Here is a 57671-nt window from a genome sequence, read left to right as displayed (position 1 = left end):
ACGAGTGCGCGCCAGGCGGTGAGGCCCGCTGTCGTCAGCGTCGCGGCTTCTTCGTGCGTGTAGCCATTCGGCGCGTGCGTGAACCAGTGCGCGGGGCGCACGACCGCTTCGCGCGCGTAGCCGTCGACGCCATCGCCCGGCACCGTCGTGAAGTCCGCGGTGGTCGGCCCGCCGTCGAGCCATTGCGGGAAGAAGGTCGACACGACCGCATCGCCGGGCGCGAACTCCGTGACGCCTTCGCCGATCGCTTCGACGACGCCCGCGCCGTCCGACATCGGGATGCGTTTGTCGGCAGTGCTCAGCCTGCCCGTGACGACGCCGAGGTCGTGATAGTTGAGCGAGCTCGCGTGAATGCGAACGCGGATTTCTCCCGAGGCGGGCGCGCCCGGATCGGCGAGCGTCACGCGTTCGAGATGCTCGAGGCCGGCGGGCTGGCGCAACATGATGGCTTTCATCGATTCGACTCCTGTGAGTGGCGAGCGCATCGCGCGGTGTGCGAACGATGCGCCCGGAACGGCCGGGTGGGGGCGGCCGGCGGCGGATGAGCAAATTGTCCGCATGTACTTCTTTCGATGCAAGAACGTACAATTAAAGCCGGTACTATCAATTTTGTAGGTATATGCGCGATGCGACCGAAGCGTTTCGACAGCAAGAGCGGGTGTTCCGTCGAGGTGACCCTTTCCGTCATCGGTGGATTGTGGAAGCCCGTGATCCTGTTTCATCTCTTGAAGGAGAAGAAGCGCTTCATGGAGCTCACGCGGCTGATGCCGAACACGACGCAGCGAATGCTGACGCTGCAATTGCGTGAGCTCGAGGCGGACGGGATCGTCGTGCGCCACGTCTACCCGCAGGTGCCGCCGAAGGTCGAATACGAACTGACGCCGTTCGGCAAGACGCTCGCGCCCGTGCTGATCAGCTTGCGCGAATGGGGCGATGCGTATCGGACGCATCAGTTGGCCGCGGGTTCGACCGAGTCGGCGCGCGCCGCGGCGACCTGCGACGCACCGGCTCGGCCACGCAAACGCACGGCCGGCGCGATGAAGGCCGCGTAGCGCGCCGATGACCGCGGATCGGCCAGGCGCGCCTTCGCCTGATTTTTCAGGCCCGGATGCGGGATCGACGTCCACGACAAGTACGTCGCGGGCGCTCCTCTGGACGCCGGTCGAGATCTTCGGCGCGGGCTTTTCCCTTCTCGTCTTTGGAAGCGTGGATCGCCGTGCCAGATACCGACGAAGATGTCCGCTTCATGAACAGCCACGAGTTCATTCGATCTTTTTTGCGCGAACGCGCATGATCCAAAAAAATTTTCGGATCGACATTTCCTATTCATTTAAAACGGAATTTTGTGAAATTTTGGAAGGAATGTGTGCACGGGATATGAGGATTTGTATTTCTATATGAAAGGTAATGGCCGATGCTGTCCCGCTGCGGAGCGCGTACGGGATGGGCGTTCAAGTCTGATGAACGCTGACCGGTCCCCTTGGAGGAGGGTTATGGAAGTGCGTTGACTCGCGCGACGTATCGGCCGCTCTTCAGCGATCGTCGTGCTGAGGGGGCAGACAGGTTTGATGTGAGATATCGAAAAAATTTTTATTGAATTTTCATTGGATTTTTATGGAATTTATGCTCGCGTATTTCAACGGGATATTTGAACATCGAGTGTAACGGAATGGAATGCGATGTTACGTTACGGCCTGCGTAACGGCGGCATCGGATCAGGTCAACTATTCTGTTTGTGCGATGTATCGAGCAATTAAATTCGTCCTGGTATTGTTTTCCTGATGGAAATAGTGCGCGATCGATCCGGCGCACATGCTGGCATGCTCCGTGCGACGACCTCGGCGCCGTAACGACGGCGGTACCCATCCACACGAGGTCACATATGAAACAAAACTTCAGGTTGACGAGCATTGCACTGTCCGCTGCGGTCGCATTTGGGGGCGCGGCTGCGACGCCGGCTGTCGCAGGCGGGTTGGACACGCTTCCGATTTCCGCTTCGGTGGCCGACCTTGGCGGTGCCGGTTGGGGCGGCGCGACGTTGGCGCTTGCCGGCGGAGCGCAACATGGATCGATCCATGCGAGCGCGCTTGGTTCGGCCGATGCCTCGATCAGCAACGGCGCACTCGACAACCTTACTGGCGCGCTCGCGAACGCGGCGAGCCACAATCCGATTCAGGGGGTGGCGAGCGGCGCGGTCGGCACGCTGACGAATCTGGCGAGCAACAACCCGCTGCCGGGTGCGCTGAACAACGCGGTGAGCACGCTGCAAAACGCGGCGGCGAACAATCCGCTGTCTGGTGTCGCGAACACCGTGGTCGGCACGCTGACGAATCTCGCGAACAGCAACCCGGTGCCGGGTGCATTGAACAACGCGGTGAGCACGCTGCAAAACGCGGCGGCGAACAATCCGCTGTCCGGCGTCGCGAACACCGCGGTCGGCACGCTGACGAATCTCGCGAACAGCAACCCGCTGCCGGGTGCGCTGAACAACGCGGTGAGCACGCTGCAAAACGCGGCGGCGAACAATCCGCTGTCGGGCGTCGCGAACACCGCGGTCGGCACGCTGACGAATTTGGCGAGCAACAACTCGCTGCCGGGTGCGCTGAACAACGCGGTGAGCACGCTGCAAGGCGCGGTAGCGAACAACCCGCTGTCCGGCGTCGCGAACACCGTGGTCGGCACGCTGACGAATCTCGCGAACAGCAACCCGCTGCCGGGCGCGCTGAGCAACGCGACTGGCGCATTGGCCGGCGCGGCCAGCAATGGCTCGGGCGCACTGGCGGGGGCCGCGAGCAACGTGGCTGGCGCGATCTCGGGGGCGGTGAGCAGCAATCCGCTGCCGGGCGTCGTGAACAACGTGGTCGGCACGCTCGCGAACGCGATCGGCGGCAATCCGATCACGCCGATCACGAGCGTCGTGAGCGGCCTGACGAGCGCACTTCCCGTCGCGAACCCGACGGCCACGTTGACGGGAGCGGTGAGCAACGTCGCGGGCACGCTCACGAGGGCTGCGAACGGTAATCCGGTCACGGGCGCGGTCGGCGGCCTCGTGAGCGCGCTGCCCGTCGCCAATCCGGCCGGCGCCCTGACGAGCACGGCGAACAACGCGGCAGGCGCGATTGCAACGGTCGCGGGCAGCAACCCGGCTGCCGCGATTGGCGGCGCTGTCGGCGGCGTCGCGGGCGCGTTGACGGGCGCGGCCGGCACCGGCGTCGCGACGGGCTCGCAACTTGGAAGCGTCGGCTCCGCGCTGATGGGCTCGGGCGCGGCCTCGGCAGGCAAGGTCCTGACGTCGGGCAGCAATGCGTTCGGCAGCACGGCCGCGTTGACCGGCTCGCTGTTGTCGACGGGCGCCGCCGCCGCGAGCACGGTCGTCAACTCGGTGGGCTCGTCGGTCGGCACGGTGGTGGCGTCGCTGCCGAACCTGAGCGTGTCGTCGTCGAAGTCGACGGCTGCGGCGTCGAATCCGCTTGCGCCGGTTTCCTCGGCGATCGCGACGCTCGCCGGCGCGCTGCCGAAGTAATGGCGCGCGGCGCGCCCCGGCCCGGTAGTGGGGCGCGCTCATCGTGGCCGGCCGGAAGACGAAGCAGGGCGGCATGGCGGCGACGCCATGCCGCCTTGTCGTTGTGCGCCCAGCATGGGCGCACTCCTGCGGGTGCAAGTCCCGCCATAAGCTGGTCACGGCGAATGAAGTGAAGCGCAACTGCATGAGGGCGACCAAGTGTGGGGAGGAAGCGTGGATCGCAAATCGCGAGCCGATGAACAAGAACTGCATGGAAGGCGCCGCCGAGCAGGGATGGCGGGGTGGTCAGTGAGCGATACGAGGGCACACCGCAAGGTGGCCCACTCTCGCCGCTGCTGACCAATGTGTTGCCGGGTGTTGCTGGACGAGGTGGATCGAGCGTTGGACAGACGCGATGCCCCGGCTCTCATAACCTCAACTGCTCGAACCGCCCGGTGCGGACCCGCATGCCGGGTGGTGGGAGGGGATCGGTCAGATCAACTGACCGCCCCTATCCCGATTCCACATCGCGTCCGTCGTCTGGCCGACGATGCGGGCAAGGCCGCGACGCCAGCTTGCCGGTGCCGTTCCAGGCGTGTCAAGAAGGGGCGAACGACTGGAGTCCGGACTTGGACGTAAGGATTATGTATGCGATGATCATCCGCTCGGCGCCGGGTCGATCCGGGCGTGGAGTCGGCTTCGGTCTTGCTCCGGGAAAGACGCGCGTTCCTTCGTCCGGTATTCGCCAGGATTGCGTCGTGCCTTGACAAGTCATTGTTTCGATTGGATTTTTTTCTGATCGTTAGCGACCCCTTCCAAGCGTTTCCCGCACATTTCGCGGCGCCGAAATTGTGGGGGGGCGCTCAATCTGAGCATTGATAAGCAAGGGGTGAAAGTGGCCGAAGCCCGCGTCGCACGGGCCGCTCGGCCATTTCGTGGGCTTTCGAGAAAATCCGAAAAACTATGCAAAAACCGAGCGGATTTTGCAAAAAAACCGAGCAGGCCTGCACGGAAGTGAGCGGATCGTGATCAGAGCGGCGGTATCACGTCGATTTGATATGACAGGGACAAATAACCTGTGAAAAACGACGGTACTAGCCTGCGGCGAGGGTTAAAGCATCACTAATCGCCTTGGTGTCGATCTTACCCGTGGCGACGAATGATCGATAGAGGAGGGCAATTGCGGCAGCTTTCTTCGCGGAAGAAATATCCTGTCCTGACTCCCGGAGAGTGTTTTCAACGCCTTCGAGAACGGCTTGGAGCGTCGTTTGTGACAACTCGTCACGCTTTGCAAGGGCGTCACTGACGATTCGTGAGACCAACTCATACGTTGCGACTGGGTCGGACTCGGACCGCTGCCATCCAGTCTCGTTACGCTCGTGTTCCTCAGCAGTTTTTACCGCTAGCTCGACCTGTTGATGGTCTAAGCCGAGGCGTTCCGTAATGTGGTTTAGGACCGTACGAAGTGCCATGGTGGCGATCATATCGCTGGTCGTGCGTTCTCCCAGCACTACGTACCACACGTCCACCCCAAGCCGTCCCGCCGCCTCGAGATAGGCGGCGTCAGGTGTCCGCTCGCCCGCTTCATAGGTGTATTGCGCAGTCTTGCCGATACCACAGGCCGCAGCAAATTTCGCTTGGCTAAGCCCCAACCGCTCCCGTTCTTCACGCAGACGCTCGTGTTGAGTGTTTCTCTTTTCTGACATAGGACCTGTTGACATGTATCGCGAACGCGAGTAAGTTCGCAAATGCGATACATGTTCGCGTTTGCGATATTCAATCTTAACAGGTGACATATGACGGTGAAACTCAAGACACGGGAGGAAGTGCTGGCCGACTTCAGCCGAAAGGGGGTCAGTGTATCGAGCTGGGCGAAAAGACACGGCCTCAACCCTGCCGTTGTGCATGCGGTTCTAAAGGGGACGCGGCAGGCAAGGATCGGGCAAAGCCATAAGGCTGCGGTCTTACTCGGCTTGAAAGAGGGGGAAATTGCCGACGACGTATGCGACACCTTCGACAGCAAAGGTGTCGCGCCTTCGCGGTCGCTGGCTGAGCGCCGCGACACCCATAAAACCCATGACGAATAAAGGCGAGAACGTGATCGGCAAAGGCGAGCGTGAATGGATCACGACGCGTGAAGCTGTCGCGCTTTTGGGCGTCGGTAAGGATGCAGTGATTCGTCGTATCAAGTCCGGCGAGCTTGACGCGGAGACGATTCGCGCGAACGGTGGCGAACAGTTCCGCATTCGCTTCGACAGCCTTCCTGCCACCGCGAAGGCACGCTATTACGTCGAACGATACAGGCTGGATCGCGACGAGCCAATCTCGACGGAGTCGCGGGCCAAGTCCAACGATTGCGCTACCGAGACATGGCGGAGGTTTGAGGACGCGTCCGACAGACTGAAAGCGCGCGCCGAACGAAACCTTGTCGCGGTTCTCTCGTGGTTCGAAGCGCTTGCAGCAGGGAAAAGCCGCATGGCAGCGTATGCCGACATTCAACGGGAGCACGGCATAGGTCGGATGGCGCTCAACCGCTGGTTGAAGGAAATCGACGGGCAACCGCGTGAACACTGGCTTGCGCTCGTTTGCCCGGACTACCGAATCGACAACGCAAAGAAAGCCGAGTGGTCGCCGGCAGCGTGGGAGTTCTTTTTGCGCGCTGCAATGGCACCGGGTGCGAAGGTTCGTACCGCATGGCGTCGCACGCAAGAGGCGGGTGCGTCCCTTGATTGGTCGATTCCGTCATATGACACGGCGAAGCGCGACTTTCTCCGAGTGCCGGAAGACGTCCGGACTCTGCTCAAGAGCGGTGGGACGGCCCTCAAGGCGCTGTCACCGACGCAGCGTCGCGATTACACCTCGCTCAGTTTGCACGAACTATGGTGCCTTGATGGTCGCCGGATTGACCTGATGGTGCGCGACGACGATGGAAGTCTCGGCGTCAAGGGGCGCGTGTTGCGTCCGTACGTGCTCGGCATTCAAGAGGTTCGTACGCGCGTCATTCTCGGCTACGCCATTTCCGCATCGCTCGACGCCGACGTTGTTAGACAGGCATTTCTCAGCGCAATGACTCGCACCAATCGAATCATCCCGCGCGGAATGTTGATGGACAACGGTATGGAGAACGCCGCGAAGGAAATTTCCGGCGGCGCGCCGTGGCGACGGCGCGGGAAGGTGAAAGACGACGAGATCATCGGCCTCTTTCCCATGCTCGGCGTTCAAATCACGTGGGCGATGACCGCACACGGCCAGTCCAAACCAATCGAGCGTGCATTCGGCACGATCAAAGATCGGACGGAGCCGCGCCCGGAATTTCAGGGTGCGTATTGCGGCCACAAGCCCGATGCGCGGCCGGAAGAGTGGGATGCACGTAAGGCGGTGCCGCTTTCCCTTTTTCGCAAGGTATTTGCCGACGAGGTAGACGCGTATCACCGGACTCCGCATCGGGGCCAAGGCATGGAAAAGCGCAGCCCTATGCAGGTATATGGCGAGTTGAGCCGCGAGGGCAGCACGGTTGCGCGGCGGATAACCGAAGCACAGGCACGTTTGTGCGCTTACTCCGCAGTGCCGGTCACGCTGAACCGTCGCGACCATTCGTTCACGATCCTCGGGAATCGCTACTGGTCGGAAAAACTGGCCGCGTTGCCGGGCGGCAGCGGGTACTACGTGCATTACAACCCCGACGATCTTACGCAGGCGGTCTATCTGTACAGGGGCGAGAAGCTTATAGCCGAAGCGACGATGACGACGCTCACGCCGTTCCTCGACAAGCGCGCGGCGAAGGAGCATGCGAAGCGACGCGCCGACTACATCAAGAGTGTCAAACAGCAAGCAAAAGCGCTGCATGCGCTTCAGGCCGATCCCGCCGATTGGTTGGGAACCGAGGCCGATCCTGTGACGGGCGAGATTCTACCGATTCCGCAAGTCATCGAAATTGTGAACGCGCGTGCCGATGCGATGCCGCATCCGGACGGCGCAAAGGCTCAAGAGGATGCAGAGATTCAGAGGCTTGTCGATGAAATGGAAGAAACCCTTGCCGCCGAACGCGCACCCAAGCGCGCATTCGGCGGGGCTTAGCAGGGCCATGCGTCGGGCGTTAGCGCGCCCTTGCATGAATCGAGGTAGTTAAACCCCAAGCGAGAGAGGTAAGTGTAAATGACTTTAACGCAGACTAACAGCAGTACGCCCACGGGGACCACTGCGGAGAACGTTCGACCAATCCGGCAGAGCATTTCGGAAAGCTCGGCCCGTGGCCGCGTGTCGGAATTGATCGACGGCGGTATTGGGATGGGCCGGATCGCGGTCGAGGCCGGTGTGTCGAGCGCCGATCTGAAACGGTGGGTGGACGGCGCGAAGGCTGATGCGGTGAACGATGCGGTCGCTGTTTGGCTATCGGATATTGACGACGAAATGCGGGCGCACGCCGATGACTTCACGGAGACGCCAACCGCTCGTCGGATCATGCGAGCGTTCGATCAAGCGCGGCAAGCCAAGGACGATCGCGGCCAGCGCGGAATTGCGTTGATCTATGGTGCGTCCGGCATTGGGAAGTCCAAGACTGCGCGGTATTACGCGAAGCGTGAGAACGCCATGGGGCATGTCGGTTCAACGAACGTGGTGTACGTGCAGCTCGATGGCGAAAACACCACATGGACGGCCGCGCTCAACGCCGTTGTCGGCAGCGCGCGGGGAGCATATGGCCTTGACGCGTATAAAGAGCGGAATCTGCGGCAATGGATTACTCAGCATGTGCCGGAAGGCGGGATGCTGATCTTTGATGAGGCCCAGCTTCTGCCGACGCGACGCCTTGATGAACTTCGCATCTTTCCGGATGAGTGCGGGATCGCCGTTGCGTTCATGGGAAACACGGCTGGTTACAAGGCGTTGGAGTCGGCGAAGATCGCGCAGATCACGTCGCGTGTTGGTGGTGCGCGAGTTGTCGCAGATAAACCGAGCGAAGGCGATGTTGACGCCCTGTTGGAGGCTTGGAATCTGAGAGGGCGAAAGTTGCGCGAGCTGGCAGTCATGATCGGCACGCAGGACGGTGGCTTGCGGTTCCTCGGGGCAACGGTGCAGGCGGCGCGTGTCTACGCGAAGGCCAGTGGTCGTGATATTGACGAGCGCACGTTTAAAGCGGCGGCTGTCAGCGTCGGCGCATGGGGGATTCAGTAATGGCGGGCATTGCGGTGAAAGGAACTCGTCTGTACTTCGCGAAGCCTAGCCAGCTTCTCACCATTCGATTTTTGGTCGGGGCTGCTGGATTTAACGGGATGGACGATCCGGAGTTTCTGAAGATACTCAAGCGCATCGCGAAGGTTGACACGCTTGAGCAACTGTCGGTTGCGCGTGCAGACAGGGTCATCGAAGTGTTGAAAGGACGAATCTAACGGGGCGTGTATGAATAACGGTCAGCAAATCAATCTGAAGGTGGCGCATGTCAATGTCGCCGCGCCGCGCGAGAACTTGGTCAACGCAATTGGGGTGATTATGGGCGAAGCACATGACAGGTCACGGGGCCAGCGTCAGCACGATTTCGATTTCGAGGATGATGTGAATATCGCGACGCGGGCGCTCAAGGCCGTAAGCGGGTTGTGTGTATCCGGTGACAGGCCGGGGAGCTATCACCTTGACCATGTCAAGGGGGATCAGCTTGTCGCCCTGCTGGATCTGATTACGGATCGGCTCGAACGTTCTGCGCGATAGCCGCTATAAGCGGCCTGCTGTTCGGCTGGCACCCTTGGTATCAGATTTCTCCGCGAGGGGCGTTAAACCCCCGTTAAAAACGGTCCTAGCCATATCGGCCGCAAGGTGGTACGCATCACGGTGGCGACGCTCAAGCGTCGCCATTTTTTTGGGGCCGCATGTGACCGATGTAGCAATTTTCCCAGTGACATAGGCCAGCCTGTTTTTGCTTGGTGATTCGCGGTCAAATCTTGGCAACGGAAATGTTTCCGGTTCAGGAGCCCAAGTGAAAACTGTTGAAGAGGTACTTTTCCCCAAGGAGCGGGTGCGTCCCGAGGTGACGCGTTTCGAGCGCCTTAGCCGATTCATCGGCGAATACAACGCCAACAACCTGTGCGATGAGGTCGGCGGACAGGACATGATTATTCCGCGCTTGAGCGACAAATATACGCCGTTTGATCGACTGTTTGGCAAGAAGCTTGCGCGAGAGGTGCGGGCGCAGTTCGGCGGTATCGTCGTCTACGTACCGCAGCAAGTTGGCAGTGGGCATAGCGAACGCAATGCCGACATCTGTTCGCGCCGAAACGACGGGGCGACGATCGCCGCCTTGGCGCAGCGTTTTCAACTGACGGAGCGCCGCATTCGCCAGATCATCAACGAAGGAAGTGGGGAATAAGCGCGACCATGATTATCAACGGAACAAACCTCAACGCCATTTATACCGGCGTCAAGACGGCCTATCAAAACGGATTCGACGGTGCGTCGTCCGTATAAAGACTTGGCTACGAAAGTGCCGTCCAATACTCGCGAAGAGCACTATACGTGGCTGGGGCAGTTTCCACGCCTGCGCGAATGGATCGGTGATCGTGTCATCCAGAATCTGAAAGCGTACGAATACACGATCAAGAATCGGAAATTCGAGTCCACGATCAGCATCGAGCGAGACAACATCGAGGACGATACGTATGGCCTGTTCGCTCCGCTCTTCAAAGACATGGGCGGTGCGGCGGCGGTCCATCCCGACGAATTGTTGTTCGAATTGATCGCAAGTGGCTTCACTGCCAATTGTTACGACGGACTTCCCTTTTTCAGCGACCAGCATCCGGTCGGTAAAGATAGCGAGTCGAAAGCCTCGAACTGTCAGGTTGCAAAGAAGGGTGAGGAAAAGGCACCGTGGTATCTGTTGGATACATCGCGGTCCCTGAAGCCGTTTATTTTTCAGGAGCGTCGCCCGTATGCGCTTAATGCGCTGACGAACTTGAATGATGCTTCCGTGTTCCTGAAAGACGAATTTCTGTATGGCGTCGATGCGCGCGTCAACATGGGGTTTGGGTTCTGGCAACAAGCGTTCGGCAGCAATCTCGCATTGAACTCTGACAATTTCGACGCGGCATATGCAGCAATGACCAGCCTTCAATCCGATGAGGGACGTCCGCTCGGAATCAAGCCGACCATCCTGCTTTGCGGTATGTCGAATCGCAAGGCTGCATTTAATGTCGCGCAAGCGGATCGTCTTGCCGACAACGTGCCGAATCCGAACTACAACCTCGTACAAGTGGTTGTCACGCAGTATTTGCCGTAAGCGGCGAGAAGCATAGCAGTGCGGTTGTTCCGCAAAGGCGCGAGATAGGTTGACCATAGCGCCCGCGCGAGGGTTTACGGACCCATCCATGACCCATGGTCAACCTTGGAGCCGGTCGCAGTCCACCGCCAGAAATGGCGGCCCCCTGTGACCATCATCATTTTCAATATTATTCGCATAACGAATCAAATTTTTGGGTGAACGAGAATGCAAAAGATCAATACGCCGGATGGCAACTGGCATGCGGGCGATCCTTCGCAAGGCATCAAAGGATCGGTTGTCACACGAGAGTTCATGCAAGCTGTGCAGGATGAGCTTGTCGCCGTGCCGGAAAGTGTCGGCATCAAGCTCGATCCGGCCGACAACAGGCAAGTCCTCAAAGCGATTCAGAAGATCGTCGTCGATGCGGGCGCGAACTATCAGCCCAAGCTCGATTACATGCCGGTTCAACAAGGTACTGGTGCTGGTCAAGGTTCCAATACGGTGAGGATCGGTTGGGCGACGGATGGTTCGGGTCTGCGTGTGACGGTCGATACAACCGACGTCGGCGTGGTCGCGTTCGCGAGTCAACTTGCTGCATATGCGACGCAGCAGTGGGTGCTGAACAACGCCGTTCCCAAGGGCGGAGGCGCAATGACTGGTACGTTGGCGGTGCCACAGGTTCAGTTGAGCCTGGGGCATACGGACAACGACGGCACGAAGCCGATGATCTACAACGACCCGTCCGTCAGAAACGTTGTTTTCCGAACTGGTCCATCGAACGCGTACAAGTACACGGTGATCAATGAAAACGGCGTCATGAACCTTTCGACTCGACCGAGTTTCGCAGGATCGACTCCTTGGGACACTGGTAACTTCGACCCAAACTCGAAGCTGAACACGTCCGGCGGAATCGTTGGCGGCCGCTTAGCGCTCAGCAAACAAGGCTGGCAGGCGGACTTACAGCTTAGAAACTGGCGAGATGGCCAAGACGTTAGCACGTACCTCCGAGCGCGCGATGACGGCGGTTTCGAAATCATCAACAACGCCTACAGCGCAGTAACGTGGGCCGTGGATGATTGGGGCAACATGTTCTCGCGAGGCTCGCATCGCATGACGCCGGACGGAAACTGGTGGTTCGCAAACCGAGGCTGGTCGAACGATGTGCTGAACGACTTGTACAACCGGGACAATGGCAAAGCGAATGCAGGTGCAACGTGTCAGCCGTACGATTTTGCGGAATTCGGGCCGATCAAGAGTAACGGCGGTAATGGACCACATCAGGTGGATGCTCCAGACAGTTGGATAATGAAAGGCGTGCGATGTGGTGATTGGGTGGGGCCATCCGGAGACGCGGTTGGCTCGTTATACATCCGCTGTGTTCGACTGAGGAACCAATAAGGAGCATGTATGGTCGAGCATGAGTTGCTCATTTTGGCGATAGAGGAAAAGTGGCCCGATCTCGTCCACGGTCGTGACTATTGGGTCGGACATCCGCTTGACCCGGTCACGGGGCTTCAATCGGGAAACGCGTTCATTGCCGAGTGGAAGTGCGATGTCGATGAACCTGACATAGGCAGCCTGCTTTCACGCGCAGAGGAATTGCGGCCAGTCTTGGTTGCGGAAAAGGTACGTGCGCGCCGTGACTCGTTGTTGGCTGCGTCTGACTGGACGCAAGCACCCGACGTGCCGGCAGGCACCCGCGAGAAGTGGACAGCATATCGGAGCGCGCTTCGCGACATACCGAATCAGCCTGGCTTCCCATTCGATGTTGAGTGGCCGGAAGCGCCGACAGATTGATTGCGGACGTGCCTCGCAACAATGGGGGCGCGATAGCCCGCGCTGCCGACTCATCGCGGGCCATCCAGCGTCCTTTGGTCGCGTCAGTCGGGAGCTTGTAACGGCTGGAAGAACGAGTATATACGCCGATTGGGTCAAGCGCCTCGCTGACTGGGTCACTTACAGCGTTTACGGTCGGCCGCTCGGCGAGTGCAGTTCGAGCCGTGCCATCTTTCCATGTGCTAGGTTTTTCTGCATACGAATGCCAAGTTTGTCTGCGCGCTTACAGAAATTTTCCCGAATCGTGCGCATCGGCACTTCTTGAATTTGTCAAAACCCGTCCATATAATTAGCACTCGCTGCACGAGAGTGCTAACAAATCCTGCCGGACGGCTTGCCGACCGGTAGTTTCCCTCAGCGTTCTTCAGTCTCAATCAAGAGAGGAGTGAATATGAACCTTCGTCCGTTGCACGATCGCGTGATCGTCAAGCGCCTGGATCAGGAAACCAAGACCGCCTCGGGTATCGTCATTCCCGACGCAGCCGCTGAGAAGCCGGATCAAGGCGAAGTCCTGGCCATCGGCCCGGGCAAGCGCGATGACAAGGGCGCTCCGATCGCACTCGACGTGAAGGTCGGCGATCGTGTTCTGTTCGGCAAGTACGCTGGCCAAACCGTCAAGGTCGACGGCCAGGAACTGCTCGTGATGCGCGAAGAAGACATCATGGCTGTGGTCAACGCTCAGTAAGCGTTCACCAACGGATCACAATCTCAGAGATTTCAAGGAGTTAGAAGATGGCAGCTAAAGACGTCGTATTCGGCGATTCCGCACGCGCGAAGATGGTCGAAGGCGTGAACATTCTCGCCAACGCCGTGAAGGTCACGCTGGGCCCGAAGGGCCGCAACGTGGTGCTCGAGCGCAGCTTCGGCGGCCCGACGGTCACGAAGGACGGTGTGTCGGTCGCGAAGGAAATCGAGCTGAAGGACAAGCTCCAGAACATGGGCGCGCAAATGGTCAAGGAAGTCGCTTCCAAGACCAGCGACAACGCAGGCGACGGCACGACGACGGCAACCGTCCTCGCGCAATCGATCGTCCGCGAAGGCATGAAGTACGTCGCATCGGGCATGAACCCGATGGACCTGAAGCGCGGCATCGACAAGGCCGTCGCGGCCGCCGTCGAAGAGCTGAAGAAGATCAGCAAGCCGTGCACGACGAACAAGGAAATCGCGCAGGTCGGCTCGATCTCGGCGAACAGCGATTCGTCGATCGGCGATCGCATCGCTGAAGCGATGGACAAGGTCGGCAAGGAAGGCGTGATCACCGTCGAAGACGGCAAGTCGCTCGCCGACGAACTCGACGTCGTCGAAGGCATGCAGTTCGACCGCGGCTACCTGTCGCCGTACTTCATCAACAACCCGGACAAGCAAGTCGCCGTCCTCGACAACCCGTTCGTGCTGCTGCACGACAAGAAGGTGTCGAACATCCGCGATCTGCTGCCGGTGCTCGAGCAAGTCGCGAAGGCTGGCCGTCCGCTGCTGATCATCGCTGAAGACGTCGAAGGCGAAGCGCTCGCAACGCTCGTCGTCAACAACATCCGCGGCATCCTGAAGACCGTTGCGGTCAAGGCGCCGGGCTTCGGCGACCGTCGCAAGGCGATGCTGGAAGACATCGCGATCCTGACGGGTGGCCAGGTCATCGCGGAAGAAACCGGTCTCACGCTCGAGAAGGCAACGCTGGCGGAGCTGGGCCAGGCGAAGCGCATCGAAGTGGGCAAGGAAAACACGACGATCATCGATGGCGCTGGCGAAGCCACGAACATCGAAGCGCGCGTGAAGCAAATCCGCACGCAGATCGAAGAAGCGACGTCGGACTACGACCGTGAAAAGCTGCAAGAGCGCGTGGCGAAGCTGGCCGGCGGCGTGGCGGTGATCAAGGTGGGCGCTGCGACCGAAGTCGAAATGAAGGAAAAGAAGGCACGCGTCGAAGACGCGCTGCACGCTACCCGCGCTGCCGTTGAAGAAGGCATCGTCCCGGGCGGCGGCGTCGCGCTGATCCGCGCACGCACCGCGATCGCCAGCCTGACCGGCGTGAACGCCGACCAGAACGCCGGCATCAAGATCGTGCTGCGCGCAATGGAAGAGCCGCTGCGCCAGATCGTCACGAACGGCGGCGAAGAAGCGAGCGTCGTGGTGGCGGCGGTTGCCGCAGGCCAGGGCAACTACGGCTACAACGCAGCGACGGGCGAGTATGGCGACCTGGTCGAAGCCGGCGTCGTCGATCCGACGAAGGTTACGCGCACCGCGCTGCAGAACGCGGCTTCGGTTGCGGGCCTGCTGCTGACGACGGACGCGGCCGTTGCCGAACTGCCGAAGGAAGACGCTCCGATGCCGGGCGGCATGCCGGGCGGCATGGGCGGCATGGGCATGGACATGTAATTGGCTTGACGCCGATTGCATCGAAGGACGCGCGGCGACGCGCGTTCTCCCAAACGAAAACACCCGCAGCGATGCGGGTGTTTTCGTTTGGGGCGGCGTTATCGAATGCCGGCGGCGCGGGACGCGTGGCCCAGGGCCGATAGCCCGACGTCGGGAATCGGATACCGGAAGTCGGCGCGCGCTAGCCGTGGGGCGAGACGCCGAATGCCGCATGTCCCGGCGACGGCCGAGCCCGTGCCCGGGCCGGCGCACCGCGGCGTCAGTTCGTCCGCTTGGCGAGCCCGGACGGCGCGGGCGATTCGTCTTCGTTGCTGCGGGCCCAGAAGAAGCGATCCGGCAGGTAAGCGCCCATCCCGGGGCGAAACGCGTCGCGCGCCGCCTGGTACAGATACTCCTGCGCTTCGCGCACCGCCTCCGGCGGCTCCTGGCCGTTCGCGAGCAGCGCGGCGATCGCCGCGCCGAGCGTGTCGGTGATGCCCATCAGCCGGTGCGGCGTGCGTTCCCACAAGTCCTGCCGGATCTGGCCTTCCTCGCCGTACAGCGAATTGACGAGCCGGTGCGAGCCGGTCTCGGTCGCCAGAATGTACTCGCAGCCCTGGCCGAGCAGATGCGAAAGCGCGGCGTCGAGGTTCGGCGCCTCGGCGTCGCCGTCCGGCTGCGCGAGCGCGATGAGCGTCGCATGGTCGGCGACGAGAAGCGTCGTCTGCGGCGCGAGCAGATCGGCGATCGATTCGCGCAGGTCGTCGGCGGCGAGCACGTGCTCGTCGTCGAGCGTAAAGTCTGGTGCGAGGACGAGCGGCACGCCGTCGTAGTCGGCGACCACCTCGGCGATCGCGCTCACGACTTCCGCCCGCGTCGCCGCGCCGATCTTGAACGCCGCGACGGGCATGTCTTCTAGCAGCATGCGCGCCTGAGCGGCAACGGTATCGGGGTCGAGGCCGGTGACTTCGTCGCACGCGGCGGAGTCGCGCACCGTGTAGCCCGTCAGCACGGATACGCCGTGGCAGCCCATGCTCGCCAGAGTCATCAGGTCGGCCTGCAGGCCGGAGCCGCCCGTCGGATCGGACAGGCCGAAAGTGAGGACGATCGGAGGGGTGTTGCTGGACATGAAAATGGGGAATGAGGAAACGATGAAGCCGATTGACGGGATGCACCAGCCCAGTGCGCCCGCGCAGTCAATTATGCGGCGGATTCGGTCCGCTCGAAGCGTTTTTTTATCGCGTTGCAGCGAGCAAACGCGACTAGAGGTCGATTGCTAGGCAGTCCGCCGCCGACACGGTACCATCATGGCTCTCAAATCAACGGACTTTCCTTTACGCGGCTTAAGATGGAATATAAAAGCTGGATGTGCCTGATCTGCGGCTGGATTTACGACGAAGAAGCTGGGTTGCCGGAGGAGGGCATCGCCCCAGGCACACGCTGGGAAGACGTTCCCATCAACTGGACATGCCCCGAGTGCGGCGCGCGCAAGGAAGATTTCGAGATGGTTCAGATCTGACCGTCTCGCGTCGGCGGTTCGGCATCGAGCGAACCGCCCGCGCCGGCGCGGCAGCATCGACGGGTTGAGGCGCCGCTTGCGGCGCGGCTTCGTTTCTGGTGCTGACGCTCGTGCCCATTACCTCTGAAATCGCGACGGTTCCGGTTTTCGACGCCTTGCCCAATCCGCGAGGCGGCGCAGTGCCCGCGGCCGAGGCGGCGCTGCGCGCCGCGCAACAGGCGTTCGAGCGGCGAGCCGATCCGGCCGGGCCGCTTGCCGCCGCTGCGGCGGCGCTGCAGGAGGCCGGGTGGCTCGCCGCGCAACGCTTTGTCGCCGCGCTGGCCCATGCTGCGCCAATCGCCGCGACCGAACTGCAGCCGATCGCATTCGAGGCCGCGCTGCGGGATTTCCGCGCGGCGCTCGAGCGGCACAATTTGCGCGAGCTCGCCTGCTCGCCGCTTCTCTTCGAGCATTACCGCGCGCTGCGCGCGCAGGCCGCGAGCGACTTGCGCATGGATACGCCGCACGGCGCGCTCGCGCTTGCCGGCCGGCCGGTGCCGCCCGCGACGCTGTACGCGCTGTCGCCGCATGCGCTCGCGCATCTGCGCGCGCGCTACGAGCAGGCGCTCCTCGGCGCGCTGCGCGCGTCCGAGACGGCGACCGACAAGGCGCTCGACGGGCTCGCCGATTGCGCGGCCGAACTCGCCGGCCCGTTTCCCTATGACTTTTGGCGTCTCGCCGGCGCGTGCATGCGGGTGCTGCGCGTGCGCGGCGGCGTCGAGCTCAAGCGTTTTCTCGCGCGCTGCAATCTGTTGCTCGGCGAGCAGGCGCGCGGATTGCGGATCGCGCCCGCGGCGCTCGTCGACGAGGCGCTTGCGCTTTTCTGGCGCGACTACGCGCTGTACGGCGCGGCGGCCGAGGACGTCGCCGACGTCGAACTGCTGCACGACTACGGGCTGACCGTCGCGTGGCACGTTGCGGGCACGCAGGCGTCCGAGGCCCTGTGGGAGGCCGACGCCGCGCGCGCCGAGGCGGACGCGGTGCGGGCCGCTGCGGCGCGCGAGCTCGGCGTCGTCACGGTCAACGCTCAGGCGTATGACGATTTCCTGCAGACGGCCGATGCGTCGATGACCGAGCTGGCGCTCGATCCGCGCGCGGCCGACGCGGGCGCCGCCTTGCGGGCGGCGCAGGCCGCGTATCGCGTCGGCTCGGCCGCGTGCGCGCTCGGCCTCGGGCATACGGCGCTCCTGGCCGACGCGCTCGGGCTCGCATGGCGCCGCCACGCGCATCTCGGCGCGACGGACGACGCATGCGCCGCCGCGTGCCGGCAGGCGGTCGACGCATTGCGCGCCGCGTTGCACAGGATCGCGGCGGGGATGGCGCCGCCCGATCTGTCCGACGCGTGCGCGGCGCTCGCGGGCGCGTTGTCGGGGGCGGCCCGCGGCGCATGACGGGGCACGCGGCGGGGCGTGCCGCACGGCCGGATTCTTGCTTTCGGCCGATGCGGCGCAATCGCGCGCGGCGCGCGTGCCGATTGGTCGCGAACGCGTGATAGAGTGAGCGATATGTCGTGTCGACCCGCGCGGCGTACGAGGCCGCGACATGCGGCGCCCGTCGCGCCGCGAGGTCTTTGCTAAAATTCAAACCATGCCAAAGAGTTCCGATCGCATCAACCTCACCAACCAGTTTCTGATCGCCATGCCGAACATGGCGGATCCGACGTTTTCGGGAACGGTGGTCTATCTTTGCGATCACAGTGAGCGCGGCGCGCTCGGTCTCGTCATCAATCGTCCGACCGACATCGATCTCGAGTCGCTGTTCAATCGCATCGACCTGAAGCTCGAGATCGAGCCGCTCCTGCACATCCCCGTGTACTTCGGCGGCCCGGTGCAGACCGAGCGCGGCTTCGTGCTGCACGAGCCGGTCGAGGGCAGCTCGTACAACTCGTCGATGGCGGTCGAAGGCGGGCTCGAGATGACGACGTCGAAGGACGTGCTCGAGGCGGTCGCGACGGGCACGGGCCCGAAGCGCTTCCTGTTGACGCTCGGCCATGCGGGCTGGGGCGCGGGCCAGCTCGAGGAAGAGATTTCGAAGAACGGCTGGCTCACAGTCGCGGCCGATCCGCGGATCGTGTTCGACACGCCCGCCGAGGAGCGCTTCGAAGCGGCGCTCGGGCTGCTCGGCGTGAGCTCGTCGATGCTTTCCGGCGAGGCAGGGCACGCATGAGCGCGGCGCTTTCGCGCGACGCGATGCTCCTGGCGTTCGATTACGGCGAAAAACGCATCGGCGTGGCGATCGGCAATCTGCTGACGCGCACGGCCCGCGCGCTCGTCATCGTTCCCAATCTGAATCGCGAGCACCGCTTCAAGGCGGTCGGCGAGCTGATCGCCGAATGGAAGCCGGACGCGCTCGTCGTCGGCCTGCCGCTGCATCCGGACGGCGCGCCGCACGAAATGACGCAGCGGGCGAAGCGCTTCGGCAATCAGTTGAACGGCCGCTTCAACCTGCCGGTGAGCTGGGTCGACGAACGCTATTCGTCGGTGGAAGCGCGTGCCGGCCTGCGCGCGCGCGGCGACGCCGCGGATCGCGTCGACGCCGAAGCCGCCCGCGTCATTCTTCAACAATACCTCGACGGATTGCCCGATCATCATGAGTTCAATTGACGCCGAGGCGCTCTATCGCGTCCTGCTCGACCAGATTCGCGGCGCCTATGGCGACGCCGCGTTCGCCGAAGCCGGCGGGCCCGTGCTCGCCGGCATCCACAGCGGCGGCGCGTGGCTCGCCGAGCGTCTTGCGCGCGACCTCGGCGCGCCGGGCTTCGGCGTCGTCAACGTCGCGCTGCATCGCGACGATTACGCGAAGAAGGGGCTGCACAGCCAGGCAAGCCCGACGTCGCTGCCGTTCGAAGTCGAGGGGCGGCGCATCGTGCTCGTCGACGACGTGCTCTATACCGGGCGCACGGTGCGCGCGGCGCTCAACGAGCTTTACGACTACGGGCGGCCCGCGGCCGTCGAGCTCGCGGTGCTCGCCGATCGCGGCGGGCGCGAGCTGCCGGTCGCGGCGCGCTTCGTCGGCGGCACGCTCGCCGTCGACGCCGACGCGACGCTCGTGCTCGAGCGCGCGGACGCGGGCCGATTCACGCTTCGCACCGAGGCGCGCGGCGGCTGACGCGCGCGACGCATTCCGGCCGCCCGCGCGCGTCGCGCATCCGGGCGCCGTTTGGCAACACGTTGGAATCACGCACATCATGACGACCGACACCTCCGGCCGCACCGGCAATCCCGCTGCGGCCGCACCCGCCGAGCGCTTTCGCTACGGCTTCCTGAAGGGCAACCCGCAGCTCACGAAGAACGGCGAGCTCAAGCATCTGTTGACGATCGAAGGGCTGCCGCGCGCGATCCTCAACCAGATTCTCGACACCGCCGAGCAGTTCGTCAGCGTGACCGACCGCGAAGTGAAGAAGGTGCCGCTCTTGCGCGGCAAATCGGTGTTCAACCTGTTCTTCGAGAATTCGACGCGCACGCGCACGACGTTCGAGATCGCCGCCAAGCGCCTGTCCGCCGACGTGATCAACCTGAACATCAACGCGTCGTCGACGAGCAAGGGCGAATCGCTGCTCGACACGATCAACAACCTGTCGGCGATGCACGCCGATCTCTTCGTCGTGCGCCACGCGTCGAGCGGCGCGCCGTACCTGATCGCCGAGCACTGCGCGCCGCACGTGCACGTGATCAACGCGGGCGACGGCCGTCATGCGCACCCGACGCAGGGCCTCCTCGACATGTACACGATCCGCCACTACAAGCGCGACTTCACGAAGCTGCGCGTCGCGATCGTCGGCGACATCCTGCATTCGCGCGTCGCGCGCTCGGACATTCACGCGCTGACGACGCTCGGCGTGCCCGAAGTGCGCGCGATCGGCCCGCGCACGCTGCTGCCGGGCGGGCTCGAGCAGATGGGCGTGCGCGTGTTCCACAATCTCGACGAAGGCCTGAAGGACGTCGACGTGATCATCATGCTGCGCCTGCAGAACGAGCGGATGAGCGGCGCGCTCCTGCCGTCCGCGCAGGAATACTTCAAGAGCTGGGGCTTGACGCCCGAGCGCCTCGCGCTCGCCGCGTCCGATGCGATCGTGATGCACCCGGGGCCGATGAACCGCGGCGTCGAGATCGACTCGCAAGTGGCCGACGGCCCGCAATCGGTGATCCTGAACCAGGTGACGTTCGGCATCGCGGTGCGCATGGCCGTGATGGGGATCGTCGCGGGCACGAGCGACTGACGCGGCGCGGCGTCGCGGACGTTTCTCGCCCGCGCGCCGGCTTCGACGAAATCAACGCAATCAACGCATCAACAGGCAGCGCATGAAGATTCATATCAAAGGCGGCACGCTCATCGATCCGGCGGCCGGCACGCAGCGGCAGGCCGACGTGTTCGTCTCGGCCGGCAAGGTGGCCGCGATCGGCGCGGCGCCGGCCGATTTCAACGCGGCGAAGACGATCGACGCGACCGGGATGATCGTCGCGCCGGGCTTCGTCGACTTGTCGGCGCGGCTGCGCGAGCCCGGCTACGAGCACAAGGCGACGCTCGAATCCGAGATGGCGGCGGCGGTCGCGGGCGGCGTGACGAGCCTCGTGTGCCCGCCCGACACCGATCCGGTGCTCGACGAGCCGGGCCTCGTCGAGATGCTGAAGTTTCGCGCGCGCAACCTGCATCAGGCGCACGTGTATCCGCTCGGCGCACTGACAGTCGGCCTGAAAGGGCAGGTCATCACCGAGATGGCCGAGCTGACCGAGGCGGGCTGCATCGGCTTCACGCAGGCGAACGTGCCCGTCACCGATACGCAGGTGCTGCTGCGCGCGCTGCAGTACGCGAGCACCTACGGCTATGCGGTGTGGCTGCGGCCCCTCGACGCGTTCCTCGCGAAGGGCGGCGTCGCGGCGAGCGGGCCCGTCGCGTCGCGGCTCGGCCTGTCGGGCGTGCCGGTCGCGGCCGAGACGATCGCGCTGCATACGCTCTTCGAGCTGATGCGCGTGACGGGCGCGCGCGTGCACGTCGCGCGGCTGTCGTCGGCGGCGGGCGTCGCGCTCGTGCGCGCGGCGAAGGCCGAGGGCCTGCCCGTGACTTGCGACGTCGGCGCGAATCACCTGCACCTGATCGACGTCGACATTGGCTACTTCGACGCGCAGTTCCGGCTCGATCCGCCGCTGCGCGCCGAGCGCGACCGCGAAGCGATCCGCGCCGCGCTCGCCGACGGCACGATCGACGCGATCTGCTCGGACCACACGCCCGTCGACGACGACGAGAAGCTGCTGCCGTTCGCCGAGGCGACGCCCGGCGCGACGGGCCTCGAACTGCTGCTGTCGCTGACCGTGAAGTGGGCGCGGGAAGCGGGCGTGCCGCTGGCGCGCGCGCTCGCGACGATCACCTCGGCGCCCGCCGACGTGCTGAAGTTGCCCGCCGGCCGCCTCGGCGAGGGCGCGCCGGCCGACCTGTGCGTGTTCGATCCGAATGCGCACTGGCGCGTCGAGCCCCGCGTACTGAAGAGCCAGGGCCACAACACGCCGTTCCTCGGCTACGAGCTGCCCGCGCAGGTGTGCGCGACGCTCGTCGCGGGGCAGGTCGCGTTCGAACGCCGCTGACGAGAGCCACATCATGAGACCCCTACGCAAGGCGCGCCTCGTCCTGCATCTGCTGCGCGGGATGGCGCTCGTCGCGCTGCTCTTCGAGTGCGTGACGCCCGAGCGCCGCCAGGACATCACGCGGCGCTGGACGTTGAAGATGCTGCAGCTCTGCGGGATGCGGCTCGTCGTGCACAACGACGCGGCGCGGCTCGATGCGCGCGCGCTCGTCGTCGGCAATCACGTTTCATGGCTCGACATCTACGTGATCAACGCGTGGCGGCCGACGCCGTTCGTGTCGAAGGCCGAGGTGCGCGCATGGCCCGTCGTCGGCTGGCTCGCCGAGCGCCTCGGGACAGTGTTCATCCAGCGCGAGAAGCGCAGCGAGGCGAAGCGGATCATGCACGAGCTGTCCGAGCGTCTCGGCAACGGCGAGCTGATGTGCGTGTTTCCGGAGGGCACGACGTCCGATGGCCTCGGGCTGCTGCCGTTCCATTCGAACCTGTTCCAGGCGGTGGTGTCGGCGGGCTGCTCAGTGCAGCCGATCTGCCTGATGTATGAGGACGCGCACGGCCGGCAGTCGGTCGCGCCCGCGTATGTCGGCGACCTGCCGCTCGGCAAGTCGCTCGATATGGTATTGGCGAACGGGCCGCTCACAGCGCACCTCTACGTAGGCGAGCCGATCGCCGCGACGGGCGACCGGCGCGAGATGGCCGCGCTCGCGCGCGCCGCGGTCGCCGACGCGCTCGCACGGATGCAGCGGGACGTCGAGCGTCCGCTCGACGCCGATCTCGCGCGGCTCGCGGCCGCCGCGTACCCGGCGCCCGCGGAGTCTGCCGGTGAACCCGAGGCCGCGGCCGAGCCCGAAGTCGGCGTCGACGCGATCCCGCGCCGCGAAGGATAGGCGCGCCGGCGCATCGGCCGGCCGACGCGCGTGCGCCCGCTGCCGTGCGCGGGCGGGCGCGCTGCCCGCGTGACCCGGCCCTGGACTATTCGTCCGCCGCTTCGCAGCGCTCGCACGCAACCTGCGTGACCTTGCGCGCGGCCGGGGCGTCGGCGAGTTGCACGGCCGACAGCCGGTTGCCCCACACGCATCCCGAATCCAGCGCGACCAGGTTCTCGCGCAGCATCAGCCCCAACGCGGCCCAATGGCCGAACACGACCGTCACGTCGGCGGTTTTTCGCCCGGGCGCGTCGAACCACGGCAGATAGCCGGGGGGCGCGGACGCCGGGCCGCCGTTTGCCCGAAATTCCATTGCGCCTTCCGGCGTGCAGAAGCGAATGCGCGTGAACGCGTTGAACGCGACCCGCAGCCGGTCCGTCTTCTTCAGATCCGGGCTCCAGCAATTGGGGTCGTTGCCGTACAGGCTGCGCAGCGTGTCGCGCCAGTTCGGCGCGCGCAGCGCGCGCTGCAACTCGTCGGCGAGCTCAAGCGCGAGCGTCGCATCCCATTGCGGCAGCAGGCCCGCGTGCACCATCAGCATGCCGCGCTCGAAGTGTGCGAACGGCCGGTGGCGCACCCATTCGATCAGATCGTCGGCGTCGGGCGCATCGAGGATCTCGCCGATCGTGTCGCCCGGCTTCAGCGTGCGAATCCCGGCCGCGACCGCAAGCAGGTGCAGATCGTGATTGCCGAGCACCGCGACCGCGCGCTCGCCGAGCGCGACGATCTCGCGCAGCGTCGCGAGCGACGCGGGGCCGCGGTTGACGAGGTCGCCCGCAAACCAGAGCGGGGTGTCGGCTGCCGGAGAGAGCTTGCCGAAGAGCTGCAGATACGCGGCGTGGCAGCCTTGGAGGTCGCCGAAAGCGATCGGCGGGCTGCTGGAGAAATTTGTCATTCCTTTGCATTCGTGACGAAACCGGGTTCACGGTATCACAAGAAACCACATCGATCCGAGTGGATCGGCGACGGAGAAAATTTAACCTTGCATCGATCTCTGCGGTAGAAACATTCTCGAAAATGGCAGATTGACAGCAAACTTATCGAGCTGTTTCAAGATGTTAGAGGGATGTTTTTTCACTTCCTTGCCCGTATAATTGCGGCCTTGTGGGGCAGTAGCCGTGCACTGCCGACTTGGGCGCATGGCTCGATCGAGCCACGCGGCCGCAACCGGCGGTGACATTCGAGCGACCAACGGCATTCTCCCGAACATGCCGGCCATGCTGCATCACGCCGGTTGTTTGACCGACTCCCAATTTCAGCAAAGGAATTCCATGATCTTGGTAACGGGCGGCGCCGGTTTCATCGGCGCCAACTTCGTGCTTGACTGGCTGGCTCAATACGACGAGGCGGTGCTGAACGTCGACAAGCTGACGTACGCGGGCAACCTCGGCACGTTGAAGTCGTTGCAGGGGAATCCGAAGCACGTGTTCGCGCGCGTCGACATCTGCGATCGCGCCGCAATCGACGCGCTGTTGGTGCAGCACAAGCCGCGCGCGATCCTGCACTTCGCCGCCGAAAGCCATGTCGATCGGTCGATTCACGGTCCGGCCGATTTCGTGCAGACGAACGTCGTCGGCACCTTCACGCTGCTCGAAGCCGCGCGCCAATACTGGAGCGCGCTCGACGCCGACGCGAAGGCGGCGTTCCGCTTCCTGCACGTGTCGACGGACGAAGTGTTCGGCTCGCTGTCGCCGGCCGATCCGCAGTTCTCCGAAACCACGCCGTACGCGCCGAACAGCCCGTACTCGGCGACGAAGGCGGGCTCCGACCATCTCGTGCGCGCGTATCACCACACGTACGGGCTACCCACGCTCACGACGAACTGCTCGAACAACTACGGCCCGTATCAGTTCCCCGAGAAGCTGATTCCGCTGATGATCGCGAACGCGCTCGGCGGCAAGCCGCTGCCCGTCTACGGCGACGGCCAGAACGTGCGCGACTGGCTGTACGTCGGCGATCACTGCGGCGCGATTCGCGAGGTGCTCGCGCGCGGCGTGCCGGGCGAGACGTACAACGTCGGCGGCTGGAACGAGAAGAAGAACCTCGACGTCGTGCATACGCTGTGCGATCTGCTCGACGAGGCGCGGCCGAAGGCCGCCGGGTCGTACCGCGATCAGATCACATACGTGACCGATCGCCCCGGCCATGATCGCCGCTACGCGATCGACGCGCGCAAGCTCGAGCGCGAGCTCGCCTGGAAGCCGGCCGAGACGTTCGAGACCGGCTTGAGGAAGACCGTGCGCTGGTATCTCGACAGCCAGGAATGGGTCGACGAGGTGGTGTCGGGCGACTACCGCAAATGGGTCGAAACGAACTACGCGCAACGCGCGTAAAGGTTGAATCGATGGCGCGCAAGGGCATTATTCTCGCCGGCGGTTCCGGCACGCGGCTGTATCCGATCACGCACGCCGTGTCGAAGCAGTTGCTGCCGGTCTACGACAAGCCGATGATCTACTACCCGCTGTCGACGCTGATGGTGGCGGGCATCCGCGACGTGCTGATCATCTCGACGCCGCAGGACACGCCGCGCTTCGAGGCGATGCTGGGCGACGGCAGCCAGTGGGGGATGAACCTCCGCTACGCGGTGCAGCCGTCGCCGGACGGGCTCGCGCAGGCGTTCATCATCGGCCGGGAATTCGTCGGCCGCGATCCGTCGACGCTGATTCTCGGTGACAACATCTTCTACGGCCACGATCTCGCGAAGCAGCTCGAGCGGGCATCGGCGCAGGAAGCGGGCGCGACGGTGTTCGCTTATCACGTGCACGATCCGGAGCGCTACGGCGTCGTCGAGTTCGACCGCGACTTCCGCGCGCTGTCGATCGAGGAGAAGCCCGCGAAGCCGCGTTCGAATTACGCGGTGACGGGGCTGTACTTCTACGACAACCAGGTGTGCGACATCGCGGCGGACATCAAGCCGTCGGCGCGCGGCGAGCTGGAGATCACGGATGTGAATTCCCGCTATCTCACGGCGGGCGCGCTCGACGTCGAGATCATGGGCCGCGGCTACGCGTGGCTCGACACCGGCACGCACGATTCGCTGATCGAGGCGGCGACGTTCATCGCGACGCTGCAGAAGCGCCAGGGGCTCGTCGTCGCGTGCCCGGAGGAGATTGCGTACCGGCGGCAGTGGATCGACGCGGAGCAGGTGCTCAAGCTTGCGCAGCCGCTCGCGAAGAACGGCTACGGACAATATCTGAAACACATTCTCACGGATCAAGTTGCATGGCCATCCAAGTAACGCCGACGGCGCTGCCTGAAGTCAAGATCATCGAGCCGAAGGTGTTCGGCGACGCGCGGGGCTTCTTCTTCGAAAGCTTCAATGCGCGCGAGTTCGCCGAGCAGGTGGAGGCGGGCGTCGAGTTCGTCCAGGACAATCATTCGCGCTCGGCGAAGGGCGTGCTGCGCGGGCTGCATTATCAGATCCGGCATGCGCAGGGCAAGCTCGTGCGCGTCGTCGAGGGCGAAGTGTTCGATGTCGCGGTCGATATCCGCAAGAGCTCGCCGAACTTCGGCAAGTGGGTGGGCGTCGCGCTGTCGGCCGAGAATCACCGGCAGCTTTGGGTGCCGCCCGGCTTCGCGCACGGCTTCGTCGTGCTGTCGGAGTCCGCGCAGTTCCTCTACAAGACGACCGATTACTGGTATCCCGAATTCGAGCGGAGCATCGTGTGGAACGATCCGACGATCGGGATCGAATGGCCGATCGATTTCGAGCCGCTGCTTGCCGTGAAGGATGCGGCGGGCGCGAAGCTGAACGACGCGGAGGTCTTCGCGTGAGGATCCTGGTTACCGGTCAGAACGGGCAAGTCGGATGGGAATTGCGTCGCGCGCTGGCGCCGCTAGGCGACGTCGTCGCGTGCGGCCGCGAAACGGCCGATTTGTCCAAGCCCGAGACGCTGGCGCCGCTGGTGGCGTCCGTCAAGCCGGCCGTGATCGTCAATGCGGCGGCCTATACGGCGGTCGATCTGGCCGAGGAGCAGGAAGCGCTCGCCCATCGCGTGAATGCGGAATCGGTCGGCATGCTGGCGCAAGCCGCGCGCGCGCACGATGCATTGCTCGTTCATTATTCGACCGACTACGTGTTCGACGGGACATCTCGCGTTCCGTACGCCGAAACCGAGCCGACCTCGCCCGTCAACGCGTACGGTCGCACGAAGCTTGCCGGCGAGCGCGCGATCGAGGCGGTTTCCGGCGACTGGCTGACGTTGCGCACGACGTGGGTCTACGGCGCGCGCGGCCGCAACTTCCTGCGCACGATGCTGCGCCTCGCGCACGAGCGGGAAACGCTGCGCGTCGTCGCCGACCAGATCGGCGCGCCGACGTCCGCTCGCATGATCGCGGACCTCACTGCGCACGTGGTCGCTCACGCTCAGCGTGAGCGACGGACCGGCAATTTCGAATCCGGCCTCTTTCACATGACCGCCGCCGGCGAGACGTCCTGGCACGGGTTCGCGTCGGCGATCGTCGACGCGGCGCGAGCGGTGCGCGCCGACGCGGTCAAGACGGAGACGGTCGAACCCATTTCGTCCGACGCCTATCCGACGCCGGCGCGCCGTCCGGCCAACTCGGTTCTCGACAACGGGAAGTTCGACCGGCGATTCATGCTCAATCGGCTCGATTGGCGTCAAGCGTTGGCGCTCGTGATCGACGATCTCGGGCTCGAGGGTCGCTGACGCTCGGTTTCGCAACAGGACGTGTTTATGGAAATGCGCAATCGGCTGCTGGGTCCGCTGCGGCCGCATGCCAGACGGATCGGGCGAAAGCTCTATCAGGCAGTCCCGCTCAGCTCGCGCAACAAGGCCCGGTTGACCGACGCCGTATTCCGGCTGGCAGGGCCGTTGTTCGAAGGGGCGGTCTATTACGAGACGTGGAAACGGCAGAATGCGCCGCTTCAGCAGGTGCTCGGCCGTGCACCGCTCGTCGACGCGGAAGACATCGACGCGGCGCTCGCGGGCCTTCGATTCGCCGAAATCGCCGAGCCGAAGGTTTCCGTCGTCATTCCCGCATACGGGAACCTGCCTTATACGCTGTCTTGCCTGCGATCGATCGCCGAGCATCTGCCGGCCGTGCCGATCGAGGTGATCGTCGCGGAGGATGCGTCGGGTTGCCAGCAGATCCTGCGCTTGCGGAACGTGCCGGGGTTGCGCTTTGTCGAAAATCCGCAAAATCTCGGCTTCGTGCGCTCGTGCAACCGCGCGGCGACGTTCGCGCGCGGCGAGTACCTGTATTTCCTGAATAACGACACCGAGGTGACGCCCGGCTGGCTCGACTCGATGCTCGCGTTGTTCGCCGCCCGTCCGGATTGCGGCATGGTGGGCTCGAAGCTCGTCTATCCCGACGGCCGTCTTCAGGAAGCGGGCGGCATCATGTGGAAGGACGGTTCGGCGTGGAATTTCGGGCGGCTCGACGATCCGTCGAAGAGCGCGTTCAACTACGTGAAAGAGACCGATTATGCGTCAGGCGCTTCGCTGCTGTTGCCGAAGCAACTGTTCGATGCGCTCGGCGGGTTCGACGAACGCTACGTGCCGGCCTATTGCGAGGACTCCGATCTCGCGTTCAAGGTGCGCAGCGCGGGCAAGAAGGTCTACTATCAGCCCGAATCGGTGATCATTCACTACGAAGGCGTGTCGAACGGCACGGATACGAGCACGGGCATCAAGGCCTACCAGGTCGAGAACCAGAAGAAATTCCGCGAACGCTGGCAGGACGTGCTGAGCCGCGATCATTTCGACAACGGCACGAACGTCGGCGCGGCGCGGGAGCGGACGCGCCGCCGCAAGACGCTGCTCATCGTCGACCATTACGTACCGCAGCCGGATCGGGACGCGGGCTCGAGATCGCTCGTCTGCTTCATTCACGTGTTTCTCCAGATGGGATTCAACGTGAAGTTCTGGCCGAGCAATATTTGGTATGACGAAGCGTATGTCAAGCCGCTGCAGCAGCTCGGCGTCGAGGTGTTCTACGGTCCGCAGTTCATCGACGGATTCGACGAATGGATCAGGCATGCCGATCAGGCGATCGACTACGTGTTCCTGAACCGGCCGCACGTGTCGAAAGCGTTCATCGCACCGCTGCGCAAGTACGCGCCGAACGCGAAGCTGCTGTATTACGGCCACGATCTCCATTTCGCCCGCGCGCTGAAGGAGTTCGAGGTCTCGGGCAATGCGCGCATCCGGAAGGATGCCGAAGCAATGCGTACGCTCGAAATGAAGATTTGGCGAAGCGTCGACGTCGTCTATTATCCGTCCGACGCCGAAACGGCGGTGGTCAACGAAATGGCGCCGGGCGTGAATGCGCGGACGCTGCCGCCATACTTCTTCCAGCCGAGACTCACGCCCGCCGGACGGCCGGATGCGCGCGAGCGCAACCAGATCATCTTCGTCGCGGGGTTCGGGCATCCGCCTAACGTCGACGCGGCGAAGTGGTTCGTGAGCGATATCCTGCCCCGGATCGTCGAGGCGGTGCCGGACGCGAACCTGATGCTGATCGGCTCGAATCCGACGGACGAGGTCAAGGCGCTCGCCGCGTCGAACGTTACCGTGACCGGCTATGTGACCGACGAACGGCTCGCCGAGCTGTACGATCGCGCACGCGTCGCGGTCGTGCCGCTGCGTTTCGGCGCGGGCGTCAAGAACAAGGTGGTGGAGGCGTTGAATTTCGGCGCGCCGCTCGTGACGACGCCGGTCGGGTTGCAGGGGCTCCCCGGGCTCGACGATGTGGTGCCTGCGACGGACGATCCTGCCGCATTCGCGCAGTGCGTGACTGGTTTGATTCGCGATGACGCTCGCTGGCAGACGCTGTCGGATGCCGGGCGTGCGTACGTGGCGAGCCATTTCTCGAGCGCCGCGATGCGCGACGTGTTCGCGCTGGACTTACAAACGAACTAGCGATGGCCGCGATGAGCATTGGTCAGAAGAAGGAAGTCGTGCGCGCTCGCGCGCCGCTGCGTCTCGGGCTTGCGGGCGGGGGGACGGATGTTTCGCCGTACTCCGATGATTTCGGCGGGCTCGTGCTGAACGCGACGATCGATCGATATGCGTATGCGACGATCACGCCGCGCCACGACGACAAAGTGGAGCTCGTCGCGGCGGACAGCTCGGTGGCATGGAGCGGTTCGACGGCTGCGTCGCTCGAACTCGTCAAAGGGCTCGAGCTGCATGTCGGCGTGTACAACCGGGTCGTGCGCGACTACAACGGCGGCAAGCCGCTGGCCGTCCAGGTGACGACGCACTCGGAGGCGCCGCCCGGATCGGGTCTGGGCTCGTCGTCGACGATGGTCGTGGCGCTGCTGCACGCATTCGTCGAGTATCTGCAGATCCCGCTCGGCGAGTATGAGATCGCGCACCTCGCATACGACATCGAGCGGATCGATCTGGCGCTCGCCGGCGGCAAGCAGGACCAATATGCGGCGGCGTTCGGCGGCTTCAACTTCATGGAATTCTACAAGGATCGCGTCATCGTCAATCCGCTGCGCGTGAAGCAGTCGGTGCTCGCCGAACTGGAGTCGGCGCTGGTGCTGTTCTACACCGGGGTGTCGCGTGAGTCCGCGAAGATCATCCAGGAGCAGACCGAGAGCATGAAGCGCGGCAATTCGGTCTCGGTGGAAGCGATGCACCGCGTCAAGCAGGAAGCGGTTCGCATGAAGGAAGCGATTCTCAAGGGCGATTTCGACAGCTTCGCCGAATCGATGCGCCTGTCGTGGGAATCGAAAAAGAAGATGGCGACCAGCATCAGCAACGCGAACATCGACGCGATCTACGATGCCGCGATCGCGGCGGGCGCGAGAGCCGGCAAGGTGTCGGGAGCGGGGGGCGGCGGCTTCATGATGTTCATCGTCGATCCCACGAAGCGTCCGGACGTCATTCGTGCGCTCCAGCAATTCAACGGTCAGGCGTTCACCTGCAATTTCACGAAGCACGGGGCCTACTCGTGGAGAACATGATGAAGGACACGATTCGCCGGGAAATCACGAAGGCCGTCGACATCTTCACGGCCATCCGCGCCGACGATGCGTTGCTCGACAAGGTGGCCGGGTTCGCCCGGACGATCGTGCGCGCGCTCGAATCGGGCAACAAGGTGTTGATTGCCGGCAACGGCGGCAGCGCGGCAGACGCGCAGCATATTGCCGGCGAGTTCGTGAGCCGCTTCAATTTCGATCGTCCCGGATTGCCGGCTTTTGCGCTGACGACCGATACGTCCGTGATGACGGCGATCGGCAACGATTACGGCTATGAAAAGCTGTTTTCGCGTCAGGTTCAGGCGGTCGGCGTGAAGGGCGATGTATTCTGGGGCATTTCGACGTCGGGCAAATCCCCGAACGTCCTGCGCGCGATGGAAGAGGCGCGCAGCAACGGGCTTTACGTCGCCGGATTCACCGGCGAGCACGGCAACGCGATGCGGGATCTCGCCGACGTGTGCATCGAAGTGCCGTCGCGCGAGACGCCCAAGATCCAGGAAGGCCACATCCTGCTCGGACACATCGTGTGCGGGCTCGTCGAATCCGCCGTGTTCTCCCGCTCATGACGCCCGCGATCGTTCTTGCCGGCGGGCTGGGAACGCGGCTGCGATCGGTCGTCCCCGATCTTCCGAAGCCGATGGCCGATGTCGCCGGCAAGCCGTTCCTCTGGTGGATCCTGCGGCGCCTCGAACGACAGGGGCTGACCGACGTCTATCTGGCGGTCGGCTACAAGCGCGAGGTTATCGAAGGCTATTTCGGCGAGACGTTCGGCGCGCTCAGGCTGCACTACGTCGTCGAAGACGCGCCGCTCGGTACAGGCGGCGCCATTGCGAAGGCGATGGCGCGCGTCGACGCCGAATCCGCCTATGTGCTGAACGGCGACACGATGGCGATCGTCGAACTGGCCGCGCTGACGGCGGGCGCGGCGGATTCCGGCGTGGATCTCGCGATGGCGGTTGCCGAGCTTCCCGACGTGTCACGCTACGGCGCGGTGGATTTCGATCCGGCATCGCATCGCGTGACCGCATTTCGCGAGAAGGGGATGCAGGGCCACGGCTTCATCAACGCCGGCATCTACCTGCTCAAGCGCGAGCCGTTCATGCGGCGAGTGCCCGGCGAGCGCTTTTCGTTCGAGCAGGACTATCTCCATGCATGCTTGCCGGAACTGCATGTCGCTGCGGTGCCGCGCGTCAGCGAGCTGATCGACATCGGCGTGCCGCAGGACTACGTGCTCGCGCAGACGCGCGTGCCGGCGATGGCGGGCGACGATGCGAAGTAATGCCCGGCGGGCGCTATTCCTGGATCGGGACGGCGTCATCAACGTCGACATCGGCTATCTCCATCGTCCCGAAGACTGTGTGTTCGTCGACGGCGTATTCGAACTCGTGCACCGGGCGAGAAACGCGGGCTACGATGTGTTCGTCGTCACGAATCAGGCGGGCATCGCGCGCGGATACTACTCGGAGGCGACGTTCGCCGCTTTCACCGCGTGGCTGCTGCAACGATTCGCGGCCGAAGACGCGTTCATCACACAGGTGTATCACTGCCCGCATCATCCGACGGCCGGGCTCGGCGAGTATCTGACGGCGTGTGCGTGCCGCAAGCCCGCGCCGGGGATGCTGCTTGCGGCCCAGCGCGAACATGCGATCGACATGGCGCGATCCGCCATGATCGGCGATTCCGCGACCGACATGGCTGCCGCCGCGGCAGCCGGCGTCGGGACGCGCTACCTGCTCGGCGCCGCGGCGCCTAACGTGGGCGAAGGGGCCGTGCGGATCGCGAGCCTGTTCGACGCGATCGGGCGATTGGGGATTTGATCGGCTATTCGGGGGCTATTGGAGCGGCCGATCGCGCGCAGGCCGACGGCTCGTGCGGCGGGGCGGCGCCCGTCCTTTCATGAGCCCGATTTCCGAAGAAGACGGGCGCGACGCCCGAAGGCGTTTGCCGGGACCGCCTTCGAACTCACGACGACAGGGTATTGGCCTGGGCCGGCGTTGCGGAGTCGATGGACAGCGAGATCTGCTGCATCGGCAAGCCGATCAGGCCGGTCGAAGACGCCGCCGCTTCCGACTTGAACACGTAGGCGTCGTGCTGGTGCCGTAGCGTTTGGTCTCCCGGCATTCCGGCGTCCGCGACGATGATGTCGATTGCATACTCGCCCGGCGCGAGGACCGGCATTTCGAACGTGAATTCCGCCGCCAGGTGCCCGTGATTGATGAGGTCGATCGGCTGATGGTACGACGCCCAGTACGTATGGTCGCCGAACAGCATGCGCCCGAGCTTGTCCTTGACGACGAAGGCGACGACCGCCTCGGACACGCGCCGGCACACCGACGCTTCGACGCGAAGCGTCGCGATTTCTCGGCCGGCCGTCCAGAGCAGCCGACAGCCGTCTTCCTTCGTCAGTTCGACGGAATGGACGATCGCGTTGTCGTGATGCGACGAATCCGTTCGCATCGGGTCGAGCGTGAAGCCGCTCGCCGCCGTGTCATGGCACGGGAACTGGGCGCGCTGATCGTGCCGATCCTCGTGATGCTGGCCGGGTTGGGTGGCGAGCGCAGCCGCAGGGGATGCGGCGATGTTGCTCCTGCCTTGCTGCGATTCGTAGAACGCTTCGAGGTAGTGGTTGCTGACGGCTTTCGGATCGCCTTCGTCGACGATCTTGCCGTGATCGATCCAGATCGCCCGCGTGCAAAGGCTGCGGATCGCAGCCGAATCGTGGCTCACGAACAGAACGGTGCCGCTTTGCATGAACTTGCGAAGGAACCGCATGCACTTTTGCGTGAAGAATGCATCACCGACGGCCAGCGCTTCGTCGATCACCAGGATATCCGCATCCACGTGCGCGATCACCGCGAACGCGAGCCGCACGAACATCCCGCTCGAGTAGGTCTTGACGGGCTGGTCGATGAAGTCGCCGATATCCGCAAACGCCTCGATGGCCGCGAAACGCTCGTCGATCTGTTCCTGCGTCAGGCCGTGCAACTGGCCGTTCATGTAGACGTTTTCGCGCCCCGTGTACTCCGGATCGAAACCGGATCCCAACTCCAGCAGCGCGGCGATGCGCCCCGTCGTGCGGATCGTTCCCTCGGTCGGCGACAGCGTCCCGCAAATCATCTGCAGCAGCGTGCTCTTGCCCGAGCCGTTGCGGCCGATGATGCCGACCGTTTCACCGCGTCCCACCGTGAGATCAATGTGGCGGAGCGCCCAGAAGGTGCGGCCGGCCCTGTCGGCGCGACGATGCAGCCACGATTTCAACGAGGCGGCCGGGGCGAGGCGCGCGGCGAAATTGAACGCGAGCTGAAGCAGGCGATCCGACGGGCGATCGTAGGTCTTGAAGCCTTTGCTTAGCGATGCGACCTGAATGACGTGCTCAGATGACATCCGCAAACCCTTTTCGCGTCTTCTGGAACCATGCGAATCCGATCCATGCGACGATCAGACTGACGGCGAGATACGAGCACCACATCGTCCAATCGATCGATTTCCCCCAGATCAGCACGTTGCGGCTCTGCTCGATCGGGAAGGTCAGCGGATTCCAGTAGACGAGCGCCCGAACGCTCGGCGGAAGCGACGACACCGGAAAGAAGATTGGCGAGAGAAACATCAGCGCCGTCACGAAAATGCCGATCGTCTGTCCGATATCGCGCAGATAGACGCCCGTGGCCGACAGCATCCACGAAATGCCGAGGATCAGCAGGCAGAGCGGCGCGAGGACGATGGGCAGCATCAGCGCGGTCACGGGCACGCTGCCTTGTATCAGGAATTCCGCGATCAACAGGATCGTGATGCTGACGAATGCGTGGAAGAGCGCCGACAACAGACAGATGCACGGCAGGATCTCGAGCGGGAAGACGATCTTCTTCACGAAGTTCGTATTGACGAGAACGATCGACGGCGCGCGATTCACGCATTCGGAAAATACGTTGAACATGATCATGCCAGCAAAGAGCACGACGGCGAATTCGCCGTGCGATCCCGGCGTCGATGCGTTGCCCCAGCGAGACTTGAACACGCCGCTGAACACGAAGGTATAGACGCTCAACATCAGGAGCGGGGTCAGCATCGACCAGAGGATGCCGAGCGCGGACCCTTTGTAGCGACCGACTGCGTCTCGCCGCGCGAGATCGAACATGAGCCGGCGATTCTTCACGAGCGATGCCAACAGGTACATCGGCGAGGCACTAAAGCTTTGCATGGGTGTGCGGGCAAGAACAGCGTAGTACGGGAGATGAGCGAGATTGCGGAGCGCCTCGGCATGGACGCAGCGGCGGACGCGGCGTGCGTCCCGGGCGGCCGAGCGCAGCCGCATTATCGCATAGAGGTATGGGCCGTTTGCCGCCGCCCGGCGACGCGCCGGATTCGTTGCATCAGGTGTAACAAAATGTTTGCAGCCCTTCCTGCGCACCGTACTCGCAGTGTTTCACCACCTCTTGCGGCAATTGATGGCGCCACGCCTCGATGCGATCCGGCATGAACGGCCGCGCGAGGTTCCGGTGGCTCGGATCGGAGCGCAATTCGGGGCCGCGCCGGTTCGCGTCGAGCATCGATTCGAGAAACGGAATGTCGAGAAATGCCGTGAGGCGCCCGACGGTTGCCGCCGGCTGGGAAACGAAATCCTCGTAGCGCACGAAGAGGTAGTTCGGCTGGTCCTTGAGCGCGTGATACAAATGCAAATTTGTGTAATTCCAGATTCGCGGGAAGCACTGCTCGATGCCGGCGGGGGCCCAGTCCACGTTGAGCAGGGACGCGACCGAGCCCCGCACGTCGCGGACGATGTGGATGAACTTGATCGAGGCGTTCAGCAGTCCGACCTGTTCGAGCTTACGGATCGAAAGCAGATCGTCGGGCGATTTGTCGCCGCATTCGCGCTTGCCGAGCCGACGGGCGAGTTCGCCGTAGAGCGCCTGAAGCGCGCCGGCGAGCGAGTGAGGCGCCGACTCGATGACGTCTACGATCTCGGCCTCGGTGAAATGAGCGCCGAAGACGACCGGAAAGTCGTCGGACGCGACGAGCGCGCGGGCGATGATGCCGGCGGCCTTGTCCCACTGGGAGATGCTGCCTGCGATGTGCGCGCTCGTGCTGATCAGGGTCGTCTGCATCGGTATGAACAAATCCGGATGCAGGTTGAGCGTTTCCTTGAGTAATGTCGTGCCGGAACGGGGCGAGCCGAAGACGATGAACATGGCTGAACAACCTTGTGTCGAGATCAAGAAGGGGCGCGCGGCGGCATCGCCTCGCGGTTGATCGGTACATCGACACGGCGACTGCCGTTACTTTCGGTAACCACAGGAGGCGGCGCAGCGCGCGGGAGCCCAATGTCGTATGAAGTATACTCGCCACCGGGCCACCGACGGTTTGTTAAAATAATCTGTTACGCCTGGCTCGGACGAACCAGGTTCTTTTGTGGTCGCGAGTCGATCGCGTCTTCGAGGAAGTGGCTTTGATGTCTAAGCAGATTGTCATTCGCGCGTCAAGGGTGGCAAAGGGGTTCCGTTCGTACGATCTGCCGGCGAATCGGCTCAAGCAAGCCGCGTTCAGCGCGGCGAGCCGCATGCTGCCCGGCGCGTCGCGTGAATACGCGAGGGCCAGAGCGGCGGCGTACGGCAGCGTCTTCTGGGCGCTCAACGATGTCAGCTTTGCGGTCGCCAGGGGCGAAACGATCGGCATCATCGGGAGAAACGGCTCCGGGAAAAGCACGTTGCTGCAGATCGTCTGCCAGACCTTGAGCCCGAGCCGCGGTTCGATCGAGACGGTGGGCAGAGTCGCGGCCCTGCTCGAGCTGGGCTCGGGATTCGATCTCGAGTACACGGGGCGCGAGAACGTCTATCTGAACGCGCAGTTGCATGGCCTCACCCGCCGTCAGGTCGACGAGCGGCTCGACAGGATCATCGAGTTCGCGGACATCGGCGAGTTCATCGACCAACCCGTCAAGACCTATTCGAGCGGGATGTTCGTGCGGCTCGCGTTCGCGGTGATCGCGCACGTCGACGCGGACATTCTGGTGGTGGACGAGGCGCTGGCCGTCGGCGACGCGTTCTTCAATCAGAAGTGCTTGCGATACATGGATCAGTTCCGGAAAAAGGGAACCATCCTGTTCGTCAGTCACGATACGTCGACCGTGAAGAAGCTGTGCTCGCGCGTGATCTGGATCGACAAGGGCGCGGTCCGCCTCGAAGGCGATCCCGATGAGGTCTGCGAAGCGTATCTCGATGCTTACTTCGATACCGCGCCCGCGCCGGCGGTGCAGGCCGACGGAGCGCGCCCGGCGCAAAAGCGCGTGGCGATTGCCGCGCCGGTCGACGCGAAACGCGATGCGCGTCTGTCGACGATCAACCGGACGCCTTGTCGCAACGACATCGAGATTCTGCGTTTCGAGCCGCATGCGGCGTCGTTCGGCAGCGGCGCGGCGCGCATCGTCGATGTCCGGTTCGTCGATCGCGAAAATCGGCCGCTTTCGTGGGTCGTGGGCGGGGAAGACGTCACGCTTCGCGTGTCCGCATTCGTCAACGAAGACGTACGGTCGCCCATCGTCGGGTTTTTCTTCAACGACCACCTCGGGCAGTCGCTCTTCGGCGAGAACACCTATCTGACGTATCGGGACAAGCATGCGTCGTGCGGCGCGGGCGATACGCTCGTGGCGAGCTTTTCGTTTGCGATGCCGCTATTGCCGGCCGGCGAGTACTCGGTCAACGTCGCCATTGCCGACGGGACGCAGCAGAACCACGTCCAGTTGCACTGGATCCACGACGCGTTGCCGATACGCGTGCATGCGTCGAGCGTCGCGAATTATCTCCTCGCCGTACCGATGCTGCGCGTCGGTGTGTCGGCGGCGGCCAACGCGTAAGCGGCGCGATTCATATGTCAAACGATTATTTGAAGCCTCTGGAGGACGCGTTGTCCTCATCCGGCAAGGAACAAGGAAACATGTCCGAACAGACCGACGATTTGGCTTGGGACGGCGAACGCTATATTCCCGGTATGTCGGCGCAGATCGAGGTCGAGCACATGCATCGATATCTGGTCGCGCGCAAGCTGGCTGCCGGCTTGCGCGTGCTGGACATCGCCTGCGGCGAGGGCTACGGTTCGTTCGCGCTTTCGCAAGCCGCGGCGTCCGTGATCGGCGTCGACATCAGCGAGGACGCCGTCCGTCATGCGGTGGCCTCCTATGGTCGGCGTGCCGGCAACCTCGAGTTCGTCGTCGGATCGGCCGCGGATATTCCGCTCGACGATGCGAGCGTCGATCTCGTGGTGAGCTTCGAGACCATCGAGCACCATGATCAGCACGAGGCGATGATCCGCGAGATCAAGCGCGTGTTGCGGCCAGGCGGACTCCTGATCATTTCGAGTCCCAACAAGTACGAATACTCGGATGTGACGGGCTATGCGAACCCGTGGCACGTGAAGGAGCTCTATCTCGACGAGTTCGAATCGCTCTTGCGCACGCGGTTTTCGCAGGTGGCGCTTTACGGCCAGCGAGTCGTGACGGGATCGATGCTCGCCGGACTGGAGCCGCGGGAAACCGGAACGCGGACGCTGACGCACGAAGGCTCGGGCAATGATACGGAGCATGTCGGCGTCGCGCGCCCGCTGTACTTCGTCGCCCTTGCATCCGACGCCGCGCTGCCGACGCTCGACGTCACGATGTACGAGGTTGCCGACAATGCCGGCGGATCTGCCGCCGATGCGCACGACGAGCGCGCCGAATGCAAGATCTACTGGCAGACGGACGTCGACGGCAAATGGTCGGAGCGGCACGCGATGGGGTGCTACGTGCTGGCCGGCGATACCGAGCGCGTGGCGCGTCTCGAACTGCGCGATCCAGCCGCCGAGTTGAAGGTCCGCAGGCTGCGGCTCGATCCGAGCGATCGTCCGGGCGTCGTCGCGCTGCATGCCGTGGATCTGCTCGACGCAAACGGACGCACGGTCTGGTCCTGGCATGACGACGCAAACGCGGCGCCCGAGATATTCGGCGCGCATCGGCTCGGCAGCGGCTGGCCGATCACGCTCGTCGTGCCGGGGAACAATCCGTGGTTTGAAGTGCCAGTGCCGGAACATGTATTGAGCCGAATCGCGAACAACTGGGCGTTGTCGGTTCGGCTGGCGGTGCGCTCGGAAGTCGAGGCGATCGCCGATCTTGCGATGGCGTCGCAGGCGGAATTGAATGCGTTGAAGGCGCGAGTCGGCGAGGCGATGCAACTGCTCGGCGCGCGCAAGGAATCGAAGGGCCGCGCCGCGCTTGCCGCAGCCGAAGGCGATGCCGATGTCGACCATGTGCTGCGCAGATTGTCCGAGCTGAAGAATCTGTTTGCCGTCACGGACCGCTCGCTGCGCGTGCGCTTCGGCAAGGCGCTCGACGAGAAGGACGCGCGATTGGAGGAAGTGAACGGCCAGCTCGCCGAGAAGTCCGAGCGGCTGCTTGCCCTCGAGCGGGAGCGCGAGCGTATCGTCAACGAGCACATTCGTGTCGTCGTCGAATTGGGCCGCCGGAACGTCCACATTTACGACGAAGCGCGACTGCGCGAGCTCGATGCGCAAATCGGCGAGATTCTTTCGAGCACGTCGTGGCGCTGGACCAAGCCGTTGCGCTTCGTCAAGCGAATGGCGCAGGGAGGAGAGGCTCGCTCGGCCGCGGTCCGGTCGGCGGGCAAGATCCTGTATCGCAGATTGCCCGTGCCGGCGCCGCTCAAGCGAAAGATCAAGGGCGCTTTCTTCCGATTGCTGCCGGGGCTCTTTTCGCACACGCGCGCCTACCAGGACTGGGCGGCGCTTCGCAGCCGTCTGCGGGAAGAGGCGGTGAACCACGCGAGCGCTGCTCAGGCGGCTCGCGCGCCCGAACCCGTACCGGTGGCGCAGGCGAAGGCGCCCATGCCCGGCGCGTTCCCGGTCACGGCTGTCACGCCGTCATCCGACTTTCAGGCTTTCCCGCCGATCGCGCCGCGGCAAGTGCCGGTGCGCGCGATCGCCTACTATCTGCCGCAATTCCATCCGTTTCCGGAAAACGACGAGTGGTGGGGGCGCGGGTTTACCGAATGGACGAATGTCACGCGCGCGGTGCCCCAGTTCGTCGGGCACTATCAGCCGCACTTGCCCGGTGAGCTTGGATTTTACGATCTGCGCATCCCCGCGGTGCAGCAGCGGCAGGTCGAGCTCGCAAAGGCGGCGGGCCTCGGCGGCTTCTGCTTCTACTTCTATTGGTTCGGCGGCAAGCGCCTGATGGAGGCGCCGATTCGGCAATACCTCGATCATCGGGAATTCGATCTGCCGTTCTGTCTGTGCTGGGCGAACGAGAACTGGTCGCGGCGCTGGGACGGCCTCGATCAGGAGCTGCTGATCTCGCAGCATCACTCGCCCGAGGACGACATGGCGTTCATCGAGCACATCGCGCAATACATGCGGGACGACCGCTACATCCGCATCGACGGCCGCCCGCTGTTGCTCGTATATCGTCCCAATTTGCTGCCCGATGCGCGCGCGACCGTCAAGCGGTGGCGCGAGTGGGCGCGCGCGAACGGCTTGGGCGAGCTGTATCTCGCCTACACCCAATCGTTCGAGAAGGCGGACCCTCGCGAATATGGGTTCGACGCGGCGATCGAGTTCCCACCGAACAACAGTCAGCCGCCGTCGAAAGCGGACAGCGTCACGTTGATCAACCCGGAATATTCGGGCTACATCATGGACTGGACGCATTTCCTCGAGCGCAGTCGCGCGTATCCGGATACGGAATACCGGTTGTTCCGCGGCGTGACGCCTTCGTGGGACAACGAAGCGCGCAAGCCCGGGCGCGGCGCGGTATTTGTCGGCTCGACGCCGAAGCTCTACGAGGAGTGGCTGTTCAACGCCGCGACCGATACGGTGCGGCGCATCGACAATCCAGACGAGCGTCTCGTCTTCGTCAACGCTTGGAACGAGTGGGCGGAAGGCGCGCACCTGGAGCCGGATCGCCGATACGGCTATGCGTGGCTGCAGGCGACCCGCAATGCATTGACGCGGGCCAATCGCAACGGAACCGCGCGCCGCGTGCTGGTGGTTTCGCATGATGCGTACGCGCATGGCGCCCAATACCTTGCGCTGAATCTCGTCAAGACGCTGACGACCGATTTCGGCATCGATGTCACGACGGTACTGCTCGGCGAAGGGCCGCTCAAGGCCGAGTTCGAACGCTGGAGCGTCGTGCATGACCTGTCCGGAATCGATCCGGAAGGCGAAGAAGCGCGCGCGCTGGCCGACAAGCTCGCACAGCAGGGCTTCCGGTCCGCGATCTGCAACACGACCGTTTCGGGATTGTTCGTCGGCACGCTGTCTCGCAGCGGTGTGAGCTGCATCGCGCTGGTTCACGAACTGCAGGGCATGCTGTCGAAGTACAAGCTTGAGCGGCACGCCGCCGAGATCGCCGAGCACGCACAGGCCGTCGTGTTTCCCGCGGAGATGGTGCACCGGTCGTTTGGCCGATTCACCGCCCTGAGCGACCGCAAGGCGCGCGTGCGGCCGCAGGGGCTCTATAAGCGAAACCGTCTGCGCAACGATGTCGAGCGTGCGCGTTCGACTCTGCGCGAGCGGCTGCGTCTGCCGAACGACGCGAAAATCATGTTGGGCGTCGGTTATGCCGACCTGCGCAAGGGCGTCGACCTGTTTGCGCAAGCCGCCGCCGCATTCTCCGACCGCGATGACGTCTACTTCGTCTGGGTCGGTCACTGGGACAGCGACGCGAAGGCCAAGGTCGATGCGCTGATCGCCAGGCATGGGTTGACGAACAAGTTCGTCGTCACGGGGCTCGAGTCCGATACGGACTTCTATTACGCGGGGGCGGACGTTCTCGTCCTGACGTCGCGCGAGGACCCGTTCCCGTCCGTCGTGCTTGAGGCGCTCGAGGTCGGCGTGCCGGTCGTCGGCTTCGAAGGTGCGAGCGGAAGCTGCGAATTGTTGAACCAGGGTTGCGGCGTCGTCGTGCCCTTCGAGGACGTGAATGCGCTCGCCCGTGCGCTGCGCGAACTGGTCGAGCGGCCGGAGCGCGCACGCGAGCTCGGCGCGAAGGGGGCGGACATCGTTGCCGAAACGTTCTCGTTCCGATCCTACGTATTCGATCTGCTCGACATGCTCGGCTGCGGATTCAAGCGCGTGTCGGTGGTCGTGCCGAACTACAACTATGAGCGCTATATCGGAGAACGCTTGAATTCGGTTCTCGAGCAGACTTATCCGGTCTACGAACTGATCGTGCTCGACGACAATTCGTCCGACGGGAGCGTGCGCGCGATTCGCGAGCAGTTGGCGAACCGGAGCGTCGACAATCGCCTGATCGTCAACAGCGTCAATTCGGGTTCGGTGTTCGCGCAGTGGAAGCGTGGCGTCGAACTCGCGCGCGGCGACTATGTGTGGATTGCCGAGGCGGACGATCTGGCGCAGCCCGAATTTCTCGCGACGGTGATGGCGGGATTCCAGGACGAGCGCACCGTGTTGAGCTACTGCGAATCGAAGCAGATGGCCGAGTCAGGCGAGGTTGTCTGCGAGCACTATCGCGACTACGTGGCGGACATCTCCGATGTCAAGTGGAACACGTCCTACCACGGCGCCGGCGCGGACGAAATCGCCGGCGCGCTGGCGGTGAAGAACACTATCCCGAACGTCAGCGCGGTCGTGTTCAAGCGGTCCGCGCTCGATGAAGTCCTGCATCGCGACTTCGACGAGATCCGGCAGTTCCGGGTCGCGGGCGATTGGATGGTGTACCTCCGGGTCGTCAGCCAGGGCATGATCGCTTTCGCCGCGGACGCGCTGAATCTGCATCGCCGACACGGCAGCAGCGTGACGATCGGCGGAAATGCCGAAGCGCTGCTCAAGGAGATTCGGAGCATTCAGCTCTGGGTGCGGCAGCATCACGTGATCGACGCGCCGGTCGCCGAGCTTGCGGACCGGTATATGCAGCAGCTTTGCGAGCAATTCGACGTGGACGCGCGCGTGCGCGACGAACTCGTCCAGTGACGCGTGAGCGAGGGGCGTGCGAGGGAGTCTCGCCGCCCCGATTCGCCGTATCGAACGTTATGCGGCGAGGCTGCCGGCTCGGCGCCGATGAATGGCGCGAATCGCCGTTTTGCCGAGGTTGTTGCCCGGCGTCTCGATGAACGTGTAGGTGAACCACGACAGCGCGGTGACGACAGCCACGCCCGCCGCCACCGACAGGAGGTAAGCGAGCGTCACGTAGGTGACCCGCGCGTAGATCGCGGCGAAGAGCTTGGACATCAGAAACAGCGTCGTCGCATGGCTCAGGTAGACGGAGTAGCTGATCTTTCCATAGAAGCGCGTCAGCGGATTGACGAGCGCGACCGGCGCCTTGATCGCCAGGCCGATCAGCAGCATGCCGTAAATCACGGCTTCGATCGTCAGCCCTTCGAGTTCGCCGATTCGGACGAAGCCGTATGCGAGGGCAAGCAGTAGCGTGACGGCGGCGGCGATCAACAATTCCCCGATCCCGTGTCGTCTCGCACGCTCGATATCGAGCAAGCCGTACGCGCGATAGACGACGATGCCGAGCGCGAACGTCGGCAAATGGCGCAGCAGGCTGAAGTTGTAGTACGTGGCGGCGACTGCCTGGTCCGATACCAGATGGGGGACGAGCGCATGCCAAAAGGAACGCACGAGCAGGGCGACGAAGAAGAACGCCAACGCCCGGCCGAAGTTGCGCGCATACCGGAAAACCGCCGGGAAGAACACATAGAACAGCATCTCGACGCCGAGCGTCCAGCTCGCCCAGACGAAGCCTTGCTCGTGGCCCGGACTCAGGTTGAACACGAAGAACAGGCTGCGCGCGATCTCCGCTGGCGAATGCACGGCCCCGAATACCGCCTTGTCACGGATGCAGTACAAAACCATCCAGACGTAGAAGAGCGGAGCAATGCGAAAGAAACGACGTAAATAGTAGTTCAGAAGCGGTGTCGATTCGTCCTGCTTGCGCGCGTCCATCGACAGGCAGAGCGTGAACGCGCTGACGACGAAGAAAAGCGTGACGCCGGAGCCGCCGAGCCCCGTAAATGGCGCGAGCCATCGAGGCGCCGCCGCTGACGGCGTCGTGATGGGCGTGAAGTGGTATAGCAAAACATACAACGCGGCGAGGCCGCGCAACGAATCGATAAAGCCGAGCTTCGGGGGATTCATCGTGTAATCCGACATAGGTGCGTCAGGTATCATAGCATCGCGATTCGGCGGCGCCGGCGGCGGGCGCGGGGGCTGCCGATGGTAGAATGCGCCGCGAGCCGTGATACGAGGCGCAGGCGCTCGCTATGCGCAAGATCGCCGTGGCGCCACGGCAGCGAGGGCCGCGTGCGTGTCTGCACGATTTCGACCTCCGAAGCATATAGATACGCAAGCAGATCTGGCCATGCCAATCGGTTCGGCAACCGGGCCGTCATCGCCACGAGCCGCAATTGCAATTGCAGCGTTGCTGCCGGCGTGCACAATTGGCCGATGATCCCCGCCCTTATTGAAGGTTCCGTCAGCACGTGGTATCCCATTTCGTCGAATCTCCGTCTCGCCGTTCTCCGCCGTCCAGCGACGAAGGACTGTCGATTTCGGTCGTGACGTATCATCCCGATCGTGCGCAGATCGCGCAAACCCTGACCAGCCTGAGCGCAGCATGCGAGCGGTTGCACGCCGCTCGCCCCGGGCTGGCGGTCGGCGTCTATCTCGTCGACAACGGTGGCCTGCCCGACCTGTCGGAGCACCTCGCGGCACTCGCCCGTGCAGGCATCGGCTGGACGCTGATCGCGGGACACGGCAACGTCGGATACGCGCGCGGCCATAACCTTGGCATCGAGCGCGCGCGAAGCCGCTATCATCTGGTCCTGAATCCCGATATCGACCTGGAGCCCGATGCGCTTGCGCAGGCGCTCGATTTTCTCGACGCGCATCCCGAGGTCGGTCTGTTGACGCCCCGCATCTATGACGGCGAGCGCCGCCTTCAATATCTGTGCCGCCGCTATCCGGCGCTGCTGGACCTGTTCGTGCGGGGGTTTCTGCCCGCCGCGCTCCGGCGGCCGTTCGCACGGCGCTTGTCCCGATACGAGATGCGCGACCGCATCAACGAAACGGAGATCGTATGGGATCCTCCGATCGTGAGCGGCTGTTTCATGCTGTTTCGCACGGAGCCGCTCAAGCGCCTGCACGGCTTCGATCCGCGCTACTTCCTGTACTTCGAGGACTACGATCTGAGCTTGCGCGCGGGCGAGCTCGCGCGTATCGCCTATGTGCCCGCGGTACGCATCCTCCATCACGGCGGAGGGGCTGCTCGCAAGGGTTTCGCGCACATTCGCATGTTCGTTGCGTCGGCATTCAAGTTCTATAACCGGTTCGGCTGGAAATGGCTATGAGCCGAGTCGTCGTGACCGGGGCGAACGGGTTCGTCGGCCGCGCGCTGTGCCGTGCGTTGCTGGCGGACGGGCATGTCGTGACGGGGCTTGTCAGGCGTGCGGGCGAATGCGTCGAAGGCGTGCGGGAATGGGTGAGCGACGGCCGCGATTTCGCCGGACTCGCCGATGCGCAATGGCCGGAGGTCGATTGCGTCGTCCATCTGGCTGCGCGGGTGCACGTGATGGACGACACGGCGGCGGATCGCGATGCTGCCTTCCGTGCGACGAACGTCGAAGGTTCGTTGCGCGTGGCCGAGGCTGCGAGCCGCCACGGCGCGCGCCGCTTCGTGTTCGTGAGCAGCATCAAGGCGATTGCCGAAGTCGATGGCGGCCGGCCGCTGCGCGAAGACGATCCGGCGCGGCCGGATGATCCGTACGGCCGATCGAAGCGCGATGCGGAAGCCGCGCTGCGGCAATTCGGGGACGCTTGCGGCCTCGACGTCGTGATCGTGCGCCCGCCGCTCGTCTACGGCCCCGGCGTGCGCGCAAACTTTCTGAGGATGATGGACGCCGTGTCCCGCGGCGTGCCGCTGCCGCTCGGCGCGATCGCCGCGCGGCGCAGCCTCGTCTACGTCGACAATCTCGCCGATGCGCTCGCGCGATGCGCGATCGACCCACGCGCGGCGCGCGGCTGCTTTCATGTCGCGGATGACGATGCACCATCGGTCGCCGCGCTGCTGCGCATGACGGGCGATGCGATCGGTCGTCCCGCGCGGCTGTTTCCGGTGCCCGCCGGCGTGTTGCGCGCGGTCGGCGGGCTGACCGGGCGTACCGCGCAGATCGAGCGTCTCACGGGTAGCTTGCAGATCGATACCGGCCGGATCAAGCAGGTGCTCGACTGGCGGCCGCCGTACACGACCCGGCAGGGTCTCGCGGCGACGGCGGCCTGGTATCGGGCGCGCGACCTCAGGAACTAGGGGACATGCATCTCACTATGGCAACATCGCTTGAAGCTGCGGCGGTGGCGTGCATTGCAGCCATCGCATCGACACTCGTCTTGCGCGCGCTCCTTGCCACCGGGCTGGCCTGGCGGCTTGCGACCGACCTCCCCAACGACCGCTCGCTGCATACTCGGCCGACGCCCCGAGTCGGCGGATGGGGCATCGTCCCCGTGTGCGTCGCGGCAATCCTGTTGCTCGCGCCGCGGCTGTGGCTGATTGCGGTCGCGGCGGCGGGGCTCGCTGCGTTGTCGCAACTCGACGACAGGCGCGGCTTGCCTGCTCGCGTTCGTTTCGCCGCGCATCTGGCCGCCGTCGTCGCGCTGCTGTTCGCGTATCCGGCCGCCGCGCCGTGGTGGCTGCTCGCGGGTGTCGGCTTCGTGATGGTCTGGCTGACCAATCTGTATAACTTCATGGATGGCGCGGACGGCCTTGCGGGCGGCATGGCGCTGTTCGGATTCGGCGCTTATGCGGTTGCGGCGCTGATCGGGACGCCCGGCTCGGCGGATCTCGCCGTAGCCGGCGCGGCGATCGCCGGCGCCGCATTCGGCTTTCTGCTGCTGAACTTTCATCCGGCGAGGCTGTTTCTCGGCGATGCCGGCTCGATTCCGCTCGGCTTTCTGGCGGGGGCCATCGGTTTTTGGGGGTGGCGGGACGCGGTCTGGCCGATATGGTTTCCGGCGATGGTTTTCGCGCCGTTCATCGCCGATGCATCTGTAACACTCTTGAGACGTTTGTTACGGGGCGAAAAGTTCTGGCAAGCGCACCGGGAGCATTATTATCAGAGGATGGTGCGCTCCGGTATCGGTCACGGACGCACCGCCGTATATTGGTACCTCGTCATGCTCACAGGCATAATACTTGCCTTGCGGGCGTTGAGCTGCGATGCGCTGCTTCAATGGCTTCTATTGATTGCGTGGTACGGCGTTCTCGTGTGTATCGGCGTCGCGATCGATATACGCTGGCGCCGGGTTCGAGCCGACGCTGAAAACAACTCATGAGGTCTCCCGCCGATGTTGCGACGCAAAGCATCATGGCTTTCATTCAGTGCTTTTCTGTTCGACCTGCTGGCCGTCGTCGCCACTTGGTTGCTCGCCTATCTGGTCCGATTCAACGGTAGCGTTCCGCCGGAGTTCCTGCACGGCGCGCTGACCGCGCTCGCGTGGGTGTTGCCCGTCTACGCGCTGATGTTCCATGTGTTCGGGCTGTACCGGGGGCTGTGGGTGTTCGCGAGCCTGCCCGATCTGATGCGGATCTCGAAGGCGCTCGCGGGCGGCGGCATCATCGTGATGATCGGTGCGGTGATGTTCCAGCCGGTGCCGATCATTCCGCGCTCGGTCCTGCTGCTCTCGCCGCTGCTGCTGTTCCTGATCATGGGCGGCGCGCGCGCTCTCTATCGCGCCACCAAGGAATTCTATCTGTACGGCGGCCTCGTCGGCGAAGGCAAGCCGTTGCTCGTGCTCGGCGCGGGCACGGCCGGCGCGAACCTCGCGCGCGAGCTGTCCCGTTCGGGCGAATGGCGGCTCGTCGGGCTGCTGGACGATGACATCGCGAAGCAGGGCAGAGAAATATACGGCTACAAGGTGCTCGGCTCGATCAACGATCTCCCGCACTGGACCGAGACGATGAAGATCGAATACGCGATCATCGCGATCCCGTCCGCATCGGTCGAAGCGCAGCGCCGCGTCGTCACCCTCTGCGTGCGCGCCGGCGTCAAGGCGATGGTATTGCCGTCGCTGACCGCGCTGATGCCCGGCCAGGGCATCCTGTCGCAGATCCGCCAGATCGACCTCGAAGACCTGCTCGGCCGCGAGGCCGTGACGATCGACACGCCGCACGTCGAAGCGCTGCTGCGCGGCCGTGTCGTGATGGTGACGGGCGCGGGCGGCTCGATCGGCTCGGAGCTGTGCCGCCAGATCCTGAAGTTCCAGCCCGCGCAACTGATCGCGTTCGACCTGTCTGAATACGCGATGTATCGGCTCACGGAAGAGCTGCGCGAGCGCTTCCCCGATCTGCTCGTCGTGCCGATCATCGGCGATGCGAAGGATTCGCTGCTGCTCGACCAGGTGATGTCGCGCTACGCGCCGCACATCGTGTTCCATGCGGCCGCGTACAAGCACGTGCCGCTGATGGAGGAGCTCAACGCATGGCAGGCGCTGCGCAACAACGTGCTCGGCACCTATCGCGTCGCGCGCGCGGCGATTCGTCATGACGTCAAGCATTTCGTGCTGATCTCGACCGACAAGGCCGTGAACCCGACGAACGTGATGGGCGCGAGCAAGCGCCTCGCCGAGATGGCCTGTCAGGCGCTGCAGCAGACGAGCGCGCGCACGCAGTTCGAGACGGTGCGCTTCGGCAACGTGCTCGGCAGCGCGGGCAGCGTGATTCCGAAATTCCAGCAGCAGATCGCGAAGGGCGGCCCGGTGACGGTCACGCATCCGGAGATCACGCGCTTCTTCATGACGATTCCCGAGGCGTCGCAGCTCGTGCTGCAGGCGTCGAGCATGGGGCAGGGCGGCGAGATCTTCATCCTCGACATGGGCGAGCCGGTGAAGATCGTCGATCTCGCGCGCGACCTGATTCGCCTGTACGGCTTTACCGAGGACCACATCCGCATCGAGTTCAGCGGACTGCGTCCGGGCGAGAAGCTCTACGAGGAGCTGCTCGCCGACGACGAGACGACCACCCGCACGCCGCATCCGAAGCTGCGCACCGCGAAGGCGCGCGAGGTGCCCGATCATCTGCTCGACGAGCTGCTGCCGTGGCTGATGCAGCACCGCGTGCTGAGCGACGACGAAGTGCGGCGCGATCTGCGGCGCTGGGTGCCCGAGTATCAGCCGGCCGTCGGCCCGACGCTGCAGAGCGTGCCGACGGGCAACGGGCTCGTCGTCGGCATCGGGCGCGAGGCCGGACGCTGAAGAGCCGGGCGGCGCGCGAAGCCCGCGCTCGTTCAGAACGGGCCGCTCCATGAAAAAAGCGTGAGTCGAAAAATCGATTCGCGCTTTTTTCATCGCCCGCCGTTTTGCCCGCGCCGCGTCACCGCTTCGGCCGCTGCTTGCGAATCACCATCCACCTCGGCGACTTGAACCGCACGATGCTCACGTAGAGCCACACGTAAGTGAGCGCGAACACGATGACGAACGCGAACAGGTGGATCGTGTGCTGCCAGAAGAGCGTCGCGGGAACCACCGCGATGAGGCAGAGCAGCCACAGATACGGTGACGTCAGCGAGTTCCGGCGCGTGAGCTCGTGCGCGGCGCGCGTGCCGACCGCCCAGCGCATCAGCCGCTTGTAGACGAGCATGTGCAGGTGCACGCCGTCCGGGATGCCCGGCGACATCCCGCGAACGAATTTCTTCCGGTAGATCGAGAAGCAGGTCTCGAAGATCGGGTACATGAAGAGCAGCACCGGGTACCACGCGGACACTTCGCGGTGCCGCATCACGAGCGAGATCGCGAGCTCGGCGAGCATGAAGCCGATGAAGTACGCGCCGCCGTCGCCGAGGAAGATGAGGCCCGCCGGGAAGTTCCAGATGAAAAAGCCCATGATCGCGCCCATCATCACGATCGAGCCGGACATCACGATCGGGTCGCCCACCTGGAACGCGACGTACGCGAGCGATGCGAACATCATGAACGCGACCATCGATGCGAGGCCGTTGAAGCCGTCGATGATGTTGACCGCGTTCGCGAGCGCAGCGACGGCGAGCACCGTGACCGCGGCCGAGATCGCCTTGTAGCTGAGCAGGAAGTCGAGGGGCGGCACGCTGATGCGCGTGATCGCGATGCCCATCAGCACGAACGCGAGCGCCGCGGCCGCCATCGTGCAGACGAGCCGCACCGCGGGCGTCACTTTCTTCGTCAAGTCTTCGATCAGCCCGGACGCGAAGGCGGGCAGCCCGCACGCGGCGAGCCCGAGGATGCCGCCCGCGATCGCCGGGTAGCGGCGCGACAGCAGCGCCGTCGCGGCAACGAGCCCGATCAGGATGCCGATGCCGCCCACGCGCGGCACCGGTCGCGCATGGAATTTCTGCACGCCGGCAAGATCGTTGTCGATCGAGAATTTCTCGTGCAGATGCGCATAGCGGACGATGAGCAGCGTGACGAGAAGCGAGACGATGAAGCCGACGGCGAAGCTGAGCATGGGCGTGCCCGGAAATTGGACAGCGGATTATACAAAACCGCGCGGGTTGTTTTCCTGCCAGCGCCAGTGGTCCGCGCACATCCGGTCGAGGTCGCGTTCGGCCTTCCAGCCGATCACATCGGCCGCCGCGGCGGGGTTCGCGTAGCACTCGGCGACGTCGCCCGGGCGGCGCGCGACGAGCTCGTACGGCACGGGCCGCCCCGAGGCCTTTTCGAACGCGCGCACGACTTCGAGCACGCTGTAGCCGCGGCCCGTGCCGAGGTTGACGGTGAGGCTCGCGTCGCGGCGCTCGAGCGCGTCGAGCGCCGCGATGTGGCCGCGCGCGAGATCGACGACATGGATGTAGTCGCGCACGCCGGTGCCGTCGGGCGTCGGGTAGTCGCTGCCGAACACGCGCAGCTTCTCGAGCTTGCCCACCGCGACTTGCGCGACGTACGGCATCAGGTTGTTCGGAATGCCGGCCGGGTCCTCGCCGATGAGGCCGCTCTCGTGCGCGCCGACCGGATTGAAGTAGCGCAGCGTCGCGACGCGCCAGGACGGATCGGCGATTTCGACGTCGCGCAGGATCTGTTCGGCCATCAGCTTTGTCTGGCCGTACGGGTTGGTCGCCGAAAGCGGGAACGTCTCGTCGATCGGCGAGCGCTCGGGCACGCCGTACACGGTCGCCGACGAGCTGAACACGATCCGCTTCACGTTGCGCTCGCGCATCACGCGCAGCAGCGACAGCAGGCTGTCGAGGTTGTTGCGGTAGTACTCGATGGGCTTCGCGACCGATTCGCCGACCGCCTTCAGTGCCGCGAAGTGAATCGCGGCCGTGATCGGATGCGCGTCGAAGATCCGCGCGAGCGCGCGCTCGTCGCTCACGTCGACTTCGTGGAACGCGGGCGTCTTGCCGGTGATCTTCTCGATCCGCGCGATCGCCTCGCGCTTGCTGTTGACGAGATTGTCGGCGATCACGACGTCGTAGCCGTGCTCGAGCAGTTCGACGGCGGTGTGCGAACCGATATAGCCCGCGCCGCCGGTGACGAGGATCGTGCCCTTCGTGCTCATTGCTGATTGCTCCGTCAAAGTGTGATGCCCGTCAGGGCGGAAATGGTCTGATGATAACGGTCGACGACCTTCGCTTCGTCGAATTCCGCGACGACCTTCTCCCGGCCGCGCTCGCCCATCGCGCGCCGCTCGGCCGCGCTCATGTCGAGCATCCGCGCGAGCTGCGCGGCGAGGCTCGCGCTGTCGCGGGCCGCGCACAGAAGGCCCGTGCTGCCGTCGGCGACGACGTCGCGGCAGCCCGGCACGTCGGTCGCGACGATCGGCCGGCCCATCGCGGACGCCTCCATCAGCGTGCGCGGCACGCCCTCGCGATACGAAGGCAGCACGACGCAGTCGGCGCCGGCGATGTGCGGCCGCACGTCGTGCGCCTCGCCGAGATAATCGATCACGCCTTCGCGCACCCACGCGTCGACGTCGGCCTGCGAGATCGCGCTCGGATTGTCTACGCCGACCGGGCCGAGCAGCGCGAAGCGCGCGTGCGGATAGCGCGCGCGCAGCGTGCGCGCCGCGTCCACATATTCGCGCACGCCCTTGTCCCACAGCAGCCGGCCGATCAGCACGAACGTGAACGTGTCGCGCGCGGGCAGCGGCGCGAGCGCGAACTGCTCGAGGTCGACGCCTTCGCCGTGCAGCAGGCGCGCGCGCGCCGGATGCGCGAGGAGCTGCTCGCGCGTGAACGTGTCGAGATCGTCGCGGTTCAGGAACCAGACTTCGCGCGGAAAGCGGAACGCGAAGCGGTACAGTTGCTTCGCGACGCGTGCGGCGCGGCTCTTCTGGATGAACACGTAGCCGAGGCCCGTCGTCACCGCGATCGACGGCACGCGCGCGAGCCATGCGGCGACGGAGCCGTAGATGTTCGGCTTGATCGTGTAATGGAACACGAGATCGGGCCGGATTTCGCGATAGTGCCGATAGAGCGCGACGAGCGTGCGCAGGTCTTCGCGCGGGCTCGTGCCTTTGGACGCGACGGGCAGCTCCGCGTAGCGGCAGCCCATCCGCACGAGCGGCTCGACGGTGCGGTCGCGCGGCGCGAGCACCGTCACCTGCGCGCCGCGCGCGATCAGCATGCGGATCAGGCCGTGCCGGTACGTGTGGATCGCCCACGCGGTATTGCAGACGAGAACGATGCGCAGGGCGGAAGCGGAACTCATGTCGGGCTGAAAAAAATGGTCGGATGCGCGCACGAGCGCGATGGGGCGCGGCGCGTCACGCCGCGCCGCCCGGGTTGAACAGCAGGCGCTTCGCGCGCTGCAGCGTCGAGTAGGGCGTGACGAAATGCAGCAGGTTTTTCGCGACGCCGAGCCAATCGCACGGATTGAGCGGATCGAAGTAGCGCAGCGCGAGCGCGAGCGTCGACGCGATCTGCCGCCGCCGCTTCGTCGCGCTGATGCCGCCCTCGTTCAATTCGTAATACAAGCCGAGCTCCGGCAAATTCGCGCAATCGTAGCGTTCCATTAACCGTAAAAAAAGATCGAGGTCTTCCGCTGCGCGATATTTGATCCGATAGTTGCCGACTTCCTTCACCGCCGCGACATCGAGCATCATCGACGGATGGACGAACGGCGAGCGCAGGAAGCGCGTGCGGCGCAGCGTCGCCGGATCGGCGCTCGGGGTCAGCATGAAGAGCGGCCGGCCGTCGCGCGCGACGACCTGGGCCCACGTGCCGAGGCCCGCGACGTTCGGATGCGTGTCGAAATACGCGCGCTGCTTCGCGAGCCGGCCGGGCGCGGCGAGGTCGCCCGCATCGATGCGGGCCGCGTAGCGCACGCCGCGCGCGGCGAGCGCGTCGATGCCGGCCGCGAGCGCGCGCTCGATTCCGCCGTTTTGCGGCATCCGCAGCACGTCGACCGACAGCCCCGGCAGCTCGGGAGCGGCGATGGGCGGCGTGCTGCCGTCGTCGACGACGAGCACGTGCACGGGCGCGTCCTCGCGCAACGACGTCAGCGTGCGCAGCAGATCGTCGTGCGCGTTGTACGCGGGAATCAGCACGGCGACGTCGTCGAGCGGGCGGGCGGCGCCGGGCGGGGCGGAGGAAGGCGTCATGGGCGCAGCTTCAGGCGAATGTAGTGGAAATTGACCGACGCGGCGGCGAGGTAGCCGGCGGCGAGGCCCGCGAGCGCGCCGTGGAGGCCGAGCGCGGGGATTGCGATCAGGTTCACGAGCGCGGCGAGCGCGAGCGCCATCGACCATTTCGCGAGCAGCACGAACTTCGCCTGATATTTGAGCACGACGAGATTGCCGATCGCCTCGATGCCGGCCGGCACCGACAGCCACACCGCCCAGCGGAACACGTCGACCGACGTGTCGAAGCCGGGGCCGAACACCTTGCGGATGATGAAGCCCGCGAGCAGGTCGAGCACGAGCGCGCCCGCGACCATCAGCGCGGCCGTCATGCCGATCAGGCGCCACACGTTGCGGCGCAGTTGCAGCGCGTCCTGCACGCGGTAGACGAACGCGGGCGCGATCGTCTGCGCGAGCATCAGCGCGAGCGTGATCCAGTTCTCGTTCAGTTGCTGCGCGGCCGCGTAGCGGCCGAGCTCGGCGAACGACACGTAGCGCTCGAGCATCAGCCGGTCGAGCTTCAGGAACAGGTACATGCAGACGAGGCCGAGCCAGAACACGGTGCCCGCCGTCGCGAACTCGCGCACGAGCGGCCGCTCGACGCGCCAGCCGAGCGCGCCGCCGTTGCGGCTGCGGTAATACCAGATCAGCGCGGCCGCGATCGCCGCGGCTTCGAGCGCCCACAGCCAGCCGAAGCGCGCGGGCGCGGCGGCCGCGCGCACGAAGAGCCACACGAGCGCCATCTTCGCGAGCGCGGCCGCGATGCTCGCGAGCAGTTGCGGCTTGCTGTACGTCATGCTCTGCAGCCACGCGTTGACGATGCCGACGAACGGCTCGCGCAGCGCGAGCGTTACCGCGAGCCCGGCCAGCATCGCACCGACGAGCGGATCGAACGCGCCCAGGGCGATGGCCGCCCACGTGAGCGCGAGCGCCGCGACCGACACCGCGAAGCGCAGCGCGAACGCGCTGCCGAGCACGGCGCCCAGTTGCGCGCCCGTGCGCTGGACGATCGTCGGCACGAGGATCTCCGCGCCGCATACCCACGTGAGCGGCGCGAGCACGAGCAGGAGCGTGTTCGCGTATTGCCATTTGCCGAACGCGTCGGGGCCGAAGTAGCGGGCGAGCAGGCCGCTCACGACGATCGCGACGCCGATCTGCGTGAGCCGCTCGAGCCCGAGCCACGCGAGGTTCGCGACGGCCTTCGCGACGTCGGGGTTCGACAGCCTGGATTTCAGCATCGCGCGCGGCACGGCAGCGTGCGCGAGATGACCGGGCCGGCCGACCGCGGGAGCGGTTTTGCTGCGATGAAGCATTCAGGCATTAAAATGGGCGCGATCGGCGTAGCTGAAACCAGCGATTATAAGTTGGATCGGATTCGCTTCCGGTATCCAGAGGGCCTCGCGTTGCCCCTCGTCGGTCCGTTCGGGCGATATTTTTTTACGCATTCGCGTTGAGGCGGCCAAATTTTTTATGGACGACACAGAGAGTGAATCGATGATCTCCCAATCCATCTTCAAGGCATACGATATTCGGGGCGTGATCGGCAAGACGCTCGACGCCGGCGTCGCGCGCTCGATCGGCCGCGCATTCGGCAGCGAAGTGCGCGCGCAGGGCGGCGACGCGGTCGTCGTCGCGCGCGACGGCCGGCTGTCGGGCCCCGAGCTTGTCGGCGCGCTCGCGGACGGGCTGCGCGCGGCGGGCGTCGATGTCGTCGACGTCGGCATGGTGCCGACGCCTGTCGGCTACTTTGCGGCGAGCGTGCCGCTCGCGCTGCCGGGCGGCGAGCGCCGCGTCGATTCGTGCATCGTCGTCACGGGCAGCCACAATCCTCCCGACTACAACGGCTTCAAGATGGTCCTGCGCGGCGCCGCGATCTACGGCGAGCAGATCCAGGGCCTCTACAAGCGCATCGTCGACGCGCGTTTCGAAACCGGCAGCGGCTCGTATGAGCAATACGACGTCGCCGACCAGTACGTCGAGCGGATCGTCGGCGACATCGATCTCGCGCGGCCGCTGAAGCTTGTCGTCGACGCGGGCAACGGCGTCGCGGGCCCGCTCGCCGCGCGCCTGTTCAAGGCGCTCGGCTGCGAGCTCGTCGAGCTCTTCACCGACATCGACGGCAACTTCCCGAACCACCATCCGGACCCGGCGCACCCGGAGAACCTGCAGGACGTAATCGCGAAGCTGAAGACGACCGACGCCGAGATCGGCTTCGCGTTCGACGGCGACGGCGACCGCCTCGGCGTCGTCACGAAGGACGGCCAGATCATCTATCCGGACCGCCAGTTGATGCTGTTCGCCGAGGAGGTGCTGTCGCGCAATCCGGGCGCGCAGATCATCTACGACGTGAAGTGCACGCGCAATCTCGCGCACTGGGTGCGCGAGAAGGGCGGCGAGCCGCTGATGTGGAAGACGGGCCACTCGCTCGTGAAGGCGAAGCTGCGCGAAACCGGCGCGCCGCTCGCGGGCGAGATGAGCGGCCACGTGTTCTTCAAGGATCGCTGGTACGGCTTCGACGACGGCCTCTACACCGGCGCGCGCCTGCTCGAGATCCTCGCGCGCGTGGCCGATCCGAGCGCGCTCCTGAACGGCTTGCCGAACGCGGTGTCGACACCCGAGCTGCAACTGAAGCTCGACGAAGGCGAGAACGTGAAGCTGATCGACAAGCTGCGCGCCACCGCGAAGTTCGACGGCGCCGACGAGGTCGTGACGATCGACGGCCTGCGCGTCGAGTATCCGGACGGCTTCGGCCTCGCGCGCTCGTCGAACACGACGCCCGTGATCGTGCTGCGCTTCGAGGCGACGTCCGACGCGGCGCTCGCGCGAATTCAGGACGATTTCCGGCGCGCGCTGAAGGCGGCGAAGCCGGACGCGAACCTGCCGTTCTGAGCCTGACGGCGGCGCGTCACGCGGCGAGGGCGGCTTGCCCGAGCTTGCGCTGACGCAAGCCTTGTCGAAAAAGCGGCGACGCAATCGTGCGTTCGCCGCTTTTTGTCTGTGCCGGCCGCCCGGCGCGATAAAATCCGTCCTTTCGGTCTGTGCCGGCCGCCGCCGGCCATTTTTTTCAGCGTGCAAAAAATTCTGATCGTGCGCGTGTCGTCGCTCGGCGACGTCGTGCATAACATGCCGGTGATCGCCGATATTCGCCGGCGCCATCCCGATGCGCAGATCGACTGGCTCGTCGAGGAAGGCTTCGCCGATCTCGTGCGGCTCGTCGACGGCGTGCGCAACGTGCTGCCGTTCTCGCTGCGGCGCTGGCGCAAGCGCCTGAGCGCGTCGCAGACGTGGCGAGAGATCCGCGCGTTCCGGCAGCGCCTGGCCGAAGAGCGCTACGACCTCGTGATCGACTGCCAGGGGCTCATCAAGACCGCGTGGGTCGCGAGCTGGGCGCGCGGGCCGCTCGTCGGCCTCGGCAACCGCACCGACGGCGCCGGCTACGAGTGGCCGGTGCGCTTCTTCTACGACAGGCGCGTGCCGATCGCGCCGCGCACGCACGTCGTCGAGCGCTCGCGGCAGCTCGTCGCGGCGGCGTTGGGAGACCCCGCGCCGACGCCGGGCGATCCGGTCGACTTCGGCCTCGACACGCACGGCGCGGCGCGCGCGCTCGCGTCGCTCGACCTGAACCTGCCGGTGCCGTACGTCGTGTTCGTCCACGCGACGTCGCGCGCCGACAAGCAGTGGCCCGACGACGCATGGATCGGCCTGGGCGAGGCGCTCGTGCGGCGCGGCGCGTCGCTCGTGCTGCCGTGGGGCAGCGACGCCGAGCGCGCGACGAGCGAGCGTCTCGCGAAGGCGTTCGGCGCGGCGGCGATCGTGCCGCCGAAGCTGTCGCTGCCCGCGGTCGTCGGCTTGATCGACGGCGCGGCGGCGACAGTCGGCGTCGATACCGGCCTCATCCACATCGCGGCGGCGCTGAAGCGCCCGACCGTCGAACTGTACAATTTTGCGACAGCCTGGCGCACGGGCGGCTACTGGTCGCCCAACGTCGTCAACCTCGGCACCGCCGGCGCGCCGCCATCCCTTTCGCAGGCGAAGGACGCACTCGCGTCGTTCGGCCTCTTGTAATCCCGAGTCATCCCGACAGGCGATCATGAGCGAATCCCAGATCATCGAAATTGCGTCCGCCGACTGGAG

53 protein-coding genes (2 of these 53 running past the window's edge) are annotated in these 57671 nt (G+C 64.6%); 39 read left to right on the top strand and 14 right to left on the bottom strand.

The features are described 5' to 3' along the window. Positions 1-455, bottom strand: the start of a protein-coding gene (locus WT16_RS13185; RefSeq protein WP_063533859.1) for an NAD(P)-dependent alcohol dehydrogenase. Its footprint begins 553 nt before the window's first position; the window shows 455 of its 1008 coding nt (coding positions 1-455); the start codon lies at positions 453-455; the stop codon falls past the left edge of the window. A 171-nt stretch (positions 456-626) separates the two neighbouring features. On the opposite strand from WT16_RS13185, the gene WT16_RS13180 reads away from it, so the two are divergent. Continuing rightward, on the top strand, positions 627-1052 hold the full coding sequence (locus tag WT16_RS13180) for a helix-turn-helix domain-containing protein (RefSeq protein ID WP_063533487.1): 426 nt from the start codon (positions 627-629) through the stop codon (positions 1050-1052). Positions 1053-1882: 830 nt separating this feature from the next. Then, complete coding sequence (locus WT16_RS13175; protein ID WP_156521435.1) at positions 1883-3523, top strand: hypothetical protein; 1641 nt, start codon at positions 1883-1885, stop codon at positions 3521-3523. Between the two features lie 1073 nt (positions 3524-4596). Here WT16_RS13175 and WT16_RS13170 read toward each other — a convergent pair. Continuing rightward, positions 4597-5223: a helix-turn-helix transcriptional regulator gene (locus WT16_RS13170; RefSeq protein ID WP_231892058.1), complete on the bottom strand. Its 627-nt coding sequence runs from the start codon at positions 5221-5223 to the stop codon at positions 4597-4599. Positions 5224-5298: 75 nt separating this feature from the next. Here WT16_RS13170 and WT16_RS13165 point away from each other — a divergent pair, with 75 nt between their 5' ends. From WT16_RS13165 to groL, 11 genes are all read left to right on the top strand, one after another. Continuing rightward, positions 5299-5589 (top strand): DNA-binding protein, encoded by a 291-nt coding sequence (locus WT16_RS13165; protein ID WP_063533486.1) that lies wholly within the window; start codon positions 5299-5301, stop codon positions 5587-5589. Beyond that, positions 5579-7579: a transposase domain-containing protein gene (locus tag WT16_RS13160; protein WP_082874798.1), complete on the top strand. Its 2001-nt coding sequence runs from the start codon at positions 5579-5581 to the stop codon at positions 7577-7579. Before WT16_RS13165 ends, WT16_RS13160 begins: the two co-directional genes overlap by 11 nt. Before the next feature lie 180 nt (positions 7580-7759). Next, entirely contained in the window at positions 7760-8674 is a 915-nt protein-coding gene (locus WT16_RS13155; protein ID WP_059931299.1) for an AAA family ATPase, read from the top strand. Beyond that, the gene (locus tag WT16_RS13150; RefSeq protein WP_059931301.1) at positions 8674-8889 is read left to right on the top strand and encodes a hypothetical protein; all 216 of its coding nucleotides are present in this window, start codon (positions 8674-8676) and stop codon (positions 8887-8889) included. The genes WT16_RS13155 and WT16_RS13150 overlap by 1 nt, the downstream gene beginning before the upstream one ends. A gap of 10 nt (positions 8890-8899) precedes the next feature. Then, positions 8900-9205, top strand: a complete 306-nt coding sequence (locus WT16_RS13145; RefSeq protein WP_059931303.1) for a hypothetical protein — start codon at positions 8900-8902, stop codon at positions 9203-9205. A 265-nt stretch (positions 9206-9470) separates the two neighbouring features. Beyond that, positions 9471-9860, top strand: a complete 390-nt coding sequence (locus WT16_RS13140; RefSeq protein WP_059931305.1) for a Mor transcription activator family protein — start codon at positions 9471-9473, stop codon at positions 9858-9860. Between the two features lie 81 nt (positions 9861-9941). Further along, complete coding sequence (locus WT16_RS13135) at positions 9942-10766, top strand: Mu-like prophage major head subunit gpT family protein (RefSeq protein ID WP_231892057.1); 825 nt, start codon at positions 9942-9944, stop codon at positions 10764-10766. Between the two features lie 207 nt (positions 10767-10973). Beyond that, the gene (locus WT16_RS13130) at positions 10974-12146 is read left to right on the top strand and encodes a hypothetical protein (RefSeq protein WP_082874796.1); all 1173 of its coding nucleotides are present in this window, start codon (positions 10974-10976) and stop codon (positions 12144-12146) included. Between the two features lie 9 nt (positions 12147-12155). Continuing rightward, the gene (locus WT16_RS31135; RefSeq protein WP_082743658.1) at positions 12156-12545 is read left to right on the top strand and encodes a tail fiber assembly protein; all 390 of its coding nucleotides are present in this window, start codon (positions 12156-12158) and stop codon (positions 12543-12545) included. A 430-nt stretch (positions 12546-12975) separates the two neighbouring features. Next, a complete protein-coding gene (gene groES, locus WT16_RS13125) occupies positions 12976-13269 on the top strand; it encodes a co-chaperone GroES (protein ID WP_009889537.1) in 294 nt (97 codons plus the stop codon). Between the two features lie 47 nt (positions 13270-13316). After that, a complete protein-coding gene (gene groL, locus WT16_RS13120; RefSeq protein ID WP_006025492.1) occupies positions 13317-14957 on the top strand; it encodes a chaperonin GroEL in 1641 nt (546 codons plus the stop codon). Between the two features lie 259 nt (positions 14958-15216). On the opposite strand, the gene WT16_RS13115 is transcribed toward groL, so the two are convergent. Beyond that, the gene (locus tag WT16_RS13115) at positions 15217-16065 is read right to left on the bottom strand and encodes a bifunctional hydroxymethylpyrimidine kinase/phosphomethylpyrimidine kinase (protein ID WP_006025493.1); all 849 of its coding nucleotides are present in this window, start codon (positions 16063-16065) and stop codon (positions 15217-15219) included. Positions 16066-16284: 219 nt separating this feature from the next. On the opposite strand from WT16_RS13115, the gene WT16_RS13110 reads away from it, so the two are divergent. From WT16_RS13110 to WT16_RS13075, 8 genes are all read left to right on the top strand, one after another. Continuing rightward, positions 16285-16455, top strand: a complete 171-nt coding sequence (locus WT16_RS13110; RefSeq protein ID WP_004186709.1) for a rubredoxin — start codon at positions 16285-16287, stop codon at positions 16453-16455. Positions 16456-16634: 179 nt separating this feature from the next. Beyond that, positions 16635-17885 (top strand): hypothetical protein, encoded by a 1251-nt coding sequence (locus tag WT16_RS13105; RefSeq protein ID WP_197486486.1) that lies wholly within the window; start codon positions 16635-16637, stop codon positions 17883-17885. 196 nt (positions 17886-18081) lie between these two features. Beyond that, entirely contained in the window at positions 18082-18660 is a 579-nt protein-coding gene (locus WT16_RS13100) for a YqgE/AlgH family protein (RefSeq protein ID WP_006025495.1), read from the top strand. After that, a complete protein-coding gene (gene ruvX, locus WT16_RS13095) occupies positions 18657-19097 on the top strand; it encodes a Holliday junction resolvase RuvX (RefSeq protein WP_063533481.1) in 441 nt (146 codons plus the stop codon). Before WT16_RS13100 ends, ruvX begins: the two co-directional genes overlap by 4 nt. Beyond that, the gene (pyrR, locus tag WT16_RS13090) at positions 19084-19602 is read left to right on the top strand and encodes a bifunctional pyr operon transcriptional regulator/uracil phosphoribosyltransferase PyrR (RefSeq protein WP_006025497.1); all 519 of its coding nucleotides are present in this window, start codon (positions 19084-19086) and stop codon (positions 19600-19602) included. The genes ruvX and pyrR overlap by 14 nt, the downstream gene beginning before the upstream one ends. A 79-nt stretch (positions 19603-19681) precedes the next feature. Next, complete coding sequence (locus WT16_RS13085) at positions 19682-20713, top strand: aspartate carbamoyltransferase catalytic subunit (RefSeq protein ID WP_006025498.1); 1032 nt, start codon at positions 19682-19684, stop codon at positions 20711-20713. Between the two features lie 82 nt (positions 20714-20795). Next, a complete protein-coding gene (locus tag WT16_RS13080) occupies positions 20796-22073 on the top strand; it encodes a dihydroorotase (RefSeq protein ID WP_063533480.1) in 1278 nt (425 codons plus the stop codon). Positions 22074-22086: 13 nt separating this feature from the next. After that, entirely contained in the window at positions 22087-22956 is an 870-nt protein-coding gene (locus WT16_RS13075) for a lysophospholipid acyltransferase family protein (RefSeq protein WP_063533479.1), read from the top strand. An 85-nt stretch (positions 22957-23041) separates the two neighbouring features. On the opposite strand, the gene WT16_RS13070 is transcribed toward WT16_RS13075, so the two are convergent. Further along, positions 23042-23890, bottom strand: a complete 849-nt coding sequence (locus WT16_RS13070; RefSeq protein WP_006025501.1) for a symmetrical bis(5'-nucleosyl)-tetraphosphatase — start codon at positions 23888-23890, stop codon at positions 23042-23044. Positions 23891-24266: 376 nt separating this feature from the next. On the opposite strand from WT16_RS13070, the gene rfbB reads away from it, so the two are divergent. Genes rfbB through WT16_RS13025 form a run of 9 tightly spaced genes read left to right on the top strand, consistent with a single transcriptional unit; the run spans position 24267 to position 32766 of the window. After that, positions 24267-25328, top strand: a complete 1062-nt coding sequence (gene rfbB / locus WT16_RS13065) for a dTDP-glucose 4,6-dehydratase (RefSeq protein WP_063533478.1) — start codon at positions 24267-24269, stop codon at positions 25326-25328. 11 nt (positions 25329-25339) lie between these two features. Beyond that, entirely contained in the window at positions 25340-26233 is an 894-nt protein-coding gene (gene rfbA / locus WT16_RS13060) for a glucose-1-phosphate thymidylyltransferase RfbA (protein WP_006025503.1), read from the top strand. After that, positions 26218-26769, top strand: a complete 552-nt coding sequence (gene rfbC / locus WT16_RS13055) for a dTDP-4-dehydrorhamnose 3,5-epimerase (RefSeq protein ID WP_015601736.1) — start codon at positions 26218-26220, stop codon at positions 26767-26769. The genes rfbA and rfbC overlap by 16 nt, the downstream gene beginning before the upstream one ends. Further along, on the top strand, positions 26766-27665 hold the full coding sequence (gene rfbD / locus WT16_RS13050; protein ID WP_063533477.1) for a dTDP-4-dehydrorhamnose reductase: 900 nt from the start codon (positions 26766-26768) through the stop codon (positions 27663-27665). The genes rfbC and rfbD overlap by 4 nt, the downstream gene beginning before the upstream one ends. Before the next feature lie 27 nt (positions 27666-27692). After that, positions 27693-29879 (top strand): glycosyltransferase, encoded by a 2187-nt coding sequence (locus WT16_RS13045; protein WP_063533476.1) that lies wholly within the window; start codon positions 27693-27695, stop codon positions 29877-29879. Between the two features lie 11 nt (positions 29880-29890). Continuing rightward, positions 29891-30934 carry a dehydrogenase gene (locus tag WT16_RS13040; protein ID WP_041861822.1) on the top strand — a complete coding sequence of 348 codons (1044 nt, stop codon included), beginning with the start codon at positions 29891-29893 and terminating at the stop codon, positions 30932-30934. Then, positions 30934-31515 (top strand): D-sedoheptulose 7-phosphate isomerase, encoded by a 582-nt coding sequence (locus WT16_RS13035; RefSeq protein WP_015601477.1) that lies wholly within the window; start codon positions 30934-30936, stop codon positions 31513-31515. Before WT16_RS13040 ends, WT16_RS13035 begins: the two co-directional genes overlap by 1 nt. Then, a complete protein-coding gene (locus tag WT16_RS13030; protein WP_063533475.1) occupies positions 31512-32228 on the top strand; it encodes a nucleotidyltransferase family protein in 717 nt (238 codons plus the stop codon). The genes WT16_RS13035 and WT16_RS13030 overlap by 4 nt, the downstream gene beginning before the upstream one ends. Beyond that, positions 32218-32766, top strand: coding sequence for an HAD family hydrolase (locus tag WT16_RS13025; protein ID WP_063533474.1), 549 nt, complete (start codon positions 32218-32220; stop codon positions 32764-32766). The genes WT16_RS13030 and WT16_RS13025 overlap by 11 nt, the downstream gene beginning before the upstream one ends. Before the next feature lie 145 nt (positions 32767-32911). Here the strand turns inward: WT16_RS13025 and WT16_RS13020 are convergent, their stop codons facing one another. The 3 genes from WT16_RS13020 to WT16_RS13010 form a co-directional block, all read right to left on the bottom strand. Continuing rightward, positions 32912-34333: an ABC transporter ATP-binding protein gene (locus WT16_RS13020; protein WP_063533473.1), complete on the bottom strand. Its 1422-nt coding sequence runs from the start codon at positions 34331-34333 to the stop codon at positions 32912-32914. Further along, positions 34323-35147 carry an ABC transporter permease gene (locus tag WT16_RS13015; RefSeq protein WP_015601912.1) on the bottom strand — a complete coding sequence of 275 codons (825 nt, stop codon included), beginning with the start codon at positions 35145-35147 and terminating at the stop codon, positions 34323-34325. The genes WT16_RS13020 and WT16_RS13015 overlap by 11 nt, the downstream gene beginning before the upstream one ends. A gap of 172 nt (positions 35148-35319) precedes the next feature. After that, positions 35320-36135, bottom strand: coding sequence for a sulfotransferase (locus WT16_RS13010; protein ID WP_015600110.1), 816 nt, complete (start codon positions 36133-36135; stop codon positions 35320-35322). Between the two features lie 260 nt (positions 36136-36395). Between WT16_RS13010 and WT16_RS13005 the strand changes: the two genes are divergently transcribed. Continuing rightward, positions 36396-37796, top strand: a complete 1401-nt coding sequence (locus tag WT16_RS13005) for an ABC transporter ATP-binding protein (protein WP_063533472.1) — start codon at positions 36396-36398, stop codon at positions 37794-37796. Positions 37797-37810: 14 nt separating this feature from the next. Then, complete coding sequence (locus WT16_RS13000; RefSeq protein ID WP_231892077.1) at positions 37811-42925, top strand: glycoside hydrolase family 99-like domain-containing protein; 5115 nt, start codon at positions 37811-37813, stop codon at positions 42923-42925. Between the two features lie 57 nt (positions 42926-42982). Here WT16_RS13000 and WT16_RS12995 read toward each other — a convergent pair whose 3' ends face one another. Both WT16_RS12995 and WT16_RS33680 read right to left on the bottom strand, forming a co-directional pair. Beyond that, complete coding sequence (locus WT16_RS12995; RefSeq protein WP_063533857.1) at positions 42983-44095, bottom strand: acyltransferase; 1113 nt, start codon at positions 44093-44095, stop codon at positions 42983-42985. Between the two features lie 29 nt (positions 44096-44124). Continuing rightward, positions 44125-44451, bottom strand: a complete 327-nt coding sequence (locus WT16_RS33680; protein ID WP_156521434.1) for a hypothetical protein — start codon at positions 44449-44451, stop codon at positions 44125-44127. Between WT16_RS33680 and WT16_RS12990 the strand changes: the two genes are divergently transcribed. The 4 genes from WT16_RS12990 to WT16_RS12975 are packed head-to-tail and all read left to right on the top strand — an operon-like array spanning position 44440 to position 49201. Then, a complete protein-coding gene (locus WT16_RS12990) occupies positions 44440-45306 on the top strand; it encodes a glycosyltransferase family 2 protein (protein WP_231892056.1) in 867 nt (288 codons plus the stop codon). The two genes, WT16_RS33680 and WT16_RS12990, sit on opposite strands and share 12 nt — an antisense overlap. Further along, complete coding sequence (locus tag WT16_RS12985; RefSeq protein WP_063533470.1) at positions 45303-46262, top strand: SDR family oxidoreductase; 960 nt, start codon at positions 45303-45305, stop codon at positions 46260-46262. Before WT16_RS12990 ends, WT16_RS12985 begins: the two co-directional genes overlap by 4 nt. A gap of 5 nt (positions 46263-46267) precedes the next feature. Beyond that, on the top strand, positions 46268-47284 hold the full coding sequence (locus WT16_RS12980; protein WP_015600075.1) for a glycosyltransferase family 4 protein: 1017 nt from the start codon (positions 46268-46270) through the stop codon (positions 47282-47284). Positions 47285-47296: 12 nt separating this feature from the next. Continuing rightward, the gene (locus WT16_RS12975; RefSeq protein WP_063533469.1) at positions 47297-49201 is read left to right on the top strand and encodes a nucleoside-diphosphate sugar epimerase/dehydratase; all 1905 of its coding nucleotides are present in this window, start codon (positions 47297-47299) and stop codon (positions 49199-49201) included. A 118-nt stretch (positions 49202-49319) separates the two neighbouring features. On the opposite strand, the gene WT16_RS12970 is transcribed toward WT16_RS12975, so the two are convergent. The 5 genes from WT16_RS12970 to WT16_RS12950 are packed head-to-tail and all read right to left on the bottom strand — an operon-like array spanning position 49320 to position 54850. Next, positions 49320-50426, bottom strand: a complete 1107-nt coding sequence (locus WT16_RS12970; RefSeq protein WP_006025520.1) for a glycosyltransferase — start codon at positions 50424-50426, stop codon at positions 49320-49322. 27 nt (positions 50427-50453) lie between these two features. Then, positions 50454-51476, bottom strand: a complete 1023-nt coding sequence (gene galE, locus WT16_RS12965; RefSeq protein WP_063533468.1) for a UDP-glucose 4-epimerase GalE — start codon at positions 51474-51476, stop codon at positions 50454-50456. Between the two features lie 14 nt (positions 51477-51490). Further along, complete coding sequence (locus tag WT16_RS12960; protein ID WP_009913369.1) at positions 51491-52627, bottom strand: glycosyltransferase family 4 protein; 1137 nt, start codon at positions 52625-52627, stop codon at positions 51491-51493. A gap of 55 nt (positions 52628-52682) precedes the next feature. After that, positions 52683-53519 (bottom strand): glycosyltransferase, encoded by an 837-nt coding sequence (locus WT16_RS12955; RefSeq protein WP_063533467.1) that lies wholly within the window; start codon positions 53517-53519, stop codon positions 52683-52685. Then, positions 53516-54850 carry an oligosaccharide flippase family protein gene (locus WT16_RS12950; RefSeq protein ID WP_015600605.1) on the bottom strand — a complete coding sequence of 445 codons (1335 nt, stop codon included), beginning with the start codon at positions 54848-54850 and terminating at the stop codon, positions 53516-53518. Before WT16_RS12950 ends, WT16_RS12955 begins: the two co-directional genes overlap by 4 nt. Positions 54851-55007: 157 nt before the next feature. Here WT16_RS12950 and WT16_RS12945 point away from each other — a divergent pair, with 157 nt between their 5' ends. From WT16_RS12945 to WT16_RS12935, 3 genes are all read left to right on the top strand, one after another. After that, complete coding sequence (locus tag WT16_RS12945) at positions 55008-56426, top strand: phosphomannomutase/phosphoglucomutase (protein WP_082874794.1); 1419 nt, start codon at positions 55008-55010, stop codon at positions 56424-56426. Between the two features lie 108 nt (positions 56427-56534). Next, positions 56535-57602: a lipopolysaccharide heptosyltransferase I gene (gene waaC / locus WT16_RS12940; RefSeq protein WP_197486473.1), complete on the top strand. Its 1068-nt coding sequence runs from the start codon at positions 56535-56537 to the stop codon at positions 57600-57602. Positions 57603-57627: 25 nt separating this feature from the next. Beyond that, a protein-coding gene (locus WT16_RS12935) for a Kdo hydroxylase family protein (RefSeq protein ID WP_006025527.1) crosses the window boundary here: on the top strand, positions 57628-57671 show its beginning. The gene runs 841 nt beyond the window's last position; only the first 44 of its 885 coding nucleotides appear in the window; the start codon lies at positions 57628-57630; its stop codon lies off the right edge, out of view.

It is taken from the genome of Burkholderia sp. MSMB1589WGS (assembly GCF_001636105.1).
GTDB classification, from domain to species: Bacteria; Pseudomonadota; Gammaproteobacteria; order Burkholderiales; family Burkholderiaceae; genus Burkholderia; species Burkholderia humptydooensis.
Note: the sequence above shows the minus strand (reverse complement) of the source record. Positions and strands in the feature narration are given on the sequence as shown.

Excerpts from the sequence above, each read along its gene's own strand:
- WT16_RS13180 (WP_063533487.1), top strand. The coding sequence starts at position 627 with ATGCGACCGAAGCGTTTCGACAGCAAGAGCGGGTGTTCCGTCGAGGTG.
- WT16_RS13175 (WP_156521435.1), top strand. The coding sequence starts at position 1,883 with ATGAAACAAAACTTCAGGTTGACGAGCATTGCACTGTCCGCTGCGGTC.
- WT16_RS13170 (WP_231892058.1), bottom strand. The coding sequence starts at position 5,223 with ATGTCAACAGGTCCTATGTCAGAAAAGAGAAACACTCAACACGAGCGT.
- WT16_RS13165 (WP_063533486.1), top strand. The coding sequence starts at position 5,299 with ATGACGGTGAAACTCAAGACACGGGAGGAAGTGCTGGCCGACTTCAGC.
- WT16_RS13160 (WP_082874798.1), top strand. The coding sequence starts at position 5,579 with ATGACGAATAAAGGCGAGAACGTGATCGGCAAAGGCGAGCGTGAATGG.
- WT16_RS13150 (WP_059931301.1), top strand. The coding sequence starts at position 8,674 with ATGGCGGGCATTGCGGTGAAAGGAACTCGTCTGTACTTCGCGAAGCCT.
- WT16_RS13145 (WP_059931303.1), top strand. The coding sequence starts at position 8,900 with ATGAATAACGGTCAGCAAATCAATCTGAAGGTGGCGCATGTCAATGTC.
- WT16_RS13130 (WP_082874796.1), top strand. The coding sequence starts at position 10,974 with ATGCAAAAGATCAATACGCCGGATGGCAACTGGCATGCGGGCGATCCT.
- WT16_RS31135 (WP_082743658.1), top strand. The coding sequence starts at position 12,156 with ATGGTCGAGCATGAGTTGCTCATTTTGGCGATAGAGGAAAAGTGGCCC.
- groES (WP_009889537.1), top strand. The coding sequence starts at position 12,976 with ATGAACCTTCGTCCGTTGCACGATCGCGTGATCGTCAAGCGCCTGGAT.
- groL (WP_006025492.1), top strand. The coding sequence starts at position 13,317 with ATGGCAGCTAAAGACGTCGTATTCGGCGATTCCGCACGCGCGAAGATG.
- WT16_RS13115 (WP_006025493.1), bottom strand. The coding sequence starts at position 16,065 with ATGTCCAGCAACACCCCTCCGATCGTCCTCACTTTCGGCCTGTCCGAT.
- WT16_RS13110 (WP_004186709.1), top strand. The coding sequence starts at position 16,285 with ATGGAATATAAAAGCTGGATGTGCCTGATCTGCGGCTGGATTTACGAC.
- WT16_RS13100 (WP_006025495.1), top strand. The coding sequence starts at position 18,082 with ATGCCAAAGAGTTCCGATCGCATCAACCTCACCAACCAGTTTCTGATC.
- ruvX (WP_063533481.1), top strand. The coding sequence starts at position 18,657 with ATGAGCGCGGCGCTTTCGCGCGACGCGATGCTCCTGGCGTTCGATTAC.
- pyrR (WP_006025497.1), top strand. The coding sequence starts at position 19,084 with ATGAGTTCAATTGACGCCGAGGCGCTCTATCGCGTCCTGCTCGACCAG.
- WT16_RS13085 (WP_006025498.1), top strand. The coding sequence starts at position 19,682 with ATGACGACCGACACCTCCGGCCGCACCGGCAATCCCGCTGCGGCCGCA.
- WT16_RS13080 (WP_063533480.1), top strand. The coding sequence starts at position 20,796 with ATGAAGATTCATATCAAAGGCGGCACGCTCATCGATCCGGCGGCCGGC.
- WT16_RS13075 (WP_063533479.1), top strand. The coding sequence starts at position 22,087 with ATGAGACCCCTACGCAAGGCGCGCCTCGTCCTGCATCTGCTGCGCGGG.
- WT16_RS13070 (WP_006025501.1), bottom strand. The coding sequence starts at position 23,890 with ATGACAAATTTCTCCAGCAGCCCGCCGATCGCTTTCGGCGACCTCCAA.
- rfbB (WP_063533478.1), top strand. The coding sequence starts at position 24,267 with ATGATCTTGGTAACGGGCGGCGCCGGTTTCATCGGCGCCAACTTCGTG.
- rfbA (WP_006025503.1), top strand. The coding sequence starts at position 25,340 with ATGGCGCGCAAGGGCATTATTCTCGCCGGCGGTTCCGGCACGCGGCTG.
- rfbC (WP_015601736.1), top strand. The coding sequence starts at position 26,218 with ATGGCCATCCAAGTAACGCCGACGGCGCTGCCTGAAGTCAAGATCATC.
- WT16_RS13045 (WP_063533476.1), top strand. The coding sequence starts at position 27,693 with ATGGAAATGCGCAATCGGCTGCTGGGTCCGCTGCGGCCGCATGCCAGA.
- WT16_RS13040 (WP_041861822.1), top strand. The coding sequence starts at position 29,891 with ATGAGCATTGGTCAGAAGAAGGAAGTCGTGCGCGCTCGCGCGCCGCTG.
- WT16_RS13035 (WP_015601477.1), top strand. The coding sequence starts at position 30,934 with ATGAAGGACACGATTCGCCGGGAAATCACGAAGGCCGTCGACATCTTC.
- WT16_RS13030 (WP_063533475.1), top strand. The coding sequence starts at position 31,512 with ATGACGCCCGCGATCGTTCTTGCCGGCGGGCTGGGAACGCGGCTGCGA.
- WT16_RS13025 (WP_063533474.1), top strand. The coding sequence starts at position 32,218 with ATGCGAAGTAATGCCCGGCGGGCGCTATTCCTGGATCGGGACGGCGTC.
- WT16_RS13020 (WP_063533473.1), bottom strand. The coding sequence starts at position 34,333 with ATGTCATCTGAGCACGTCATTCAGGTCGCATCGCTAAGCAAAGGCTTC.
- WT16_RS13015 (WP_015601912.1), bottom strand. The coding sequence starts at position 35,147 with ATGCAAAGCTTTAGTGCCTCGCCGATGTACCTGTTGGCATCGCTCGTG.
- WT16_RS13010 (WP_015600110.1), bottom strand. The coding sequence starts at position 36,135 with ATGTTCATCGTCTTCGGCTCGCCCCGTTCCGGCACGACATTACTCAAG.
- WT16_RS13005 (WP_063533472.1), top strand. The coding sequence starts at position 36,396 with ATGTCTAAGCAGATTGTCATTCGCGCGTCAAGGGTGGCAAAGGGGTTC.
- WT16_RS13000 (WP_231892077.1), top strand. The coding sequence starts at position 37,811 with ATGTCAAACGATTATTTGAAGCCTCTGGAGGACGCGTTGTCCTCATCC.
- WT16_RS12995 (WP_063533857.1), bottom strand. The coding sequence starts at position 44,095 with ATGAATCCCCCGAAGCTCGGCTTTATCGATTCGTTGCGCGGCCTCGCC.
- WT16_RS33680 (WP_156521434.1), bottom strand. The coding sequence starts at position 44,451 with ATGGGATACCACGTGCTGACGGAACCTTCAATAAGGGCGGGGATCATC.
- WT16_RS12985 (WP_063533470.1), top strand. The coding sequence starts at position 45,303 with ATGAGCCGAGTCGTCGTGACCGGGGCGAACGGGTTCGTCGGCCGCGCG.
- WT16_RS12980 (WP_015600075.1), top strand. The coding sequence starts at position 46,268 with ATGCATCTCACTATGGCAACATCGCTTGAAGCTGCGGCGGTGGCGTGC.
- WT16_RS12975 (WP_063533469.1), top strand. The coding sequence starts at position 47,297 with ATGTTGCGACGCAAAGCATCATGGCTTTCATTCAGTGCTTTTCTGTTC.
- WT16_RS12970 (WP_006025520.1), bottom strand. The coding sequence starts at position 50,426 with ATGCTCAGCTTCGCCGTCGGCTTCATCGTCTCGCTTCTCGTCACGCTG.
- galE (WP_063533468.1), bottom strand. The coding sequence starts at position 51,476 with ATGAGCACGAAGGGCACGATCCTCGTCACCGGCGGCGCGGGCTATATC.
- WT16_RS12960 (WP_009913369.1), bottom strand. The coding sequence starts at position 52,627 with ATGAGTTCCGCTTCCGCCCTGCGCATCGTTCTCGTCTGCAATACCGCG.
- WT16_RS12955 (WP_063533467.1), bottom strand. The coding sequence starts at position 53,519 with ATGACGCCTTCCTCCGCCCCGCCCGGCGCCGCCCGCCCGCTCGACGAC.
- WT16_RS12950 (WP_015600605.1), bottom strand. The coding sequence starts at position 54,850 with ATGCTTCATCGCAGCAAAACCGCTCCCGCGGTCGGCCGGCCCGGTCAT.
- WT16_RS12945 (WP_082874794.1), top strand. The coding sequence starts at position 55,008 with ATGGACGACACAGAGAGTGAATCGATGATCTCCCAATCCATCTTCAAG.